Genomic DNA, 45,483 nt, shown 5'->3' on the forward strand with positions numbered 1-45,483 from the left:
AGTCGACGGACGGTGTCGTCGCTGACACCGAGGTACCGGGCGGCATCCCTGATGCGTAGGCGGCTCATGCCGGGATGTTAGCGGGTGCGGACACCTGCCGGATCCTGTGAGCACTCCGAATCAGGGGGTGTCCTTCCCAGCCCACCGCGTCTCCGCTTCGGGTCCCCGTCCAGGAGCCGCCGATACCGTCAAGCCCGTGAGCGCACCCCGGACCGGCACCATCAGCGTCCCTCGGCCGCTGTCCGCACCCACGGTGCGCAGCCGGCTCCGAGGGGCCACCGGTGCCGTCGGTCTGGCCGTCGTGCGGACCCCCGAACTCACCATCGGCGCACTCGCGGTCATCGTCACCGCGGCGTTCTCGTGGGTGCCCTCGCTCTGGTACGACGAAGCCGCCACGGTCACCAGCGCGACCCGCAGCTGGCCGCAGCTCTGGGCCGAACTGCACTCGGTGGACGCCGTGCACGGTCTCTACTACGCGCTCATGCACGCGTGGTTCTGGCTGGTCGGGTACACGCCCTTCACCCTGCGGTTCCCGAGCGCACTGGCGATCGGTGTCGCCGCAGGACTCGTCGTCGCCCTCGGTCGACGACTCGGCGGACGCCGACTCGGCATCGTCGCCGGGCTCGTCTTCCTCGCACTCCCCCGCGTCCAGTGGGCGGGTGGTGAGGGCCGCCCGTACGCCACCATCACGGCGCTCTCGGTGTGCCTGACCCTCGTCGGTCTGACCGCGGTCCGCCGCACGCGGTCCGGCCGTCGTCCGGTGCTGTGGTGGTCCGCCTACGGCGTCGTCGCCCTGGTCGCGGTGACCTTCAACGTCTACCTCGCACTCGCGGTCGTCGCGCACGCGGTCGTCCTGCTCTGGACCGGTCTCGCCGAGCGTCGACGCACGCGCGACTCGCTCATGACCGCGCGGGGGTCGTCCGCGCAGCCCCTGGTGTCCCGTCGGGCCGTGCGGTCGTGGATGATCGCCGCCGGTTCCGCTGCACTCCTGGTCTCGCCCTTCGTGCTCGCGGTCGCGTCGCAGTCCAAGCAGGTCGGCTGGATCGCCGGCATCACCGAGCGCACCAACGACCAGGTGTTCGCGACCGCGTGGTTCGGCGGGCTCAACTGGTACGCCGCCGTCGCCTGGACCCTCATGGCCGTCGGGGTCGTCGTCGCCGTGGTCCGGTCGCACCGGCGCAGCCCCTCGGTCCGCGCGCTGTTCCGGATGCAGGCCGTCCGTGTCGCCCTGCCGCTGGCGATCCTGCCGACCGCGGCCCTCGTCGGCGCGACCGCTCTGGGTGAGCACCTGTACTCCCCGAAGTACGCCAGCCTGAGCCTGCCGTTCGTCGCCCTGCTCATCGCCCTGGCCCTCACGGTGGTGCGGCCCAAGGCCCTGCTGGTCGGTGGGCTCGCGGTGGTGCTCGTGCTGTCCGTCCCGAACGCCTACGACGTCAAGACCCCGCTGTCGAAGCAGGACTCCACCTGGGCACGCGCCGCGTCCATCGTGGCCGCCGCCCGCGACGCCCGGCCCGACGCCGACGAGGGCGTCATCTACGGCAGCGTCTACCGCCACCCGGGCGCCACCGCCGACATCATCCGCGTGTCCTACCCGTGGGCGTTCACCGGCATGACCGACCTGGGCGTCCGCAAGGACGGCCCGGAGTCCGGCGTCCTCTGGAACCAGACCGGCGACCTGGCGACGACCGTCCCCGCACGACTCGGTGACATCGACACCGTCTGGTTCGTCGGCGGCACCTCGCGCAACATCGAGCCCGAGGCCGCCGCCGTGCTCGCCCGACAGGGCTTCGTCGCCGAGCACCACTGGCAGACCGGCACCGTGCTGCTCACGCAGTACGTCCGCGCACGCTGACCCGCGAGCACCTGCACGGTCCCGATGCCGCGCTGTGCCATGCTGCGAGCATGCAGCACGACGTCCGCCTGATCGCGCCGGCCGACGCCGCACCGCTCGCCGACCTGCTCGTCCGGAACCGCGCGTGGCTCGCCCCGTGGGATCCCGCGCGGCCCGACTCCTACTTCACCGAGGGCGGCCAGCGCGCCGAGATCGACGGCTGTCTGCGCCGCCGGGGTCGCGGCGACATGCTGCCCCTCGTCATCACCACCGACGACGTGGTCGTGGGACGGCTCAACGTCAACTCGATCGTCCGCGGCGCGTTCGAGTCCGGTACCCTCGGCTACTGGGTCGCCGAGGAGTCGGCCGGGCACGGAGCGGCGACCACGGCCGTGGGACTGGCCGCGCGCATGGCGTTCGACTGCCTCGGGCTGCACCGGCTCGAGGCGGGGACGCTCCCCCACAACGCGCGGTCCCAGCGGGTGCTCGAGAAGAGCGGCTTCGAGCGGTACGGCTACGCGCCGCGCTACCTGCGCATCGCCGGGGACTGGCAGGACCACGTGCTGTTCCAGCGCCTAGCCGACTGACGGCGCCACGTCGACGCACGGTGGCGCCGCGGACGGCGGTGCTCGGGTCGGCTCAGTGCACCAGGCGGGCGCCGTGCACCGGACCGGTCGCCCGGACGGCGACGAAGCCCGCGGCGCTCAGCGCCACCTGGACCTCGAGCGCGTTGTCGCGGTCGGCGACGAGGAACGCGACCGTCGGCCCGCTGCCGGACACCAGACCCGCCAGCGCACCGGACTTCTCCCCGAGCTCGAGCGTCCGCGCCAGCTCGGGCTGCAGCCGCATCGCCGGGGCCTGCAGGTCGTTGTGCAGGCAGTCGGCCAACAGGTCGGGGTCGCCGGCACGCAGGGCCTGCAGCACGTTGGACTCCACCACCGGGGTGGACGGCGCCGGAGCGATGTCGGCACGGTAGCGGTCGCGGTGGGCGTCGAGCGCACGGTAGACCGCCGGGGTCGACAGCCCGTCGTCGCTGAGCGCCAGCACCCAGTGGAACTCGCCCTTCGCGAGCGCCGGACTGAGCTCGTCGCCACGACCCGTCCCGACCGCGGTCCCGCCGGCGAAGGCGAACGGCACGTCGGCCCCGAGTCGTGCGGCGATCCGGAGCAGTTCGTCCCGCCCGAGCGCCGTGCCCCAGAGGGTGTCCACGGCGAGCAGCGTGGCTGCCGCGTCGGCCGATCCCCCGCCCATGCCGCCCGCGACCGGGACGCGCTTCTCGATGGTCAGCCGCACCCCACCGGTGTACCCGGCCGACTCGGCGACCATCCGGGCCGCACGGATCGCCAGGTTCGTGCCGTCGACGGGCACGGACGACGTGTCGATCGAACCGGTGAACGTGACGGAGAAGTCGTCGGCGGGTTCGGCGACGACGTCCTCGAACAGCGAGACCGCCTGGTACGCCGTCGCGACGTCGTGGTAGCCGTCGTCCTGCAGGGCTCCGACCGACAGGAAGACGTTGATCTTGCCGGGGGCGCGCGTCCGGACGCGTGTCGGAGCGGCCAGCGAGGTCATGACCCCAACCTATCCCGCGCGCGCTGCGGTGAAACCACGCTCCAGGTCGGTCAGGATGTCGTCCGGGTGCTCCAGGCCGATCGACAGGCGGATGAGTCCCTCGCCCACACCAGCGGATGCCCGCTCCGACGGGGTCATCTGCACGTGGGTCGTGGACGCCGGGTGCACGACGAGCGACCGGACGTCGCCGATGTTCGAGACGTGGTCGAACAGCTCGAGGGCATCGACGAACCGACGCCCCGCCTCGACACCGCCGGCGAGGTCGAACGCCAGCACCGCGGACGGACCCGCGGGGACGTACCGCTGCTGCAGGTGGTGCCACGGCGACGAGGGCAGCCCGGCGTAGTGCACGTGCTCGACCTGGTCGTGGGCGTCGAGCCACGACGCGACCGTCGCGGCGTTCGCCACGTGCCGGTCCATGCGCAGCGACAGCGTCTGGATGCCCTGCAGCACCAGGAACGCGTTCAACGGTGCGATGGCCGGGCCGAGGTCGGCCAGCAGCTTCGACCGCGTGCGCTGGATGTAGGCGCGGCGCCCGAACTTGGCGGCGAAGTCGGTGTTCGCGAAGCCGGACTCCTGCGTCGACGTCAGCTGCGGGTACTGCTCCGCGTGGGCGGCCCAGTCGAAGTTCCCGCTGTCGACGATCAGCCCCGCGATGGCGCTGCCGTGCCCGGCGAGGTACTTCGTCGCCGAGTGCACGACGATGTCCGCGCCGTGTTCGATCGGGCGGACCAGGTACGGCGTGGCGATGGTGTTGTCGACGATGAGCGGCACGCCCGCGTCGTGCGCCACACCCGCGACCCCGGCGAAGTCGAGGACGTCGCCACGCGGGTTCGGGATCGACTCCCCGAAGAACGCCCGGGTCTCGGGACGCACGGCGGCGGCCCACTCCGACAGGTCGGTGGGGTCCTGCACGAACGTGACCGCGATGCCGAGGTCCTTGAGCGTCGACGCGAACAGCGTGTAGGTCGCCCCGTACAGCGACGCGCTCGCCACCAGGTGGGCACCGGCGCGGGCCAGTCCGAGCACCGCGAGCGTCGTGGCCGCCTGGCCCGACGCCAGCGCCAGGGCGCCGACCCCGCCCTCGAGGTCGGCGATCCGGCGTTCGAGCGCCGCTGCCGACGGGTTGTTCACGCGCGAGTAGGTGTGCCCGGGGGCGTCGAGCATGAAGCGGTCGGCTGCGTCGTCGCCGGACGGGTAGACGAACGCGGCGGTCTGGGCGATCGGCGGCACGTTCGCCCCGAAGCCCGGGTCGGCCTTGTACCCGGCACGGATCTGCCGCGTCTCGAAGCGCCAGTCGTCCTCGGCGGCCATCAGGACGCCGTCCCGGCCGCGACGGGCGACGCCGACACGGACGCCCGCACGAGCGGGATGACCTGCTCGCCGAACCGCTCCATCTCCTCGAGCTGCGGGGAGAACTGCAGCAGCAGGGTGTCGACACCGGCGTCCTCGTACTCGCGGATCCGCGAAGCGACCTGCTCCGGGGTCCCGACGAAGCCCGGACGCAGGCCCCGGTTGGACACCGAGTAGTCCTCGAGCGAGGGGACGTGCTCGAGCTGCGACTTCGAGATGAAGTCCTGGTAGGACTCGTAGGCGTTGCCGTGCTGCACGTCCGTGATGCGCGCGAGCTCGGCCTGCGCTTCCGCTTCCGTCTCGCGGACGATCGCGTACGCGGCCATGCCGAACGCCTCGAACGGCGGCAGCCCGGCCTCGTCGCGGCGACGGCGCATCTCGGCGATCTTGGCGCGGAGCTCCTCGACGGTCCCGCCGTGGGTCACGTAGGCGTCGGCGTAGTGGGTGATGCTCGCCTTGCCGGCCTCGCTCTCGCCACCGGCGTAGATGCGGGGCGTCACGCGCGGCTTCGGCTCGAGGTGGGCGTTCTGGATGTCGTAGTACTCGCCGGAGAACGAGTACGGGGTCTGGCTCCAGAGCCCCTTCATGACCTCGACGAACTCGGCCGTGCGCTTGTACCGGTCGTCGTGCTCGGAGAAGATCCCGCCGTACTGCCGTGCCTCTTCGGCCCACCACGCGCTCACCACGTTGAAGGTGAACCGGCCACCGGAGATGTCGTCGATCGTCGCCGCCTGCTTGGCCGTGACCGCCGGCAGGTGGTAGCCGGGGCGCATCGCCGCCATGATCTCGAGCCGGTCGGTGGTCGCCGCGATGGCCGCGGCGAGCGCCCACGCCTCGAGTGAGGGCGCCGCGACGCCCTTGATGTCGTTGAGGTTGAGCTCCGGGACGAGCGTCAGGTCGAAGCCGATCCGCTCGGCGCGCTGCGCCAGGCGCTTGACGTAGTCGAAGGTGACGGGCATCTGCTCGTCGTCGACGTTGCGCAGCCAGCCGCCGAAGAGCGGGGTCCAGTATCCGAATCGCACGAGGTTCCTTGCTGGTGGGGACGACGGACTGGAGGCTCGGTGCCGGTGGTGAGCCGGGCCTCCCGTCCGGTGGGTGGTCGGGTCAGTCGCGCGCCGCTGCGCCCGCGGTGGCGGGCTGGTACGCGGCGTCCAGCAGGCCACCCAGGTAGCGCGCGATCGAGCGCGGCCCGGAGGCGGGCGCCGATTCCTCGACGGCGGGGTTGTAGTTCGTGTTCGTGTTGATGTCGTACACGACGTGGCGGCCGTCGGTGGTCTCCATGAACTCGACGCCGGCGATCGTGATGCGCTGGTCGGCGAGGAAGGTGCGGAGCTGCTGGACGAGGGGATGGGCCGCGGTGACGTCGGCACGGACGCTGAACGCGGACGGTGCGCCGGCCGTCTCGGCGCCGGGGACGTCGCACACGGCACCGGCGATGACCTGGGGGACCTCGCAGGCGTCGGCCGGGCAGAGCTCGAAGCTGCCGGCGCTGGTGTCGACGCGGACGGCGTAGACGAACTCGCCGCCGACGAACTCGACCCGGGTGATGAAGGGCTCGCGGGCGGTCAGGTACTCCTGCAGCAGGGTGATGCCGTCGACCGGTTCCTCGAACTCCGGGGAGTCGACGTAAGCGTCGAACTCGGCCAGCGAGTCGAAGCGGCGGACGCCGAGGCCCTTGCCGCCCTGGTTGTGCTTGGTGATGAAGGGGACGTCCTGGCCGTCGGTGAAGGTCCGAGCGGCCTGCTTGAGCGTCGTCGAGCCGAACACGGCCGTGGTGCGCGGGACGTCGAACCCGGCGCCCGCGAGCAGCCCGTGCTGGGCGACCTTGGAGACCTCGAGCTCGAGGACGTGGCTGCCGCCGACGACGGGTCGTCCGGCGCGCTCGAGCCAGCCGAGGACCGCACGGGTGTACTCCTTGCTGTGCTCGTGCCCACGGGTGTGGGAACTCGCCGACATCCGGGACCAGTAGACGCCCGGCTCGGGCTCGGCTCCGAGGTCGATCTGCCCCTCGGTCAGCAGGATCTCCTGAACGGGGACGCCCTCGGCCTCGAAGGCAGCGGCGAGCGGCGGGAACCACTCGGGGTTCTCGTGGATGACGTACACGCGCGGAGTGCTCACGCGTCCACCCTAGGCACGGCGGGTCGGCAGGTGCCAGGTGTGTGACGCGGTGTTGCCCGGGGACCCTTGTGTGGAACATCAGTAGGTTGGGTGTTCGTGCGCCTCATCTTCATCGACGAATCTGCCCGCGACGACGCCTACTACTTCTTCGGGGCGCTCGTGGCAGACGCGTCGGCACGGAGTTCCATGCCGTCGAGATGTTCCACGGCGCCGGAGCGTGGAAGGACGTCCCGGTCGTGTGGCGCGTCAAGGCGTGCACACTCGTCGCGAAGGTGCTGGCGCGTTCCACGGCGTCCTTCGTCTTCCGCGGTGTCGACCTCGAAGCGCACCGTCGCCGCTACGGACGGCGAGCGTACCCAGCGCATCTCTTGACGCTCGCCCACCTGCTCGAGTGCGTCGACGAGCGGCTGGCCTGGCTGGATCCGGAGGACGGACTCGGTCTCGTCCTCGCCGACGAGCACCACTCTGCCGCCGGCGCTCGACGGAGCCCGCGGAGTTTCAAGGTCGAGAGCACTCCCGGATTCACCAAGCGGCCCTTGACCAGGATCGCGGACACCATCTACTTCGGGCCCTCCGATGAGAGTCGCATGCTGCAAGCCGCTGACCTGGCGACGTTCTTCCTGAACAGGTCGAAGACGATCGTCGAGCGCGACGCACGCTCAGCAGCAGCGGTGGCCAAAGTGGTCTCGTTGATCACGCAGATCAGGATCAAGGACTACGTCTGGAGCCCGTCATGAACAGGCCCGGAGTCCGTCAGGAACCAGACGGAACGACACAACGCCCCGCGTGAGCGGGGCGTTGGCAGGTGCGGGAGGCCTTCGGCGTCCTGCGGCTCTCATCCTAGCGAAGGACCGGCTCGCGTACCAAGCGGGTCATGCGCTGAACACCTGATTGCCGACGACACCGAGCAGGTCGAGCTTCTGGGCGTCCTCGCTGCCGACCGGCGCGGTGAAGAGCAACAGGGCCTGGGTCTGGGTCGACGTGTGCAGGACCTGGCAGTCGACCGTGATCCGCCCGAGCTCCGGGTGCACGAAGGTCTTGTGGTCCTCCCAGCGGCTGGCGACCTCGTGGAGGGCCCAGAGCTGCCGGAACGCCTCGCTGTGCGCCTGCAGGTCCGCGACGAGGGCCGCTGCACGGCGATCGCCCGGCCCGGCGGCGCCGACCGCGGCACGGAGCGCGGCGACCTGCGCTCGCGCGAGCCGGTCGTGCTGCTCGGGCGCGTACTTCGCCGGCTCGGTCGTGGTCATGAACCAGCGCCACGGTTGGTAGCGCTCGTTGCCGGTCAGCCCGACGGTGCTGCCGAGCAACGCGGCACCGAGCCGGTTCTCGACGAGGGTCTCCCCCAGGTCGCTCACGACGATCGCCGGTGTGTCCTCGAGCCGGTCGAGCACGCGCAGGATCGCCGCGTCGACGTGGTCGCTGCGGTGGACCCGGACCGGCGCGTTGTGGCCGGCCAGGCGGAACAGGTGGTCGCGCTCGTCGAGGGAGCAGCGCAGCGCCCGGGTGATCGCGGCCACCATCTGCTCGGAGGGCTGCGGGCCGCGCTGTTGTTCCAGACGCGTGTAGTAGTCGACGGACATCCCCGCCAGTGCGGCCACTTCCTCGCGGCGCAGCCCGGGCGTGCGACGCCGCGCGCCGGCACCGCGCCCGACGTCCTCCGGGCGCAGGAGCTCACGGCGACGGCGGAGGAAGTCGGCGAGCGCTGGGCGGTCCATGCCGACCAGTCTGCTGCGCCCCGCGCGCCGGTGCCAGGGACCGGCGGTCCCCCGATGTGCGGGCTCTGGATGCGCCGCGACCGCCGGAGCATCGTGGTCGGCATGGACATCACGAACTCGACCGTCTTCATCTCCGGTGCGACCTCGGGCATCGGCCTGGGTCTCGCCCTCCGCCTGCAGCAGGCCGGCAGCACCGTCGTCATCGGTGGGCGCCGTCAGTCGCTGCTGAACTCCCTGGCTGCCGAGCACGGCTTCGGCACCGTGCAGATCGACGTCGACGACCCGGCGTCGATCACCGCCGCGGCAGCCTCGGTCATCGAGACGCACCCCGCGCTCGACACCCTGGTCACGATGTCGGGGATCATGCGCCAGGAGGACCTGCGGTCGTCGGCGCACCTGGCGGATGCCGAAGCCACCGTCACGACGAACTTCCTGGGGACCGTCCGGCTCGTCGACGCGTTCCTGCCGCACCTGCTGACACAGCAGGCGTCCACCGTGATGACGGTCTCGTCCGGGCTCGCCTTCACACCGCTGACCCCGACGCCGACCTACAGCGCGATGAAGGCCGCCGTGCACTCGTACACGCTGTCCCTGCGGCAGCAGCTCGTCGGCTCGCCGGTCTCGGTGCTCGAGCTCGTGCCCCCGGCGGTCGCGACCGACCTGCAGGGCGCGGGCGTGGACTTCGGCGGGATGCCGCTCGACGACTTCCTGAGCGAGGTCGTGGCCCTGCTGCAGGCCGGGGCGTCGCCCGAGGTCCTGGTACAGAACGTGCTGCCGCTGCGGTGGTCGGAGCGTGACGGGACGCAGCAGCAGCTGATCGAGCGGCTCGCGTCGCACTGAGGGAGGTCGAGCGTCCGGCGTGGCGAAGCTCGCACGGTGTGGCCGGGCGCGGTGGCGCGGCGGCGCGGCGAGGGCGCTCGTGCGGGAGTGATCGCGTGGTGCAAGGTTGTTTCCTCGCACCACTCGATCAGCGTCGCACGGGCCGCGAAGCTCGCACGGTGCGACGTCCGACGTGCAGCGACGCTCGCACGGTGCGACGAGGCACGGTGCGACGACGGACGGGCTAGTCCGCCGCGGCGAGCACCGTGCGCCCGAGGCGCACGAAGTCGTCGACGCCGAGTTCCTCGCCTCGGGCCGTCGGCGCGATGCCGGACGCCTCGAGTACCTGGGACGCGTGCGCACTGCCGCCGAGGACGCCGGACAGCGCCTGGCGGAGCATCTTCCGACGCTGCTGGAACGCCGCGTCGACGAGCGCGAACACCTGGGCGCGAAGGGCCTCGTCGCCCGGCGGGTCGTGCCGCACGAACCCGACCAGCACGCTGTCGACGTTCGGCACCGGCCAGAAGACCTGGCGGCTGACCTGCCCGGCGATGCGCCACGCGCCGTACCACGCCGCCTTGACGCTCGGCGAGCCGTAGACCTTGCTGCCCGGATCGGCGGCGAGCCGATACCCGACCTCGGCCTGCACCATCACGAGCGACCGTTCGATCGACGGGAACGTCGCGAGCAGGTGCAGGAGCACCGGCACGGAGATGTTGTACGGCAGGTTCGCGACGAGGTGCGTCGGCGCCGACGGCAGGTCGTCCGGACCGATCGTCAGCGCATCCTGGTGCACGACCGTCAACTGCGCGGTCGGCTGCATCGCGGCGACGGTGGTCGGGAGCTGTGCCGCGAGTCGGGCGTCGATCTCGACCGCGGTGACGGGCGCGCCGGTCTCCGTCAGCCCGAGCGTCAGCGACCCGAGGCCCGGCCCGACCTCGAGCACCGCGCAGTCGGCCGTGACCCCACCGGCTGCGACGATGCGCCGCACGGTGTTGGCGTCGTGGACGAAGTTCTGGCCGAGCTTCTTGGTGGGCGTGACGTCGAGCTGCGAGGCCAGGTCGCGGATCTCGGCCGGGCCGAGCAGTGCGCTCACTGTTCGACCGTGATCGGTTCGGCGTCCCACGCGCCGTAGACCAGCTCGGTGTTCGAGGCGATCTGCGCCGCGAGCATCGACGCGTCGGTGCCGATGGTCTCGGCCATCGACCGGAGGGTGAGCGGGATCAGGTACGGCGCGTTCGGCCGGCCGCGGAACGGTGTCGGCGTCAGGTAGGGCGCGTCCGTCTCGACCATGATCAGGTGCCGCGGGGCGGTGATCAGGGCGTCCCGCAGCGACTGCGCGTTGCTGAACGTGACGGTGCCGGCGAACGACATGTACCACCCGCGCTCGGCGCACAGCCGGGCGAGGTCACGGCCACCGGAGAAGCAGTGGAACACGGTCTTCTCCGGAGCACCCACGCGGTCGAGCACCTGCACGACCGCGTCGTGCGCGTCGCGGTCGTGGATGGTCAGCGCGAGGTCGTGCTCCTTCGCGATGCGGATGTGCGCTTCGAAGGAACGGATCTGGGCGTCGCGGCCGTCCTCGCCCGTGCGGAAGAAGTCGAGCCCGGTCTCACCGATCGCCCGAACCCGGGGCAGCGCCGCGAGCGACTCGATGCCGGCGAGGTGCTCGTCGAGCAGCCCCTTCGCGTCGAGCTCGGGCGCCTCGTTCGGGTGCAGCGCGACGGCCGCCAACACGCGGGGTTCCCGTGCGGCGATCTCGGCGGACCACTGCGAGGTCGCCAGGTCGGTGCCGACCTGCACGACGCCCCGGACACCGACGCTCGATGCCCGGTCGAGGTGCTCGCGCCAGTCCAGCGCTCCCTCGGGTCCGCCGTCGGCGATCTCCATGTGCGTGTGGTTGTCGTAGACGGGGACGACGAGCGCCTGGGGCAGTGGCGGGTAGCTCATGTCGCGCGTGGAACCGTCGCTCCGGTCGCCCCGGCTCCGCAGGTGCGCGTCGGTCATGCCGCGCCCTGCTCGGCCTGCTCGATGCGCGGGAACAGCCCAGACTCGAGCTGGGTGACCCGGTCGGCCCCCTGCCACTCCCATGCGCGGTCGACCCGCTGCTCGGCGATGGAGCCGCCCGCACCGATCGCCGCCCAGAGCTTCTCGGTGGCCTTCGGCATGACCGGGGACACCAGCACCGCGACGGTGCCGAGGCCGCGCAGCGCGGTCGCCAGGACCGTGCCCAGGCGCTCGCGCTGGGCGTCGTCCTTCGCCAGCGCCCAGGGCTGCTGCTCGGTGATGTACCCGTTCAGGGCGTCCACGAGTTCCCACGTGGTGACGATCGCGTCCTGCGGGGCGAAGGCGGCGATCGCGGCGTCGGCGCGCTCCGTGACGCTCTGCGCCAGGTCGTCGATCGCCCGGTCGGACGCCGACAGCTCGCCACGCGCGGGGACCGCACCGTCGAAGTACTTCTGGATCATCGCGAGCAGCCGGGAGGCCAGGTTGCCGAACCCGTTGGCGAGCTCGGCCTGGTAGCGCGCCGAGATGTCCTCCCACGAGAAGTTGCCGTCCTGCCCGAAGGTGATGGCGCGCAGGAAGTAGTACCGGAAGGCGTCCGACCCGAACGTGTCGGTGATCTCGGACGGCGCGATGCCGGTGAGCTTCGACTTGGACATCTTCTCGCCGCCGACGAGCAGCCAACCGTGGCCGAACACCCGCTCGGGGACAGGCAGCCCGGCGGCCATCAGCATCGCCGGCCAGATCACGGCGTGGAACCGGGCGATGTCCTTGCCGACGATGTGCACACTGGGCCAGAGACGACGGAAGGCCTCGTCGTCGTCGCTGCCGTAGCCGAGCGCCGTGACGTAGTTGAGCAGCGCGTCGAACCACACGTAGAGCACGTGGTCGTGGTCCCACGGGATCGTGATGCCCCAGTCGAAGCTCGACCGCGAGATCGACAGGTCACGCAGGCCCTGTCTGACGAAGGAGATGATCTCGTTGCGGACGCTGTCCGGCTGGATGAAGGACGGGTTCGACTCGTACAGGTCGAGCAACCGCTGCTCGAAGTCGGACATCCGGAAGAAGTAGTTGCGCTCGGACAAGACCTCGACCGGGATCGAGTGGATGGCGCAGACCTGCTGCCCCTCGTAGGCGCCGGTGCCGGGGACCAGGTCGCTCGGCTGCTTGTACTCCTCGCAGCCCACGCAGTAGAAGCCCTCGAACTCGCCGGCGTAGATGTAGCCGTCGTCGTACAGCTTCTGCAGGAAGGCCGTCACCCCGCGCTCGTGCCGTTCGTCGGTGGTGCGGATGAAGTCGTCGTTGGCGACGTCCACCGTGCCGAGCAGGGGCTTCCAGGCGTCGGTGACCAGCCGGTCGGCCCACTCCTGCGGGGAGACGTCGTTCGCCGACGCGGTGCGCAGGATCTTCTGACCGTGCTCGTCCGTGCCCGTGAGGAGCCAGGTGTCGTCACCGCGCTGACGGTGCCAGCGCGCGAGGACGTCCGCGGCGACTTCGGTGTAGGCGTGCCCGATGTGGGGCACGTCGTTCACGTAGAAGATCGGCGTGGTGATGCTGAACGAGGACCCGTCGGACATGCGGACCATCCTACGGGCGCACCGTCCCTCGATGACGCGACCTGCGGTGGCCTGTGGAGAAGTCGGACGGGAGGCCCGTGGCGGGCGTGCACCGGGCCTCCAGTCCGGTGTGTGGTCGGCTCAGCGCGCTGCGAGCGCGCCCTCGTACAGGTCCCGCTTGGACAGCCCCGTCGCGTCCGCGACGGCCGCCGACGCCTCTTTCATGCGGGTGCCGGCGGCGACCCGTTCCAGCACGAGTCGGACGCCGTCCTCGAGCGAGACCTCGTCGACCGACCCCGAGGCCCCAGCGACGACGATGCAGATCTCGCCCTTGACCCCGTCGGCCGCCCACTCGGCGAGCGACGCCAGCGAGTCGCGCTTGACCTCTTCGTAGAGCTTCGTGAGCTCCCGGCACACCGCTGCCCGGCGCGACGCGCCGAACCCGGCGGCCATGTCGGTCAGTGTGTCCGCGAGCCGGTGCGGCGACTCGAAGAACACCATCGTCCGCTGCTCGCCGGCGAGCGCCTCGAAGACCCGGCGGCGCTCCCCCGCCTTGCGCGTCGGGAAGCCCTCGAACGTGAACCGGTCGGTCGGCAGGCCGGACACGGCGAGGGCCATGAGCACGGCGGACGGACCCGGCAGGGCGGTGACGGTCACCCCGGCGGCCGCAGCGGCCTCGACCAACGGGAACCCCGGGTCGCTGATCGCCGGCATGCCCGCGTCGGTCAGGACCACGACGTCCTGGTCCCGCGCGAGCTCGACGACCTCGGCGGCCTTGGCGCGCTCGTTGTGCTCGTGCAGCGCGATGAGCCGCGGGCGGTTCTCGATCCCCAGCGCGCGCATCAGGTGGATGGCGGTCCTGGTGTCCTCCGCTGCCACGACGGTCGCGTTGGACAGGGTCTCGACGAGTCGGCGCGACGCGTCGCCGAGGTTGCCGATGGGGGTTGCTGCGAGGACGATCACGTCCCCATTGTGGTCGCAGCCAGTGCATGCACGACATCCGTAGGATGCTGCGGATGACCACGGACCTCGCCGAGACGCTCGACACCGTGCCCGCTGTGCCCCGCGGGTCGCGTCTCGACGACTGGTGGGGCCGGTTCCTGTCGGTGTCGTGGCGCTTCGCCGCCTGGCGCTGGGGCGGTCCGATCGCGGTCACGGTGCTCGGCGCCCTGCTGCGCCTGGTCGACCTGGGCCGGCCGCACTCGCTCGTGTTCGACGAGACCTACTACGTCAAGGACGGGTGGTCCATCGTCCACCTGGGCTACGAGGGCACCTGGCCGGCGAACCCCTCGGACGACTCGTCCCCGACCACCGACCAGCGGTTCGCCGACGGGCAGACCGCGATCTTCACGAGCGCGGCGGAGTTCATCGCGCACCCGCCGCTCGGCAAGTACCTCATCGGCCTCGGCATGCTGCTGTTCGGCCCGGACAACGCCTTCGGCTGGCGCTTCGCGGTCGCGGTGCTCGGCATCGCGACGGTGTTCCTGGTCGCGGTGATCGCGCGGTCGCTGTTCCGGTCGACGCTGGTCGGCACGCTCGCGGGCGGGTTCATGGCGATCGACGGCCAGGCCATCGTGATGTCCCGCGTGACGCTGCTCGACGGCATCGTCACCTTCTTCGTGCTGCTCGGGTTCGGGGCGCTGCTGCTCGACCGACGCCGGACGACCCGGCAGCTGGACGCCTGGGTCGCCGCCCGAGCCGCCGCTGGTCGGGCGACGCTGTGGGGCCCCGTGCTGTGGTGGCGGCCGTGGCTGCTCGCGATGGGCCTCGCGATGGGCCTCGCCACCAGCACGAAGTGGACCGGGATGTACTTCCTGGCGTTCTTCGCCGTGTACGCGGTGCTGAGCGACATGATGCTGCGGCGGCGCGCGGGCATCGAGTTCTGGTCATCGAGTGCCGTCCTGCAGCAGGCCCCGGTCACCTTCCTGCTCACGGTCCCGGTCGCGGCCGTGACCTACCTGGCGTCGTGGACCGGCTGGTTCGTCTCGAAGGACGGCTGGGACCGCGACTGGATCGCCTCGGGCGGGCAGCGTTGGACTGGCCTGCTGGCCTGGGTCCCGGACAGCCTGCAGAACTGGTGGCACTACCAGTCCGAGATCTACGGCTTCAACATCGGCCTGCACACGCCGCACTCGTACCAGGCGAACCCGCTGCTCTGGCTCCTGATGCAGCGCCCGACGTCGATGTACTACGTCGGCACCGACGCCGGGCAGGACGGCTGCGCGGTCGACCGCTGCGGCGCGGCGATCACCGGCATCGCGAACCCGTTCATCTGGTACCCGGCCGTGGCCGCCGTGGTGGCACTGCTGGTGCTCTTCATCACCCGGCGCAAGTGGGAGTACGGCTTCGTCGTGATGGGCGTCGCGGCGGGCTACCTGCCGTGGCTGCTCTACGTCGACCGCACGGTGTTCCAGTTCTACACGGTGGCCTTCGAGCCGTACATGGTGATGGCGTTGGCGGCTGCCGTGGGGCTGCTGCTCGGCTCACGTGAGGACCCACGACCCCGCCGGACGCTGGCGATCGTGTGGGTCGGTGTGTACCTGCTCGTGGTCGTGCTGGCCTCGGCGTACTGGTACCCGATGTGGACCGCGATGCAGATGCCGTGGGACTTCATCCGCTCGCACTACTGGCTGCCGAGCTGGCTGTAGCGAGCGCCCGTCCGGCGGTTCCGGACTGGAGGCCCGGTGCCGGTCCGCATCGCACCGTCCGGTCCGGCGCGGGTCAGGACTGGCCGCCGCGGGTCAGGACTGGCTGTGCAGCGCCCGTTCGATCGACTCGCGGTCGAGCGGCGACCCCGGCATCGGCTGGGCGGCATCGGCCCCGGCCGGCGGCAGGACGCCGTCGATGAGGACCTGCGCGTAGCGACGCCAAGCGTCGGGGTCGTGGGCCCGGGTGGCGTCGGCGACAGCCCCGATCATCGTCGTGAGCATCGGGAGGTCGCGGTAGTCGAAGCCCTCGCGCACCACGCCCGCGTCGCGCGCCCGGCCGATGATCGTGCTGACCTGGCGCTCGAGGCGGTCACGTTCGTGCACGATCGACGGACGGGCCTTGCCCGCGCGGACGATGGCGTCGGCCAGGGCACGGTCGCGGGCACGGAACTCGAAGACGCCCATCAGGTACAGGCGGAGGGACTCCCGCGGGTCGATCTCTTCGGCAGCACGTTCGGCAGCGCCGTTCATGGCGTCGAACTTCGTCGCCAGCAGCGCTTCGATGAGCGAGTCCTTGTCGGCGAACCGGCGGTACACCGTGCCGACGCCGACCCCGGCTTCGTGCGCGATGTCGTTGAGGGTGACGGACAGGCCGCGTTCGGCGAAGCACTTGCGCGCGGTCTGCAGGATCAGTTCACGGTTCCGCGCCGCATCCGCGCGGAGCGGCCGGTCGAGGTCCGCGTGCTGGTCGGTGGTGCTCACGACGACGAACCTAATTGAACTTTCTGGGAACAAGCGGATGCGCCTGCTCCGTTTGGGTCTACAGTAGCTCCAAGCGGATGCCCTGCATCCGCTTCCTCAACTCCCCGGAACGCCCGACGGCGCGTGTTCCTCCCTCCATTCGAATCCCCAGGAGGCTGCCGTGACGGCAGAACAGACTTCACCCGCCAGGACCGTTCCTGCACCCGGCGCCGCACCGGGCGGGCGGAAGGAACACCGCTGGATCGCGCTGGCGGTCATCGCCCTCGCACAGCTGATGGTCGTGCTCGACGCCACCATCGTCAACATCGCGCTCCCGTCCGCCCAGGCCGACCTCGGCTTCGGCACGGACCAGCGGCAGTGGATCGTCACCGCGTACTCGCTGGCGTTCGGCTCGCTCCTGCTGCTCGGCGGTCGCCTCGGTGACCTCTTCGGCCGCAAGAACACCTTCATCATCGGGCTGGTCGGCTTCGCCGTGGCCTCGGTGCTGGGCGGCCTCGCCGACAGCTTCGGGCTGCTCGTCGCCGCGCGTGCGCTGCAGGGCGTCTTCGGTGCACTCCTCGCACCGTCGGCACTCGGCATGCTCACGACGACCTTCCGCGACCCGAAGGAGCGCGGCCGCGCGTTCGGCATCTTCGGCTCGATCGCCGGTTCCGGTGCCGCCATCGGTCTGCTGCTCGGCGGCGTCCTGACCGAGTACGCCTCGTGGCGCTGGTGCCTCTACGTCAACGTCGTCTTCGCGATCCTCGGTGTCATCGGCGCCCTGGTCTTCATGGCCAAGCCGCCGAAGGTCGACCGCCCCCGCATCGACGTCGCCGGCGTGCTGACGATCACCGCCGGCCTGGTCGGTGTCGTGTACGGATTCTCCAACGCCGAGACCAACGGCTGGGACGACCCCTGGACCATCGGCATGCTCGCCGCCGGTGTCGTGCTGATCGCGGCGTTCGTGGTCATCGAGACCCGCGTCGCCCACCCGCTGCTCCCCTTGCGCGTCGTGCTCGACCGCGACCGCGGCGGCTCGTTCATCGCGATCGGCTTGGTCGCGATCGGCATGTTCGGCATCTTCCTGTTCCTGACCTACTACCTCGAGCAGACGCTGGGCTTCTCGTCGCTGCAGACGGGTCTGGCGTTCCTGCCCATGCCGCTGTCGATCATGGTGTCGGCCACGCAGATCGGTGGCCGCCTGCTGCCCCGCGTCGGTCCGAAGGTCCTGATCTTCGCCGGTGGTCTGGTCGCGGCGACCGGGCTCCTGCTGCTGCTCCGCACCGACCTCGACAGCTCCTACGCCGGCACGGTCCTGCCGGCGCTGATCGTCATCGGTCTCGGCATGGGCACGATCTTCTCGTCGGCGATGAACACCGCCACCACCGGTGTCGCCCGCGCCGATGCCGGTGTGGCGTCCGCGACGGTGAACACCATGCAGCAGATCGGCGGCTCGATCGGGACGGCACTGCTGTCGACGATCTTCGCGGACGTCGTGAAGAACAGCCTGTCGGGCCTGACGGCGGCGCCGACCAAGCTCCAGCAGGCCCAGGCGACACTCGACGGGTACCACGTCGCGTTCGCGATCTCGGCCGGGGTGCTCGTGATCGTCGCGATCGCCAGCGGGCTCCTGATCAACCGTCAGTCTGTCCGACTCCAGAAGCTCGAGCACCTCGCGGCGAACGCGACGGGCAGCATCCCGGCCGCGGCGCACTGACGTGGCACCTGCCTCGCGCTGACGCCGGATGACGTGGCCGCCGCCGCACTCGAACTCCGAACGACGGGGTCGTTGTCGAACGACAGCGACCCCGTCGTTGTGCGTCGTCCAGCACCGTCGTCGTGCGTCGTCCAGCACCGTCGTCGTGCGTCGTCCAGCGCCCCGTGGCCGAACGCCCTTCGGTCCGGTGCCCTCCACCCGACGCTGGATTGCGCACTGTTGCGGTTCCCGTGTCTCCCGTCAGGGGTGCGCATTATGGTCAGGGTCATGTCCTCCGTCCTGACCTCGCCGCTCGTGTCGACGCAGTGGCTCGCCGACCACCTGGGTGCCGACGAGCTCGTCGTGCTCGACGCGTCGGTGCACACGTCGGGCACGGGTCGCGGCACGACCTGGCAGACAGCCCGTGACAGCTACGAACAGCACGGTCACGTCCCCGGTGCCCGCTACGCCGACCTGGCGCGCGACTTCTCGACGCCCGGGGCCGACCTGCCCTTCACCCGGCCCGACGCCGAGCAGTTCGAGCTCGCGGTCCGGGCGCTCGGCATCACCAACGCGTCGACCGTCGTGGTCTACGACGACAGTGTCGGCGAGTGGTCCGCGCGCCTGTGGTGGATCTTCCGGGCGTTCGGCTTCGACGACGTCGCGGTGCTGGACGGCGGATTCGTGAAGTGGCGCGACGAGGGCCGCCCCGTCCGGATCGGCGCCTTGCGGACCGCCGCTGCGCGGCATCCCGAGACCGACGTGTTCCTGGCCGGTGAAGAACGGCCGCTCTGGGCCGATCGCGCCCGGGTCGAACGAGCCGTCGACGGCACGCAACCGGCGGCACTCGTGCTGGCTGCCGACGACACCACCCTGGGCACGGAGCACCCGCCCGTCGTGCCCGGAACCACGCCGATCACCCTGCACCGGGTCATCGACCAGGACTCCAATGCGCTCCGTCGTCCCGCGGCACTCCGCGACGTGTTCGCACCCGTCCTCGGGTCCGACGAGATCGTGACGTACTGCGGCGTGGGCAGCGCCGCGTGCGTCGACGCCCTCGCGCTGACCGTGCTGGGCCACGACCACGTGCAGGTCTACGACGGGTCCCTCGCGGACTGGTGGCGCTGGGACCTCGAGCCCATCGCTTCCTGAAGCCGGCGGTTCCCGACGCCGCGCAGTCGTCGAGACGCCGCGCGGTCACCGAGACGCTGCGCAGTCACCAAGACGCTGCGCGGTCACCGAGACGCTGCGCTGCACGGCGGCGCCACAGCACGACGGCGGCGTCTGGGCGTCTGGGCGTCTCGACGCTCCTCCAGCGCATCCGCCCACGGAGGCCCGCCCATCACGCCGGCACTAGCGTTGCCCCATGAGCACCAAGCGCGCGGTCGTCCTCGGCGGTACCGGCGGCATCGGCTCCGCCGTCGTCCGGGAACTGCTCGACAGCTCGGGCCGCGGCGGTGACGACTGGTCGATCGAGGTCCTCGCCCGACGCGGCGGCGACGTCGCCGACTCCCTCACCGCGGCCGGCGCGACCTTCACCGCGGGCGACCGCCGCGACACCCAGGTCCTCCGTGACCTGCTGCGCCCGGGCGCCGACCTGCTCGTCGACACCGTCGGCGCCACCCGCGACGACGCCGCACAGCTCCTGCCGTACCTGGGGGACATCGGGTCCACCGTGTTCCTGTCGTCCAAGGCCGTGTACGTCGACGAGCAGGGCCGCCACGCGAACTCCGTCGACAAGCCCGTCTTCCCCGGGGCGGTCACCGAGATCCAGCCGACGGTCACGCCGGCCGACGACGACCCGACCAGCCGTGACGGGTACGGGGCCGCCAAGGTCGCCGCCGAACAGCTGCTGCTCGACCACGGTGCGCCGGTGACCGTCCTCCGCCCGTCGAAGGTCCACGGCCCCGGCATCGGCCGCCCGCGCGAGTGGTTCGTCGTCCGCCGCGCGCTCGACGGCCGCGACCGTGTCCTGCTCGCCGACCACGGCCGCGGCGTCGACCACACCACGGCCGCGAGCGGGATCGGCTCGCTCGTCCGCCTGGTCGCCGGCGCCCCGGACCGGCGGATCCTCAACGTGGCGGACGAGACGGCACTGACCGCGCTCGAGATCGTGCGGACGGTCGCAGCGCACCTGGACCACCGGTTCGACGAGGTCCTGCTCGACGCCGACGCCCCGGCCTTCGTCGGCCTGACGCCGTGGTCGTCGCCGACGCCCGTCGTGCTCGACACGACGGCAGCGCGGGCCCTCGGGTGGGAACCGCCCCGCTACGCCGACGCCGTCCGTCCGGAGCTCGACTGGCTGGTGGAAGACCGCGCGCCGCACGCCCGCCGACGGCGACGTGCCGTGGGCGTCCGACCCGTTCTGGGACCGGATGTTCGACTACGGCCCCGAGGACGCCGCCCTCGTCATGCTCTCCCTGGGGACATGACGATGCCGCGGTCCGAGGTGCTGTTCATCGGGGGACGCTCCGGCGTCGGCAAGTCGACCGCCGCGGATGCCCTGCACGAACTGCTCGCGGCGCGGGACGTCCGGCATGCCGTCATCGAGGGCGACACTCTCGACCTGGCACACCCGGCACCCCACGTCGAGCACCCCGAGGCCCGGCTCGCGGAACGCAACCTCGCGGCGATCTGGGCGAACTACCGGGCCCTCGGGTTCCACCGGCTCGTCTACACGAACACGGTGTCGGTGCTCGAGGCCGACCGGTTGGCCGCCGCGATGGGGGACGACCCGGCGGTCGTGGCGGTGTTGCTCCGCGCAGGCGACGAGCGCACGGCGCAGCGCCTGGGCCGGCGAGTCGGCGGAGCACCGCCCGCAACGCAGGTCGCGCACAGCGCACGGACCGCCGGGAGGCTCGACTCGGCTGCACCAAACCGGGTCACGCGGGTGGACACGGACGACCTGGCCCCGGCGGACGTCGCCCGTCGGCTCGCGTCGCTGACCGGGTGGCTTCCCGACTGAGCGCTGTGGAGGAGCGTGCCTTCTCCACCAACTGTGCTGCCGATCCGCCCGTCCAGCCCGGACGGGGCACGCTGGAGCCATGAACGACAACCGGCTCGGCACCGCCGTCAGCCCCTACCTCCGTCTGCACGCCGACAACCCGGTGGACTGGCGCGAATGGGGTCCTGACGCCTTCGCAGAAGCACGTGAGCGGGACGTCCCCGTCCTCGTGTCGATCGGCTACGCCACCTGCCACTGGTGCCACGTCATGGCGCGCGAGAGCTTCGCCGATCCAGAGATCGCCGAACTGCTGCGGCGTGACTTCGTCGCCGTCAAGGTCGACCGTGAAGAACGCCCCGACGTCGACGCCAGCACCATGGCTGCCGCGGCCGCGTTCACCGAACAGCTGGGCTGGCCGTTGACCGCGTTCATGACCCCGGACGCGCACGTCTTCTTCGCGGGCACGTACTTCCCGCCGACGCCGGTCGGGCAGCACCCGTCGTTCCGACAGATCCTGGGCGCCGTGCTCGACGCCTGGCGTGATCGACGCACCGAGGTCGACGCCACCGCCAGCGCCCTCTCCGGGGCGATCCGCCAGGGTGCCGTGGACAGCACCACGGTCGGACTGCACGGCGCTGACGGGGCCGAGCCGGACCTCCCGTCCATCGCGACGATCCACGACGTGGTCGGTGCACTCGAACCGGGCGAGGACCTCGAGTACGGCGGCTTCGGCGGGGCTCCGAAGTTCCCGTCGGCGCCGTTGCTCGAGTTCCTGGCGGACACCGGGGCCGACGGGGTGCCAGCCGGCACGGCGCTGTGCGAGCGGTCGCTCCGCGTCATCGCCGCCTCGGAGCTGACCGATCCGGACGGCGGGGTGTTCCGCTACGCGACCCGCCGGGACTGGTCCGTCCCCCACTACGAGCGCATGCTCTACGACAACGCCGGGCTCCTGGCGATCGCTCCCCAGCCCCAGGCCCGCGGCATCGCCGACTTCCTGCGCGACACCCTGCGCCGTCCCGACGGCGCCTTCGTCGCGGCACAGGACAGCGAGTCCACGATCGACGGCCGACGCGTCGAGGGCGAGTGGTACCGGCGCCCCCGGCCCGAACGAGCGCTCCTCGATCCCCCACCACTCGACGACCAGGTCCTGACCGGCTGGAACGGACTCGCCGTGCGGGGCCTGGCGATCGCGGGGGCCCGGCACGGTGACGCCGAGATGATCGCCCTGGCCCGGGCAGCAGCCGACGCGGTCATCGACGCCCACCTGCGCGACGGGCACGTCGTCGTCCGGTCGAGCACACCGCGCGGATCCTCGTCGGCACCGCCCACGATCGAGGACATCGGCCTGTTCGCCGAGGGGCTGGTCGAGCTCGCACTCGTGACGGGTGAGCTCCGGTACGCCACGACTGCCCGTTCCCTGGTCGACGACGCACTGTCGGGACCGCTGACGGTCGACCCGGTGCTGGCGAGCGCGGGGACCGCGACGGGGGAACAGCCGCAGACCGCGCTGCGGTCGGGGACCGTCGCCCTGGCGAGCGCCGCACTGGTGATCGGCACCCTGACCGGCGATCCCGCCTACCGGTCCGCCGCCGTGACACTCGTCGCAGACCGGGCCCGCAGCGGCGTGGACCGACCGCTCGGGCACGCCGACGCGCTCGGGCTCGCCCTGGCCCTGCAGCGCCCGTCGCGCGAGGTCGTCGTCGTGGCCACCGATCCGACAGCGATGCAGACCGTCGCGATCGGCGCGCGTCACCCGGGCACCGTCGTGCTCACGGTGACGCCGGCACAGGCCTCAGCCTGGGCAGCTGCGGGGTTCACGCTGCTCGAGTCCCGCGACCGCCTCGACCCCGCCGCGTACGTGTGCCACGACCACGTGTGTGCCCTGCCCGCACGCTCTGCGGACGACCTGACGCGCCAACTCGCGAGCGCCTGAGCGCGGGCGGTATCCTGGAATGCTCATGTCTCCCACGCCTGTCGTCATCACGTACCCGCCCGAGCTGCCCGTCTCGCAGCGGCGCGATGACATCGCCGCGGCCATCCGCGACAACCAGGTCGTGATCGTCGCCGGTGCGACCGGTTCGGGCAAGACGACCCAGCTGCCGAAGATCTGCCTGGAACTCGGGCGGGAGCACATCGGCCACACGCAGCCGCGCCGGATCGCCGCTCGCACGATCGCCGAGCGCGTGTCCGAGGAACTCGGCGGCGAGCTCGGCGACCTGGTGGGCTACCAGGTCCGCTTCACCGACAAGGTCAGTGCGAACACACGCGTCAAGCTCATGACCGACGGCATCCTGCTCAACGAGATCCACTTCGACCGTGACCTGAAGCGCTACGACACGATCATCATCGACGAAGCGCACGAGCGGTCCCTGACGATCGACTTCCTGCTCGGCTACCTCAAGCGGTTGTTGCCTCGACGCCCGGACCTCAAGCTCATCATCACGAGTGCGACGATCGACCCGGAGTCCTTCTCCCAGCACTTCGGCGGTGCCCCGATCATCGAGGTCTCGGGCCGCACCTACCCGGTCGAGATCCGCTACCGCGCGCTGGTCGCCGAAGAACCCGGCGCGGACGACGACGGTGACGACGACACCGACTCGCGCACGGCCGACGCCGGCAACGCCCAGGACGACCGCGACCACCTGCAGGGCATCACCGACGCGCTCGACGAGCTGGCGCGCGAGGACCCGGGCGACGTGCTCGTGTTCCTGTCCGGCGAGAACGAGATCCGCGACGCGCAGGACGCCATCGAGGGCAAGCACTACCAGGGCACCGAGGTCCTGCCGCTCTACGGACGGCTCTCTGCCGCCGACCAGCACCGGGTGTTCCAGCGCTCGTCGACCCCGGGCGTCCGCCGCCGGGTCGTGCTCGCGACGAACGTCGCCGAGACCTCGCTGACGGTGCCCGGCATCAAGTACGTCATCGACACCGGGACCGCCCGCATCTCGCGGTACTCCCCCCGAGCGAAGGTCCAGCGACTGCCGATCGAGGCGATCTCGCAGGCCAGCGCGAACCAGCGGTCGGGCCGCGCCGGGCGCACGAGCGCGGGCATCGCGATCCGCCTGTACTCCGAGGACGACTTCGGTCGCCGCCCCGAGTACACCGATCCCGAGATCCTCCGGACCAACCTGGCCGCGGTCATCCTGCAGATGATCTCGCTGGGGTTCGGCGACATCGAGTCGTTCCCGTTCCTGCAGCCGCCGGACTCGCGCGGCGTCAAGGACGGCCTCGACCTGCTGCGCGAGCTCCGCGCCGTCGACAAGGACGGCGCGATCACGAAGTCCGGGCGGCAGCTCACCCGACTGCCGATCGACCCCCGTCTCGGTCGCATGGTGCTCGAGGCCGGCAGGCAGGGCGTCGGGCGCGAAGTCGTGGCGATCGTCTCGGCGCTCAGCATCCAGGACCCGCGTGAGCGTCCCCTCGAGAAGCGCGCGCACGCCGACCAGCTGCACGCACGGTTCGCGGACCCGACCAGCGACTTCCTGACGTTCCTCGGCCTGTGGAACTACATCGAGGACAAGCAGGACGAGCTCTCCTCGAGCGCGTTCCGACGTCTGTGCAAGGCCGAGTTCCTCAACTACCTGCGCATCCGTGAGTGGCAGGACCTGTACCGCCAGCTCTCACGTGCCGCCAAACAGGTCGGCATCCACGTCGGCAAGGAGCGCAAGGACGACCCCGACGCCGTGCACCGGTCGCTCCTCGCCGGGCTCCTGAGCCAGATCGGGCTGCGGGACCGCGAGAAACGCGACTACCTCGGGTCGCGGAACACCCGCTTCGTGCTGTTCCCGGGCAGCGTCCTGGCGAAGAAGCAGCCCGACGCCGTGATGGCCGCCGAACTCGTCGAGACGAGCCGCCTGTTCGCGCGGACCGCTGCGCGCATCGACCCGGTCTGGACCGAGCAGTTGGCCGGCGACCTCCTGCGGCGCACCTACGGCGAGCCGCACTGGGAGAAGAAGCAGGGTGCCGTCGTCGCGTACGAACGGGTCACGCTGTTCGGCGTCCCGATCGTGCAGCGTCGGCGGGTGCAGTACGCCCGGATCGACCCCGTGCACTCGCGCGAGCTCTTCATCCGGCATGCCCTGATCGAGGGCGAGTGGGACTCCCAACAGGCGTTCGACCGGGCCAACCGCAAGCTCCGACGCGAACTCGAGCAGCTCGAGGAACGCACTCGCCGACGCGACATCCTGCTCGACGACGAGAACGTGTTCGCGTTCTACGACGCACGCATCCCGACCGAGGTCGCCACCACGCGCGACTTCGAGGGCTGGTGGCGGCGCACACGTCGCGACCAACCGGACCTGCTCACGATGCGGCGCGAGGACCTGCTCGACGAGTCGGCGGCCTCGGCGGCCGAAGACGACACCGAGTACCCCACCCAGTGGCGCTCGGGCGACCAGCGGCTCGCCGTGCGGTACCGGTTCGAGCCGGGGGCCGAGGACGACGGCGTCAGCGTGCAGGTCCCCATCGCCCTGCTCCCCCGCATGCGCGAAGAAGGGTTCGACTGGCAGGTCCGTGGCCTCCGACGCGACCTCGTGACCGCGCTCATCAAGGCGCTGCCGAAGCAGATCCGCAAGAACGTCGTCCCGGCGGCCGACTGGGCCGAGAAGATCGTGGACGAACTGCCCGACGACGCCCCGACCGAGCCCAGCGAGAGCTTCCGGGCGACCCTGGCGAAGACGATCCAGCGCATGACCTACGTGCCCGTGACCGAGGCGGACTTCGACATGTCCCGGGTACCCGCGCACCTGCTCCCCACCTACGCCGTGGTCGACGAACGTGGTCGCCGCGTCGAAGCGGGCAAGGACCTGTCCGCTCTGCAGACCAAGCTCAAGGACCGGACCCAGCAGAGCGTCGCGGCGGCCACCCAGCGAGAGACGCGCGGGCGCGGGGCTGGTCGGGTCGCCGATGATGCACCGGACCGTCGCATCGAACGCACCGGACTGGTCGCCTGGCCCGACACCGACCTGCCGGAGGTCCTCGACACCCGTCAGGCCGGTGCGGTCATCCGTGCCTACCCGGCACTCGTGGAAGAAGGCACCGGCCCCAAGGCGACCGTGGCGGTCCAGTTGCTGGCGACCCCGGGTGACCGCGACGTCCTGATGCCCGCCGGCGTGCGGCGCCTGGTGATGCTCGCCGTGCCCTCCCCCGTGTCCTACATCCAGTCGCACCTGACCGCACAGGAGAAGCTGGCGTTGGCGGCGAGCCCGTACCCCTCGACGAACGCCCTGTTCGACGACGTGCTCGCCGCGGTCGTGGACGCCGGCATCCGCGCCACGCACCCGACCGGGCTGCTCTTCACGCGGGCCGAGTTCCCGGCCGTTCGCGATGCGGTCTCGGCCTCCGTCGTCGACACCATGTTCGGCGCGGTGTCCGAGGTGGCCGCCGTGCTCACCGCACTGCGCGGCGCAGAACGCGCGCTCAAGCAGGCGAACAGCATGTCGTTGCTGCCCGCGCTCAACGACATGCGCCAACAGCTGGACCGCCTGGTGTTCCCCGGGTTCGTCTCGGTGGCGGGACTCGGACGGCTCCGTCGCATCCGTGTGTACCTGCAGGGCGTCGAGGCCCGCGTGACGAAGCTCCTGCAGAACCCCGGTCGCGACGCCACCTGGATGCGCGAGGTGTCTGCCGCGACGGGCCGCTACGAGGACGCCGGGGGGACCTTCCCGCCCACGCCCGGATCGCACCCGGAGCTCGTGCACGCACGGTGGATGCTCGAGGAGTTCCGGCTCAGCCTGTTCGCGCAGGAGCTCGGGACCGCCGAGACGGTCTCGCTGCAGCGCATCACCAAGGCCCTGACCACCGCGGCGCGCTGAGCCGTCGATCCGGAGTCTCGCCGACGCGCGCCAGCCGCCGCAGCGCACCAGCCCCTCAGGCCCGCGTGTCGATCGAGCCCGCTCCGGGGACGGGCGGCGCCGGGTCGTCCGATGCCTCGGGATCAGCCGCCCGCGCCCACTTCACCGTCCACCGGACGAGCGGCTGGACACCGTCCCATGCGGCGACGACATCGTCCAGCGAGCTCGTCAACGGCAGGTGCACCAGCGCGGCGTAGTGCTGCATCCGGAGCAGCTCGATTCGCGGATGGTCCGCCGACCAGCCACGGGGTGCGGTCTTCAGCGGCGGACCCGCCAGCTCGTACCCGGCGTCGGTCAGGTCGTCGAGGATCCGCTGCAACGCTGCCGCTGCCTGCGGTCGTTCATCGATCACGGTCCGTGCTGCCAGCAGCTGGTCGCGGGACGGCTCGTACAGCCCGCCCCCGACCTGCAGCCCGTCGACGCCGGCGCTCAAGTAGACACCGCCTGCGGTCAACCCGGTGTCCTCGCGGTAGGGCCGCTTGTCCGGGGTGAACCGCAGGTCCCGGTGCTGCCGTAGCACCCGGCCGGGGCCGTACCGCCGGTCGGCTTCCTGCAGCAGTGCGTCCATCGGGTCGCGGACGTCGCGCTCCCAGTCCTCGCGGTGCTCCTCGAACCAGGCGGTGTCGTTGTGCGCAGCGAGCCCACGGAAGAACGTCGCCAACGAGGGCGAGAAGAACGCATCGGTCATGCAAGCAGTGAACCGCCGCCCGCTGAGGACTACCCTCGCCCGCATGATCGGCACACTCGACGTCATCGTCCTCGACTGCCCGGACACACGGACGCTCGCACGGTTCTACGCGGAGCTGCTCGGTGGTGAGATCGTCGGCTTCGACGAGGACTGGGCCGAGGTCGTCCTGCCGATCGAGGGGCACCGCCCGCTCGTGGCGTTCCAGCGCGTCGACGACTACCGCGCGCCGGTCTGGCCCGGACAGGACACGCCCCAACAGGTGCACCTCGACGTGAAGGTCGAGGACCTCGACGCCGGCGAGCAGGCGGTCCTGGCCATCGGCGCCACGGCCACGGGTTCGGGGACCGAGACCTTCCGCGTGTTCCTCGACCCCGCCGGGCACCCGTTCTGCCTGATCCGCCCGAACGACTGACCCGCTGGCTCCGCCCGGTCGCGCGACCCGCCGTCTGCGTGCCGTCGAGGTCGCACGAAGTACTGCCCGAAGCGCCGTCGACCGACAGGTTGCGCGACCTCGGCGGAGGTGAGCGGCGTGTTGCGCGACACGGGGCCTCCACGCCCGCGGCACGGCCCGGCACGGCACGGCACGGCACGGCCAGGCACCGCCCGGCCACGCCCGGCCCGGCCCGGCCCCGCACAGGGGACACCGCCCACACACCTCCCGGTCGTATGGTGGTCGAGCATCACTCGTCACCGGAGACGGAGAACGGCATGACCGCCACCCAGCCCACCGCCAGCCCCCGTCGGACGCAGGCGACCGCCTCCGTCGCAGCGATCCTCGCCGAGTCGGCCGCACGCTACCCGGACGACGTCGCCCTCATCGTGGGCGACCGCCGGACCACCTACGCCGAACTCTGGGCGGAGACGCTCGCGTACGCCGGAGCCCTGCGTGAGCGCGGCGTCACCGCGGGGTCCCGCGTCGCGATGCTCCTGCCGAACGTCGCCGACTTCCCACGCGTCTACTACGCCACGCTCGCCCTCGGCGCGGTCGCCGTGCCCGTGCACGCGCTGCTGAAGCGGAAGGAGATCGAGTACGTCCTCCGCGACAGCGGAGCCGCCCTCCTGGTCTGCGCAGCGCCGCTCCTGGCGGAGGGGGCCGCGGGAGCAGCCCTGGCCGGGGTCGACGTCGTGACCGTGCTCGCGCCTCCCGGCGGATCAGCGACCGCCGAGTCGACGACGGGCAACGGCACGGGCGCTCCCGCGCCGGACCGACTGGAGGCCCTGGCCGAGTCCGCCACGCCGCTCGACCGCTACGTGCCCCGCGACCCGTTCGACACCGCCACGATCCTGTACACCAGCGGTACGACGGGGCAGCCGAAGGGCGCCGAGGGCTCGCACTTCGCGTTGCTCGAGCAGGTCAACACGAACCTGATGAGCACCTTCGACATGCACCGCGGCGACGTGCTGCTCGGGGCCCTGCCGCTGTTCCACACGTTCGGGCAGACCTGCACGATGAACACCGGGTTCCGGGCGGGCGCGACGATCGTGATGCTGCCGAAGTTCGACGGCGACTCCGCCCTGGCCGCGATGGTCGAGCACGACTGCGAGATCTTCATGGGCGTCCCGACGATGTACATGGCGCTCCTCGACGCAGCGACGCGCACCGATGCCCGGCCGAACCTGCGCTACGCGATCTCGGGAGGGGCCTCCCTGCCGTTGGCGGTCCTCGAGAAGTTCCAGACCGTGTTCGACGCGCCCATCCACGAGGGCTACGGACTGACCGAGACCTCGCCTGTCGCGTCGTTCAACCACGTCGGCACGCCCCCACACCCGGGCACGATCGGCACGCCGGTGTGGGGCGTCGACATCGAGATCGCCGACCCGGAGACGCCCGGCTCGATCGTGCTGCTCCCCCGCGGCGAGATCGGTGAGCTCGTGATCCGCGGGCACAACCTGATGAACGGGTACCTGGACCGCCCGGAGGACACCGCATTGGCGATCGTCGACGGCTGGTTCCGGACGGGCGACCTCGGCACGAAGGACGACGAGGGCTACCTGACGATCGTCGACCGGACGAAGGACATGATCATCCGCAACGGCTACAACGTGTACCCGCGGCAGGTCGAAGAGGTGCTCGCCACGCACCCCGACGTCACGATGGCGGCGGTGTTCGGCGTGCCGCACGAGGTGCACGGCCAGGAGATCGAGGCGGCCGTGGTCCTGCGCGCCGGGGCCACCGCGACGCCCGAGGACCTCGTCAAGCACGTCGCGGACGAGATCGCCGCCTACAAGTTCCCCCGGGTCGTCCACGTGGTCGACGCACTGCCGCTCGGGCCGAGCGGGAAGGTGCTCAAGCGCACACTGGTGGAGCAGTTCGCACCGTCCAGCGCTGCGACCACCACGGAACAGGAGCCCGCCACCGCATGAGCACCTCCGAGCTCGACACGCGTCTGACCGAACGCGTCGTCGCCCGAGCCCTGCAGAACGTCCGCGAGGGTGGCAAGCCCTTCGCCTGCCTGATCGTCCGCGACGGCAAGGTGCTGGTCGAGGCGGCGAACCAGGTCGCCCAGTCCGGGGACCCGACGTCGCACGCCGAGATCACCGCGATCCGGCTGGCCGCCGAGATGGGCGTGACCGACCTGACCGGCCTCGACGTGTACGTCACCGCGTACCCGTGCCCGATGTGCCTCGGCGCGCTGTACTACGCGCAGCCGGACCGGGTCGTCTTCGCGGCCTCTCGCGACCAGGAGTCCGAGCACTACGAGGACGGCAACCGCCTGATGACGCTCGACACGTTCTACGGCGAGTACACCAAGCCCGCGCACGAGCGGGCGCTGCCCTCGGAGCAGGTCGCCACCGAGGACCCCACGGCGCCGTTCCGGCAGTGGTCGACGTTGCACGCGGACTGACGTGCCGTACCCCCGCGTCGAGCCCTACCGCACGACGACGATCACCATGGACGACGGTGCGGCCCTGTACGTCGAGGAGTCCGGCACCCCCGACGGCACCCCGGCGCTCTGGCTGCACGGCGGCCCGGGCGGTTCGCTCGGCTCCGGCTGGTACCGCACCCACTTCGACCCGACGCGGTACCGGCTGATCGGCATCGACCAGCGCGGGAGCGGACGCAGCAACCCGAGCGTGGCGGACGCCCCAGTCCGACTGGCCGACCACACGACGGACCGGCTGGTCGCCGACCTGCAGCAGGTCCGCGATGCGCTCGGCATCGACACCTGGGTCGTCGCCGGCATCTCGTGGGGCACGACCCTGGCGCTCGCGTACGCCCTCGAACACCGCGACCGCGTCCGCGCGCTCGCCCTGATGGCCGTGACGACGACGAGTCGTGCCGAGGTCGACTGGATCACCGAGGGCATCGGGCGGCTGTTCCCCGAGGACTGGGACCGCTTCGCGCAGGCATCGGGACGCAGACCGGGTGAACGGATCGTCGAGGCCTACGCCCGTCGCCTGACCGGTGCCGACGCGGCCGACCGCACGGCGGCTGCCGCGGAGTGGGACCGGTGGGAGAGCGTCCACGTGTCGCTCGACGACCCCGGATCGCGTGGTCGCGGACACATCGGCCAGGAGGCCCGGCTGGCGTTCGCCACGCTCGTCACCCACTACTGGGCGAACGACGCGTTCCTGCCCGGCGAGCGCGCGGTGCTGGCGCGGGTGGCGGAGCTCGCTGCCGTCCCGGCCGCGCTCGTCCACGGTCGACGCGACGTCAGCGGCCCGGCCGCCACCCCGTGGTTGCTGCACCGGCAGTGGCCGGCGAGCACGCTGACGATCGTCGAGGACGAGGGCCACGGCGGACCGCGCGAGAGCGATGCCCTGACGGCCGCGCTCGACGGCTTCGCCTGACCCGGACCTCAGCGACGCCCGAGCAGCACCGCACGACGCTCACGCGCCCACGCCGACATCGGCCGTGCTGGCGTGCCCGTGATCCGCCCGACCTCGTCGGTCAGGACGTCCACCCCGTCCAGGCCCCGGCGAGCGACCCGACCGAACTGCTGACGGAGCCCCTCGGCCTGCCACGCGGGGACCCCGCTCAGTCGGAGGACGCCGGCGAACACCCGGCTCGGCAGGTGGACGTAGCGGACCCGACGCCCGAGCCCGGCGGAGAGTTCTCGCGCGACGCCCCTGCCGTCGAGCAGCGTCGGGCCGGTCAGCACGGGTTCGGCGCCGCGGTGCTCACCCTGCTGCAGGACGGTCGCTGCCACGCGGGCGATGTCGGCGGTGTCGATCCACCCGATGACCCCGCGGCCCATGGTCTGCGGGAAGAACCCCCGACGCAGGACCGGGCCCGAGGACTCCAGGTTCGTCATGAACCCCGACGGGTGCAGGATCGTCCACGCCAGCCCACTCGCCCGGACGACGACGTCGATGCCCGCGATCGCGCTCGCCCAGGGCATCGGCGAGTGCTCGGCGGCATCGCCCCCGGACAACTGCACGATCGCGCGGACCCCGGCCTCCTGCGCGGCATGGACGGCGTTCGTCCCGTGCTCCTCCTGCTGCTGCGTCGCCGCGGTGACGAGGAACACCTGGTCGACGCCGTCGAACGCCCGAGCCAGTGCAGCAGGGTCCCCCAGGTCGGCGATCCGCGCGTCGATGCCCCGCGAAACCAGGTCCTCGGCCTGCGCCGCGCGTCGGACGACCGCGCGCACGGGCACCCCCGCATCGTGCAGGAGCGCCAGGGTCTTCCCGCCCACGTCTCCGGTCACGCCCGTGATGGCGACCGCTCCGGTCATGGTTCCTCCTCATATCAGTTAACTGATACCAGACCGTACTCCGCTACCATCGGGACATGCCCGATCGGTCCTCCCCGACGCGCGACGACGTCGACGCGATCGCCGCCTGGAGCGTGATCCGCGCCGCCCGGGTCCTTGCACGGCGGCTCGCCGACGTGCTCGCGCCGCTCGGTCTGACACCCGTGGAGTTCGGGGTGCTGGTGCAGCTCGGCGCGACGGACGAGCCGGACCACCGCGGCACCGCGGACGGCCTCGCCGAGCCCGCCACCGGTCTGGCGCAGGCCGACCTGGCCCGCGCCGTCGGGGTCCGACCGCAGAGCATGACCACGCTGGTGGTGACGCTGGCGGAGCGCGGGCTCATCGACCGCGGGTCCGAGCGCGGCCGGGGACGCCGCTCGCGGATCGTGCTCACCGACGCGGGGCGTGCCGTGCTCGCGCAGGCGTACCCGGTCGTCCTGGCCAGCAACGCGTGGTTCGGCCCGGACGCCGCGACCTCGGCAGCCCTGGTCGCGACGCTGCGCCCGATGCTCGGCGGACCGGGCGGACCGGTGGACGACGTCCCCTAGTCGGCGGCTCCCGGACGCTGCACCCACGCCACGACGGCGTCGAGTTCCGGTGCGTACCCGTCGGTCGTGTCGACCTCGAGCACCGGGCACCCGAGCTCCAGCGGCGAGGACACCCGCGGCAGGTTGGCACGCACTCGGTCGTCCATCGCGGCGCCGTGCCCGCGCGCGACGAACCGGTCCATCGCCGACGTGCTCCGGCAGTGCACGTTCAGCACACGGCCGACCGGCAGCAGCGCTGAGCGGACGTCGACCTCGGACTGGTCCCGGTAGAGCGTGGCATCGGCGACGACGCTGCACCCCGCGGCGGCGTACGTGGCGGTGACGTCCCAGAACAGCCGGACGCCGTGCGGCACGACCTCGTCACGCGACAGCGTCCCGGACGCCATCAGGCCGGCGTAGAGCTCGTCGCGGTGCACCCGCGGCCACCCGAGTCGCTCGGCGAGGGCCGCAGCGAGCGTCGTCTTGCCACTGCCGGGAGCGCCACTGACCAGCACCACCGTCGGCAGCGTCACCTGGACACGATCAGGGCTCGGCACGCGTCCACCCTACGAGCGCCGAGGTTCCACGACATGCCGCACGCCGGACGTCGAGGTTCCGGGACCGCACCGTCGGCGGGGTCGAGGTGGCACAATTCCGGAACCTCGGGACCTCGGAACCTCGGGACCTCGGAACCTCGGGACCTCGGGACCTCGGGACCTCGGGACCTCGCTGGCAGGATGGGCGCATGACGACCGACCCGGCACCGACGCCGATCGACCTCGACACCTGGACCCGCCGCGAGCACTTCGAGCACTACCGCGACCGTGTCCCCTGCCGCTACGAGCTGACCGTGCAGGTGGACGTGACCGACTTCGTCGCCGAACTGCGTCGGACCGGCCGCCGCACGTACGCGTCGCAGATCTGGGCGCTGTCCACCGCCGTGAACGCCCACCGCGAGTTCCGGATGACCCTGCTGCCCGACCGCTCCCCCGCCGCGTGGGACGTCGTCCACCCGGCCTTCACGGTGTTCAACCCCGACCGCGAGACCTTCTGTGCGGTCTTCGTGCCGTACGACCCGGACTTCGGCGCCTTCCACGACGCTGCCGTCGCGGCCATGACGACCCACCGCTCGGCGACGGCGATGTTCCCGCAGCAGCCGCGCCCGGCGAACCTGTTCGACGTGTCGACGCTGCCGTGGGCGTCGTTCTCGGGCTTCTCGCTGCAGGTCCACGAGGGCTGGGACCACCTCCTGCCGATCATCACGATCGGCGGCCACCACGACGAGGGCGGGCGCACCCTGCTCCCGCTGTCCGTCCAGGTCAACCACGCGGCGGCCGACGGCTTCCACACGACCCGCCTGCTCAACGAGATCGAACGCCTGCTCGCTGAGCCGACCTGGCTCGCCTGATCACACGCGGCTGATCCGGGCAGCGGATCCCGGGGAACGGAACCGGATCGGCGGGTGACGAATCCGGTTCACGATCCCCGGGCCGAGCGAACCTGATTCGTCAGTTCCCGAAACGGGAACCACCGCCGAGCGGCGACCGACGGCTTCCACTCGATCTGACGGCTCGCTGACCGGCGGCACGATCACGTGTGGTGGACGCGACCCACCGCCGGGCGGGAGGCGCAGGGCGGCCTGGCAGTGAGCCTCCCGTCCGGTGGTGGTGCGGCTCAGGACCCGGCGCGCGCCGCCAGCGCCTGCTCGAACTCCCGCCGCATCGCGTCGCCGCCGCGGCGGCGCCACTCCCGGACCGTGTCCTTCCATGACGACACCGGCGCGCGGCCGAGCAGCACGTCGTTGATCGCGTTCGTGGCGAAGGTGCCGACGGCCGGCCCCTTCGTCGAGTTCGTCGGCGAGTACAGGCCGTACGTGGGGTTCGTGATCCCTTCGTCGAGCCAGGACGCCAGCGAGTCGTAGACGACCTCGGTCATCTCCGGGAACCCGGCGTAGAACAGCGGGAGCGGGCACTCGGTGAAGTACTGCAGCGGGAACTCGCCGAGCGCGGTCTCGCTGTTGCCGGTCTTGGTCAGGACCGGGGCGCCGTCGCGGTACTCGAAGTCGCGGCCCTCGATGCCGAACTTGCGGTAGGTCCAGGCCTCGGTGCCGAAGGGCGACGCGCACCAGTTGAGCACGTCGAGCACCATGCGGATACGGTCCTCGCTGCCCGCGGCGAGCGCCGTGATCGCGTTGTTCGGGTCACCGAGCCACGGCCTGGGCTTCGCGCCCGACTGACCCACGAACGGAGCCTGCGTCATCGCGAAGCCGCTGCCGGGCTCGGCCTGTTGCAGCAGTCCGGGGATCGCGCTGTAGCTGTCCTGCAGCATGACGGCCGAGCCCTGCACGAACCACACCTTGCCGTTGTAGGCCGTGACGCTGTCCGGGTGCACGAGCCCGTCGGCCAGCAGCTTCCGCGAGACCTCGAGCATGTCCTGGTAGGCGTCGACCTCGTACATGTGGGTCAGGCGGCCGCCCTGCTCGTCCCACTGGTTCGGGACGCCGAGCATCGACGCCAGGATGTTCGTCGGCACGGACCCGAGGGCCCAGCGGTTCCGGTTCTGGTCGGTGAGCTCGCGACACAGCGCGGTGAACTCGTCGAGCGAGCCGAACGACGGGTCGATGCCGAGCTGCTCGAAGAGGTCCTGGCGCCGGTGCAGCACGCCGGTCGTCAGCGGGCCGCGCGGCACCGGGACGCCGTAGATCCCGCCCGAGAACACCGTGCCCCGCCAGGACGCCGTCGGCAGGTTCGCCAGGTACGGCCAGTCCCGGATGCCGCTGCCCGACAGGTACTCCGTCAGGTTCTGCGCCTTGGCCTCGAGGAACTGCGGCAGGTACGAGAACGTCCCCGACACGGTGAACACGTCGCCGAGGGTGTCGCCGGCGACCTGCGTGGCGAACTTGCTGGCCCAGTCGGCGTTCGACGTGATGGTCAGGTCGAGGTCGACGCCCATCCGCTCGTCGAGCCCCTGCCAGTAGCGGTTGCTCCCCTTGGCGGGTGGGATCGGCGAGTTCGTCGGGACGCTGCCGAGCAGGGTCGAACCGTCGCCGGGGACCTTCGCCGTGGGGACGAGGCTGCTCGGGAGCTTCCGGAACGCGCTCGGCATGAGGGCGCTGGTCTTCGGCAGGACCGGCTCGGGGCCTCCCGTCCAGGGCACGTAGTCGGGCAGGGTGACGGGCTTGTTGATGGCCCGCACGTCGGTGGACCGGGTCACGGTGTCGCAGCCGGCCAGGAGGCTCGTGGCTGCGACGCCGAGACCGGTCGCGATGAGAGCGCGACGGGTCAGGCCGCTGTGGGTGTCGGTCACGGCGTCAGCCCTTCACCGCGCCGGTCAGGACACCCTTGGCGAAGTGCCGCTGCAGGAACGGGTAGACGATGAGGATGGGGACGATGGAGACCACGAGGATCGCCATCTGGATCGAGGCCTGCGGCGGCAGCGCGTCCGAACTCGTGCCGAGGTCCGCGCCGCCGAGCTGGGCGTTGTTGATGACGTAGGTGCGGAGCACGAGCTGCAGGGGCCACTTGGCGGTGTCGTTGATGTAGAGCAAGGCGTTGAAGAAGGCGTTCCAGTAGCCGACCGCGTAGAACAGGCCGATCACCGCCAGCACGGCCTTCGACAGCGGCAGCACGATCCGCAGGAAGACACCGAAGTCACCGGCGCCGTCGATGCGTGCCGACTCGATGAGCTCCTTCGGGATCGCCATGAAGAACGACCGCATCACGATGACGTTGAACGCGCTGAGGGCCGTCGGCAGGATCAGCGCCCAGTACGAGTCGAGCAGGCCGAACTGCTTGACGACCAGGTAGTTCGGGATCAGGCCCGGGGCGAACAGCAGGCTGACGAGCACCAGGCTCAGCACGAAGCCCGACCCGTACGAGCCCGGTCGGCTCAGGGCGTAGGCGAGCATCGCGGTCACGAACAGGCTGATCAGCGTGCCGACGACCGTGATCCCGATGCTGACCACGAGCGCCCGGGTGACGACGCCGCCCGCGAAGATGCTCTCGTACGCGCCGAGGTCCAGCCCGGTCGGCCACAGCACGAACCCACCCGCACCGTTCACCTGACTGGAGGGGGCGACGCTCGTCGACACGATGCCGAGGAACGGCAGCAGCACGACCAGGCAGATGACGAGCAGCACGAAGCCAGTGAGCAGGCGCCCGGGCAGCGGTGCCGTGTCCGGACCGCCGCGCTTGTGCCGGTTCGGCCTGCCCTTGCCGGTCTTGCCGGTCTTGCCGGACTGGGGGACGGTGACGCTGTGCGTGGCGGTCATCGGGTCTCCTTCTGGTAGACGCCCGCTTCGCCGAAGACGTGGGCGACCTTGTTCGCGCCGAGGACGAGCAGCACGCCCACCACGCCCTTGACGAGTCCGACGGCGGCAGCGACACCCCACTGGCCGCCGAGCACGCCGTTGTTGTAGACGTAGGTGTCGAGGACCTCGCTGGCGCCCCGGCCGACGGCGGCCTGCTGCAGGAGGATCTGCTCGAACCCGACGGTGAGCGAGTCGCCCAGGCGCAGGATGAGCAGCAGGATGATGATCCCGCGCATGCCGGGCAGCGTCACGTGCCAGAGCTGCCGCCACCGGCTCGCGCCGTCCATCTTGGCTGCCTCGTACAGGCTCGCGTCGATCGAGCTGAGCACGGCGAGGAACAGGATCGTCGCCCAGCCGGTGTCCTTCCAGATGACCTGGCTCGTGAGCAGGGCGATGAAGCCGTGCGGGTTGCCGAGGAAGTCGATCGCGGTGCCGCCCGAGGCCCGGATCGCGTTGTTGATCAGTCCCGAGCCGCCGAGGATCTGCTGGAACACCGCGACGACGATCACCCACGACAGGAAGTGCGGCAGGTACAGGATCGACTGCACGACGCCCTTGATCCGCTCGGACAGCAGCGAGTTCAGCATCAGCGCCAGGATGATCGGCGCCGGGAAGACGAACACGACCTGCACCAGGGTGATCACGAGGGTGTTGCGCAGGGCGCCGAGGAACTCCGGGTCGCCGTTGAACACCACGGCGAAGTTCTCGAACCCGACCCACGGGCTCCGGCCCAGCGGCACGAACGGCAGGTACTCCTGGAACGCGATGAGGTTCCCGAGCAGCGGCAGGTACTGGAACGCCAGCAACAGCGCCAGGCCGGGCAGTCCCATCCAGAGCAGCACGCGATCGCGGCGGATGCGCTCCCAGGTCGTCTTCCGACGGGCGACGGTGGTCCGCGGTGACGCCCCGTCGGTCCCCCTCGCTGCTGATCGCACGCGGTCGTCGAGCTTCGTCACTCCAGGCCCCCTCCGTTGGATTCCTGGTGCGACCCTGGCGCGGACGGCAACGAACTGGCAACTGTTGCCACTCGTTTCCATCGTTGTAAGTCGTTGGAGGGTTCCAGTGACCGCTCACTCGAGGATCGCGGGCGGCAATCGGTCGAGACGGACGGCGATGCCGGCGAACGCGGCGCGCTGCTCGGACGACGACCAGTCACGCGTGAGCGGGACGTCGTCCTCCCACTCGGTCTCCATGGCCATCGCTCCTACGTGGCCGACGCGGGGGCTCCAGCGGCCCCGGCTGCCGCCGCGACGCGCGCGACCACCGCGGCGAGCGCTCCGTCGTCGCCGACGTTCCCGGGGAACACCACGAAGGGCACACCGGCGCTCGGTCCGTCCGCGGCGACCCACAGGGAGACGATCCCGGGCAGCATCGTCCCGAGCGTCCACGCCCGGTCGATCTCCAGGGCCTCGGTGGCGAGGTCGTTCGACGTGATCCCGCCCTTCGCCACGAGGAACGCGGGATGCTGCCGGGCCGCGACGGCGCGGACGACCGACACGAGCGACTCGGACGCGACCCGGGAGACCCTGAGGCTGTCCTCGGCGTCGGTCCCGCGGACGAGCGTCCGGCTCGTCATCACGACGACGTCCGAGTCACGGAGATGGTCGACGACCTGCCGCGCGCTGTCCTCGACGACCTCGTGGAACCCCGCTCGGGACTCGAGGCACCTGGCCAGGTCGATCTCGACCGGCACGACGGGGCGCTCGGCGAGCAGCCGCTCGAGCTGTCGCCCGGTGAGCCCGACGTGCGACCCGACGGCGACGAGCCCGTGTCCCGTGGGGGCGTCGACGAACGCCCGGGCGAGGGCGGTGTCCGACAGCGCGCCCCGGGCTTCCTGGCCGCAGCGTGCCCGCACGAAGGACGGTCCACTGCGGTAGACCACGCGCAGGCCCTCGGCCTCGGCGGCGAGCGCCCCGAGGGCGACCACGCGCAGGTCGTCCTCGTCGACGGCGTCTGCCACCGCGACGCGACCGTCCCGGCAGCCCAGCAACGCCTCGGCGACGGCCGTCGGGCCACCGGTCCGGATCAGGTCGAGCGTCAGGCGCACCACGTCGGACGCGGCGACGCGACCCGCGGTCTTCTCGGCGACCCACTCGGGAAGCGCGGATGCCCGGTACCCGAAGCTGGCGTCGCGGGCGAACTCCGACTCGCCGACGGGGGTCCAGTCGTCAGCGCTCGCGATGTAGTGCACCGAGTCCACGGTGATGCGTCCCGCGTCCGGGTAGGCCGGGACGAGCAGCACGACGTCGACCCCGCGCCCACGGTCCGCTCCGCGGCGAGCCAGGACGTCGGTCTCGAGGGGGAAGTGCCCACGGAGCGTGGAGTCCCCGCGGCTGATCAGCACGACGTCCTCGCCGCGCTCCTCGGCGACGGCGGCGACGCGGTCGTGCACCTCGGCGACGACGGCAGCCGCGGCCCCGGGGTCGAGGCTCCGGGTGTTGGCGAGGACGAAGAACCCGACGGCGTCCTGGTCGAATGCCCAGCGGACGTCGTCGTCCGTCCAGGTCGTGATGATCGGCAGGTCGGCGACACTCTGGCTGCCGGTCGGGTCGTCGTCGATCACGACGACACGGCGGTTCGCGGCGGCGACCGCTGCGCTGAGCGCGGCGAGGTCGACGGGGGCGGTCGTGGTGGGCAGCGTGCTGGGCTTCATCGGTCAGTTCCTCCCTCGACCACCGTAGGCGTCGTGCCACTCTTGGGGCATGACCTTCGAGCAGCACGCGCACTCGTTCGGAGCGGCGGCCGACGCCTACGAGCGAGGTCGCCCGAGCTACCCCGCCGACGTCGCCGCCTGGCTCGCGCCGGACCCCGTCGAGCGCGCGGTCGACGTCGGCGCCGGCACGGGGAAGTTCACGCGCACGCTGCTCGCCCGGGCGGACGAGGTCATCGCGGTCGAGCCCGACGCCGCGATGCGCGCCCAGCTGGCCACGGCGATTCCCGAGGTCCGAGCGCTCGACGGGTCCGGCGAGGCGATGCCGCTGCCCGACGCCAGCGCCGACCTGGTGACGTTCGCGCAGTCGTGGCACTGGGTCGACCCCGATGCCGGTGCCCGCGAAGTGGCCAGGGTGCTGCGCCCGGGCGGCGTCCTGGGGCTGGTGTGGAACATCCGCGACGAGTCGGTGGCGTGGACGGCGCAGCTCGGGGAGCTCATCAAGCGCCCGGAGTCGCGGGTCATGGCGTACGAACGGCCGCTCGCGGGTGAGCCGTTCGCCGACGACGAGTACCGGACGTTCGACTGGGTCCACGAGCAGTCGCGATCGGCGTTCCTCGACATGATCGCCTCGCGCAGCTACGTGATCGTCATGGAGCCGTCCGACCGCCTGGTCCTGCTCCGCGACGTCGAGGACCTGTTGGACTCGACGTCCGAGACCGCCGGCAGCGGCACCGTGCGGGTGCCGTACGTCACCCACGTGCACCGGTTCGTCCGGCCCCCGGCCCCTGCCTGACCGCTCGGCCGAGCGCTACGGTGACACCATGCGTGCGACCGTGCGGGACGTCGCGGCCCTGGCCGGGGTCTCGCCGAAGACCGTCTCCAACGTGGTCAACGGCGGCGTCGTCGTGCGACCGGACACTCGCGAGCGCGTCGAACAGGCGCTCGCGCAGCTCGACTACGTGCCGAACCTGTCCGCCCGGGGCCTGCGCAACGGCCGGTCCGGCGCCATCGCCCTGACCCTTCCGGAGATGAGCAGCGCCTACTCCGCCGAACTCGCCCGGTGGTTCGTCGAGCTCGCCCGCGACCGCGACTGGGTCGTGCAGCTCGACCAGACCGCGAACGACCCGGAGCGCGAGCGCCAGCTGGTGTCGCGGGCCCGGGCGCACCTGGTCGACGGGCTCGTCCTGAACCCGGTGTCGTTGAGCGCGAGCGTCCTGGCCTCCACGGCGGGGCTGCCCCCGACGGTCGTCATCGGCGAGGTCGAACCCGAGCACGTCGACCAGGTGCACGTCGACAGCGTCACCGCCGCGCACGAGGTCACGACGTACCTGCTCGACCGCGGACACCGGCGGATCGTCGTGGTCGGCGCGCCGGACCCGACGGTCGACCCGCGCCGCCGGACGGCCACGAGCGAGCTGCGCGTCCGCGGCCACGACGCGGCACTGCACGGGGCCGGCGTCGCTCCGGACGCCGAGCTGCGGGTGCCGCTGGCGGGCTGGACGACCGCCGACGCGGCGAGCGCCTTCGCGACGTGGCTCGACACGCATCCCCTGCCCGACGCGGTCTTCGCGTTCTCGGACTCGATCGCGTTCGGCGTGCTGCACGTGCTGGCGGCGCGGGGCATCAGCGTGCCGGACACGGTCAGCGTCATCGGGTTCGACGACGTCGACGGTGCGGCGTTCGCGATCCCGGCGCTCACCACCGTGGCGTTCGACCGACGGGCCTTCGCCGACGCCGCCCTCGACCTGCTCACCGCGCGCATCGCGGACCGCGACGCGCCCCCCTCCACGGTCGTGATCCCGCACCGGATCGTCGAGCGGGCGAGCGTCGCCCGGCGCTGAGCCCTGCGTTGTCGTCGCACGGTGCGAGGTTCGAGCCCTGGTGCGCGGCGCGGCACCGTGCGAGGTTCGTGCTCCGTGCGGCGCTGACGGACCCGTGCAGGGGTCTTTCCCGGCACGTTGCGGTCAAGCCCGCACCACGGCGCAACCTCGCACCGTGCGCACCTCGCACCGGCATCATGCACTCGCACCGTGCGCACCTCGCACCGGCATCGTGCACTCGCACCAAACGCGCCCAACGCACCGAACGCACCACGGCCTCAGCGGGGCTGCGCCGCCGCCAGCACCGCGTCCCGCGTCCGCCCGTCGCCGAGGATGCGGAAGTGCCCGCCGACCGGCACGCGCACGTTCGTCGCCCCGACGAGCTCGCTGCCGCCCGGGATCAGCGTGTCGAACACCCCGTACACCGACGTGATGCGCGCGTTCACGTCCCGCTCGAGCGCCAGCGCCGCGAGCACCGGGTCCGCGGCACGGAACACCCGGAGGTGCGCCACCGGGGCGAGGTTGGCGTACGCCGACCCCCCGAACGGCGTCGACACCGCGACCATCCGGTCGATCCGTCCCTCGGGGTCGAGCTCGGCCATGGCGTACTTGCCGATGAGCCCGCCCTTGCTGTGCGTCACGAGCAGCACGCCGCGCAGGTCCAGTTCCTCGATCGACGCCATCACCTCGGCCGCCGAGACCGGCACCGGTCGCAGGTTGTGCCGCAGCGACGCCAGCACGTGCACGGGGTGGCCGGCGTCGTGCAGCGCGTCCATGAGCGGCCGCATGAAGTGCCACGTCTCGTAGACGCCCGGAACCACGACGACCGGCGGGCCGTCACCGGTCAGGTAGTCGTCCGCCGTCGTCGTCCCGAGGCTCCGGACCTGCCAGACGGTCGCGTAGGTCCAGTCGAGGACGGCCCACCACGCGCGGCGTGCGACGCCGACCCGGACGGGAGGCACGACCCGCCCTGCAGACGTCGGCTCGCCACCCGGGGCCACGGGGTCGGTCACCGGGTCGCCTCGAGCGACCGGGCGCGGCGGAAGTCGTCGACGAGCTCGGCGAACGGCGCCGGCTGGTGCTCCTGCACGTGATGCGCCCCGTACAGCTCGACGAGGGCCCCGTCACGCGCTGCCCGGGTCAGGCGTCCCGCCCACTCGCTGCGGGCGATCGGGTCGCGGGTGCCGCGCACGACGAGCACCGGCACGCGCAACGCGGCGACGGCGTCGAGCATCGGCCAGCGGACCATCGGCCGGAGTTCGCGCACGTACTGGCGGATGCTCCGGAAGTAGTCGGAGAGGAGCACGACGTTCATCCGCGCGTCCTCGACCAGCCCGTCACGACCCAACGCGACCGCGAGCCAGGCCAGCGACCGGTGCCGGTCGTCCACCACGGGGCTGACGAGGACCACCGCCAGGACCTCGTCCGGGTGCTGCAGCGCCGCGGCGACGACCACCTGCGACCCCATCGACTGCCCGACGAGGACGCTCTCGTGCACGCCCCGCGAGCGCACCGCCCGCATGACGACGTCGGCGAGCTCGGAGATCTCGAGTCGGCGTCCGACCGGGGGCAGGCCGCCGAAGCCGGGCAGGTCGACCGCGATCGTGCGGTGCGTCCGCGAGAGCACCCGCTGCGAGCGCGCGAACGACCGGTGCGACATGCCGATGCCGTGCACGAGCACGATCGTCGGCGCCAGCGAGTCCCGGCGTCGACCCGCAGGCGCCATCGTGTGGAGCCGGACGGGCATCCCGTCCACCGAGACCGTCTCGACCAGCGCGCGCACACCTCGACAGTACGCACGACGGTTCCGCTCCGGACAGCTGAGCGCTACTCTCCGAGCATGCGCAAGGTGACCGCTGGACTGTTCTCCTCCGTCGACGGCGTCGTGCAGGACCCGTACACCTTCCAGTACGACAGCTTCGACGACGAGCTCGGTGCCGCCATGGGCACGTTCATGGCCAGCACCGACACCGTGCTGCTCGGTCGGAACAGCTACGTCGAGTGGGCCGAGTGGTGGCCGGCGCACCCCGACGACCCGTTCGGCCAGTGGATCAACCCGATCGAGAAGCACGTGGCCTCGACCACGCTCGACCCCGACCTGGCGTGGCAGAACACCTCGCTCATCCAGGGCGACGTGCACGACTTCGTGCGCGACCTGAAGCAACAGGACGGCGGCGAGATCGCGGTGTGCGGCAGCGTGACGCTCGTGCGCAGCCTGCTGTTCGCGGGCCTCCTCGACGAGCTCCAGCTGATGGTGCACCCGGCGGTCGCCGGTGCCGGGCGGAAGCTCTTCGAACCGACCGACCCACCCCTGCGCCTGCGCCTGGTGGGCAGCACCGTGACGAGCAAGGGGAACGTCCTGAGCACCTACGGGCAGTTCGCGGCCTGACGGCGGCGAGCCGGGCCTCCCGACCGGCGGTACCGTTGACGGTGACCAACTCGCCATCCCGACCGGAGCCCACCATGCCGCAGGACACCCGCCCGCACGTCGTCATCGTCGGCGGTGGGTTCGCCGGCATCGCCGCGATGCGCGAGCTCGCGGACGCACCGGTCCGCATCACCCTGGTCGACCGGCACGTCTACAACATGTTCCAGCCGCTCATGTACCAGGTGGCGACGGGTGGTCTCAACGCCGGCGACGTGACGTACTTCCTCCGCAGCCTGCGCGCCCGCCAGAGCAACGCCGAGTTCCGCCACGGCCTGCTGACGAACATCCGCCCGGACGAGAAGATCGCCGAGATGTCGGACGGCGAGCACCTGCGCTACGACCACCTCGTGCTGGCGAACGGCGTCAACACCAGCTACTTCGGCACCCCGGGCGCCTACGAGTACGCGTACTCGATGTACTCCCGCTCGCAGGCCCTGCGCATCCGCGACGAGCTGTTCACCCGGCTCGAAGAGGCCGCCGCGAACCAGGGCCCCGACGAGATCCGCATCGTGATCGTCGGCGGCGGTGCGACCGGTGTCGAGATGGCGGGCGCCCTCGCCGAGCTGCGCGACCAGGCCCTGCAGGCGGCGTACCCGGAGATCGTCCGCGGCAACATCACCATCACGCTCGTGCACCGCAGCGGCGAGCTGCTGAAGCCGTTCGCCCCACGCCTGCGCCGGTACGCGGCCAAGGTCCTGCGCAAGCGCGGCGTCGTGCTCCGGCTCAACACCGGCGTGTCCGAGGTGCGCCCCGACGGCGTGATGACGGCCGAGGGCGAGTTCATCCCCGCCTCGCAGGTGATCTGGGCCACCGGCGTCGCCGCGCACAAAGAGGTCGCGAACTGGGGCCTGCCGCAGACGCACGGCGGCCGCATCCAGGTGAACGACGACCTCAGCGTCAAGGGGGTCGAGGGCATCTGGGCCGCCGGCGACATCGCCGCGCAGGACGACGCCCTCGCGCAGCTGGCCCAGCCGGCGCTGCAGGGCGGCAAGCACATCGCGAAGCAGATCGTCCGCACGCTGCACGGCAAGCCGACCGAGCACCTGAAGTACTTCGACAAGGGCACCATGGCGACGATCGGCACGAACGCCGCCGTCGCCCAGCTGCGCGGGGGGATCACGATGGTCGGCCCGGTCGCCTGGGCTGCCTGGGTCGCGGTGCACATCGCGTCGCTGCTCGGCAACGGCAACCGGCTGTCGACCCTGTCGCACTTCTTCGTCCGCTACCTCTGGTTCATGCGGAAGCGCTCGATCCCGATCGTCGGGGACGTCCGGCCCGTGCGCCCGAACGGCGACCGCGAGCCGGAGCCCTGGCAGATGCAGAAGGCCGAGTAGCGCCGGCCGCGGCGCGGCTGCGCACCGTGCGCGGTTGCGCGCCGGTGCGCGTGCTGCGCACGGTGCGCATGCTGCGCTCCGTGCGCGGTTGGCCGCGCCGTGCGAGGCAACAAGCCCGCACCACGCAACCAGCCCCGCACCAGCGCACGCCGCGTCGGACGGGAGGCACGGTGCCAGC

At 71.5% G+C, this 45,483-nt stretch carries 41 protein-coding genes (1 of these 41 cut by a window edge); 20 read left to right on the forward strand and 21 right to left on the reverse strand.

What is annotated here, in order from left to right; all coding sequences use genetic code 11:
- A protein-coding gene (locus tag ASG04_RS02430; RefSeq protein ID WP_056119660.1) for a TOBE domain-containing protein crosses the window boundary here: on the reverse strand, positions 1–68 show its 5' portion. 337 nt of this gene lie to the left of the window's left edge; the window shows 68 of its 405 coding nt (coding positions 1–68); the start codon lies at positions 66–68; its stop codon lies beyond the left edge, outside the window.
- A 128-nt stretch (positions 69–196) separates the two neighbouring features.
- On the opposite strand from ASG04_RS02430, the gene ASG04_RS02435 reads away from it, so the two are divergent.
- Together ASG04_RS02435 and ASG04_RS02440 are read left to right on the forward strand one after the other, a co-directional pair.
- Positions 197–1,852, forward strand: a complete 1,656-nt coding sequence (locus tag ASG04_RS02435; RefSeq protein WP_056119664.1) for a glycosyltransferase family 39 protein — start codon at positions 197–199, stop codon at positions 1,850–1,852.
- Between the two features lie 50 nt (positions 1,853–1,902).
- Positions 1,903–2,418: a GNAT family N-acetyltransferase gene (locus tag ASG04_RS02440; RefSeq protein WP_056119669.1), complete on the forward strand. Its 516-nt coding sequence runs from the start codon at positions 1,903–1,905 to the stop codon at positions 2,416–2,418.
- A gap of 52 nt (positions 2,419–2,470) precedes the next feature.
- On the opposite strand, the gene ASG04_RS02445 is transcribed toward ASG04_RS02440, so the two are convergent.
- The 4 genes from ASG04_RS02445 to ASG04_RS02460 all read right to left on the reverse strand — a co-directional run bounded on the left by ASG04_RS02445 (position 2,471) and on the right by ASG04_RS02460 (position 6,874).
- Positions 2,471–3,403 carry a 4-(cytidine 5'-diphospho)-2-C-methyl-D-erythritol kinase gene (locus ASG04_RS02445; protein WP_056119675.1) on the reverse strand — a complete coding sequence of 311 codons (933 nt, stop codon included), beginning with the start codon at positions 3,401–3,403 and terminating at the stop codon, positions 2,471–2,473.
- Between the two features lie 9 nt (positions 3,404–3,412).
- Positions 3,413–4,717, reverse strand: a complete 1,305-nt coding sequence (locus tag ASG04_RS02450) for an O-acetylhomoserine aminocarboxypropyltransferase/cysteine synthase family protein (RefSeq protein ID WP_056119677.1) — start codon at positions 4,715–4,717, stop codon at positions 3,413–3,415.
- Positions 4,717–5,778 (reverse strand): LLM class flavin-dependent oxidoreductase, encoded by a 1,062-nt coding sequence (locus ASG04_RS02455; protein ID WP_056119680.1) that lies wholly within the window; start codon positions 5,776–5,778, stop codon positions 4,717–4,719. The genes ASG04_RS02450 and ASG04_RS02455 overlap by 1 nt, the downstream gene beginning before the upstream one ends.
- Before the next feature lie 82 nt (positions 5,779–5,860).
- Complete coding sequence (locus ASG04_RS02460) at positions 5,861–6,874, reverse strand: ATP-grasp domain-containing protein (RefSeq protein WP_056119685.1); 1,014 nt, start codon at positions 6,872–6,874, stop codon at positions 5,861–5,863.
- A gap of 197 nt (positions 6,875–7,071) precedes the next feature.
- Between ASG04_RS02460 and ASG04_RS02465 the strand changes: the two genes are divergently transcribed.
- On the forward strand, positions 7,072–7,611 hold the full coding sequence (locus ASG04_RS02465; protein ID WP_056119687.1) for a DUF3800 domain-containing protein: 540 nt from the start codon (positions 7,072–7,074) through the stop codon (positions 7,609–7,611).
- Between the two features lie 135 nt (positions 7,612–7,746).
- Here ASG04_RS02465 and ASG04_RS02470 read toward each other — a convergent pair whose 3' ends face one another.
- Positions 7,747–8,589: a helix-turn-helix transcriptional regulator gene (locus tag ASG04_RS02470; RefSeq protein WP_056119690.1), complete on the reverse strand. Its 843-nt coding sequence runs from the start codon at positions 8,587–8,589 to the stop codon at positions 7,747–7,749.
- 102 nt (positions 8,590–8,691) lie between these two features.
- Here ASG04_RS02470 and ASG04_RS02475 point away from each other — a divergent pair, with 102 nt between their 5' ends.
- Positions 8,692–9,429 (forward strand): SDR family oxidoreductase, encoded by a 738-nt coding sequence (locus ASG04_RS02475; RefSeq protein WP_056120231.1) that lies wholly within the window; start codon positions 8,692–8,694, stop codon positions 9,427–9,429.
- Between the two features lie 223 nt (positions 9,430–9,652).
- On the opposite strand, the gene rsmA is transcribed toward ASG04_RS02475, so the two are convergent.
- The 4 genes from rsmA to rsmI all read right to left on the reverse strand — a co-directional run bounded on the left by rsmA (position 9,653) and on the right by rsmI (position 13,931).
- Complete coding sequence (gene rsmA, locus ASG04_RS02480; protein WP_056119693.1) at positions 9,653–10,504, reverse strand: 16S rRNA (adenine(1518)-N(6)/adenine(1519)-N(6))-dimethyltransferase RsmA; 852 nt, start codon at positions 10,502–10,504, stop codon at positions 9,653–9,655.
- A complete protein-coding gene (locus ASG04_RS02485) occupies positions 10,501–11,415 on the reverse strand; it encodes a TatD family hydrolase (protein WP_056119696.1) in 915 nt (304 codons plus the stop codon). Before ASG04_RS02485 ends, rsmA begins: the two co-directional genes overlap by 4 nt.
- Positions 11,412–12,989, reverse strand: coding sequence for a methionine--tRNA ligase (gene metG, locus ASG04_RS02490; RefSeq protein WP_056120235.1), 1,578 nt, complete (start codon positions 12,987–12,989; stop codon positions 11,412–11,414). Before metG ends, ASG04_RS02485 begins: the two co-directional genes overlap by 4 nt.
- A 120-nt stretch (positions 12,990–13,109) precedes the next feature.
- Complete coding sequence (gene rsmI / locus ASG04_RS02495) at positions 13,110–13,931, reverse strand: 16S rRNA (cytidine(1402)-2'-O)-methyltransferase (RefSeq protein WP_056119699.1); 822 nt, start codon at positions 13,929–13,931, stop codon at positions 13,110–13,112.
- 53 nt (positions 13,932–13,984) lie between these two features.
- On the opposite strand from rsmI, the gene ASG04_RS02500 reads away from it, so the two are divergent.
- Complete coding sequence (locus tag ASG04_RS02500) at positions 13,985–15,616, forward strand: dolichyl-phosphate-mannose--protein mannosyltransferase (RefSeq protein ID WP_056120237.1); 1,632 nt, start codon at positions 13,985–13,987, stop codon at positions 15,614–15,616.
- Positions 15,617–15,709: 93 nt separating this feature from the next.
- Here the strand turns inward: ASG04_RS02500 and ASG04_RS02505 are convergent, their stop codons facing one another.
- On the reverse strand, positions 15,710–16,378 hold the full coding sequence (locus ASG04_RS02505; RefSeq protein ID WP_056119702.1) for a TetR/AcrR family transcriptional regulator: 669 nt from the start codon (positions 16,376–16,378) through the stop codon (positions 15,710–15,712).
- Positions 16,379–16,538: 160 nt separating this feature from the next.
- Between ASG04_RS02505 and ASG04_RS02510 the strand changes: the two genes are divergently transcribed.
- From ASG04_RS02510 to hrpA, 5 genes are all read left to right on the forward strand, one after another.
- Positions 16,539–18,074: an MFS transporter gene (locus ASG04_RS02510; protein WP_056119704.1), complete on the forward strand. Its 1,536-nt coding sequence runs from the start codon at positions 16,539–16,541 to the stop codon at positions 18,072–18,074.
- 267 nt (positions 18,075–18,341) lie between these two features.
- The gene (locus ASG04_RS02515; protein WP_056119708.1) at positions 18,342–19,205 is read left to right on the forward strand and encodes a sulfurtransferase; all 864 of its coding nucleotides are present in this window, start codon (positions 18,342–18,344) and stop codon (positions 19,203–19,205) included.
- A 214-nt stretch (positions 19,206–19,419) separates the two neighbouring features.
- Positions 19,420–21,018, forward strand: coding sequence for an NAD-dependent epimerase/dehydratase family protein (locus ASG04_RS16960; protein ID WP_082517739.1), 1,599 nt, complete (start codon positions 19,420–19,422; stop codon positions 21,016–21,018).
- A gap of 79 nt (positions 21,019–21,097) precedes the next feature.
- The gene (locus ASG04_RS02525) at positions 21,098–22,930 is read left to right on the forward strand and encodes a thioredoxin domain-containing protein (RefSeq protein ID WP_056119711.1); all 1,833 of its coding nucleotides are present in this window, start codon (positions 21,098–21,100) and stop codon (positions 22,928–22,930) included.
- Positions 22,931–22,955: 25 nt separating this feature from the next.
- Positions 22,956–26,810, forward strand: coding sequence for an ATP-dependent RNA helicase HrpA (gene hrpA / locus ASG04_RS02530; protein ID WP_056119713.1), 3,855 nt, complete (start codon positions 22,956–22,958; stop codon positions 26,808–26,810).
- A 55-nt stretch (positions 26,811–26,865) separates the two neighbouring features.
- On the opposite strand, the gene ASG04_RS02535 is transcribed toward hrpA, so the two are convergent.
- Positions 26,866–27,537, reverse strand: a complete 672-nt coding sequence (locus tag ASG04_RS02535; RefSeq protein ID WP_056119716.1) for a DUF2461 family protein — start codon at positions 27,535–27,537, stop codon at positions 26,866–26,868.
- A 43-nt stretch (positions 27,538–27,580) separates the two neighbouring features.
- Between ASG04_RS02535 and ASG04_RS02540 the strand changes: the two genes are divergently transcribed.
- From ASG04_RS02540 to ASG04_RS02555, 4 genes are all read left to right on the forward strand, one after another.
- The gene (locus tag ASG04_RS02540; RefSeq protein ID WP_056119718.1) at positions 27,581–27,949 is read left to right on the forward strand and encodes a VOC family protein; all 369 of its coding nucleotides are present in this window, start codon (positions 27,581–27,583) and stop codon (positions 27,947–27,949) included.
- A gap of 296 nt (positions 27,950–28,245) precedes the next feature.
- On the forward strand, positions 28,246–29,901 hold the full coding sequence (locus ASG04_RS02545) for a long-chain-fatty-acid--CoA ligase (protein WP_056120243.1): 1,656 nt from the start codon (positions 28,246–28,248) through the stop codon (positions 29,899–29,901).
- On the forward strand, positions 29,898–30,383 hold the full coding sequence (locus ASG04_RS02550) for a nucleoside deaminase (RefSeq protein WP_082517740.1): 486 nt from the start codon (positions 29,898–29,900) through the stop codon (positions 30,381–30,383). Before ASG04_RS02545 ends, ASG04_RS02550 begins: the two co-directional genes overlap by 4 nt.
- 1 nt (position 30,384) lies before the next feature.
- The gene (locus ASG04_RS02555) at positions 30,385–31,329 is read left to right on the forward strand and encodes an alpha/beta fold hydrolase (protein ID WP_235515405.1); all 945 of its coding nucleotides are present in this window, start codon (positions 30,385–30,387) and stop codon (positions 31,327–31,329) included.
- An 8-nt stretch (positions 31,330–31,337) separates the two neighbouring features.
- Here ASG04_RS02555 and ASG04_RS02560 read toward each other — a convergent pair whose 3' ends face one another.
- On the reverse strand, positions 31,338–32,216 hold the full coding sequence (locus ASG04_RS02560) for an NAD(P)H-binding protein (RefSeq protein WP_056119721.1): 879 nt from the start codon (positions 32,214–32,216) through the stop codon (positions 31,338–31,340).
- A gap of 56 nt (positions 32,217–32,272) precedes the next feature.
- On the opposite strand from ASG04_RS02560, the gene ASG04_RS02565 reads away from it, so the two are divergent.
- Entirely contained in the window at positions 32,273–32,782 is a 510-nt protein-coding gene (locus ASG04_RS02565) for a MarR family winged helix-turn-helix transcriptional regulator (RefSeq protein ID WP_056119724.1), read from the forward strand.
- On the opposite strand, the gene ASG04_RS02570 is transcribed toward ASG04_RS02565, so the two are convergent.
- The gene (locus tag ASG04_RS02570) at positions 32,779–33,318 is read right to left on the reverse strand and encodes an AAA family ATPase (RefSeq protein ID WP_082517741.1); all 540 of its coding nucleotides are present in this window, start codon (positions 33,316–33,318) and stop codon (positions 32,779–32,781) included. The two genes, ASG04_RS02565 and ASG04_RS02570, sit on opposite strands and share 4 nt — an antisense overlap.
- 188 nt (positions 33,319–33,506) lie before the next feature.
- On the opposite strand from ASG04_RS02570, the gene ASG04_RS02575 reads away from it, so the two are divergent.
- Positions 33,507–34,169 (forward strand): CatA-like O-acetyltransferase, encoded by a 663-nt coding sequence (locus tag ASG04_RS02575; protein ID WP_056119730.1) that lies wholly within the window; start codon positions 33,507–33,509, stop codon positions 34,167–34,169.
- Between the two features lie 266 nt (positions 34,170–34,435).
- Here the strand turns inward: ASG04_RS02575 and ASG04_RS02580 are convergent, their stop codons facing one another.
- The 5 genes from ASG04_RS02580 to ASG04_RS02595 form a co-directional block, all read right to left on the reverse strand.
- The gene (locus ASG04_RS02580; RefSeq protein ID WP_056119735.1) at positions 34,436–36,067 is read right to left on the reverse strand and encodes an extracellular solute-binding protein; all 1,632 of its coding nucleotides are present in this window, start codon (positions 36,065–36,067) and stop codon (positions 34,436–34,438) included.
- Between the two features lie 4 nt (positions 36,068–36,071).
- Positions 36,072–37,031, reverse strand: coding sequence for a carbohydrate ABC transporter permease (locus tag ASG04_RS02585; RefSeq protein WP_082517742.1), 960 nt, complete (start codon positions 37,029–37,031; stop codon positions 36,072–36,074).
- The gene (locus tag ASG04_RS02590) at positions 37,028–38,026 is read right to left on the reverse strand and encodes an ABC transporter permease (RefSeq protein ID WP_235515406.1); all 999 of its coding nucleotides are present in this window, start codon (positions 38,024–38,026) and stop codon (positions 37,028–37,030) included. Before ASG04_RS02590 ends, ASG04_RS02585 begins: the two co-directional genes overlap by 4 nt.
- A gap of 114 nt (positions 38,027–38,140) precedes the next feature.
- Positions 38,141–38,263, reverse strand: coding sequence for a hypothetical protein (locus ASG04_RS17960; protein WP_268750882.1), 123 nt, complete (start codon positions 38,261–38,263; stop codon positions 38,141–38,143).
- Positions 38,264–38,274: 11 nt separating this feature from the next.
- Positions 38,275–39,723 carry a four-carbon acid sugar kinase family protein gene (locus ASG04_RS02595; protein ID WP_056119738.1) on the reverse strand — a complete coding sequence of 483 codons (1,449 nt, stop codon included), beginning with the start codon at positions 39,721–39,723 and terminating at the stop codon, positions 38,275–38,277.
- Positions 39,724–39,772: 49 nt separating this feature from the next.
- On the opposite strand from ASG04_RS02595, the gene ASG04_RS02600 reads away from it, so the two are divergent.
- Positions 39,773–40,516 carry a class I SAM-dependent methyltransferase gene (locus ASG04_RS02600; protein WP_056119742.1) on the forward strand — a complete coding sequence of 248 codons (744 nt, stop codon included), beginning with the start codon at positions 39,773–39,775 and terminating at the stop codon, positions 40,514–40,516.
- Positions 40,517–40,544: 28 nt separating this feature from the next.
- Positions 40,545–41,564, forward strand: coding sequence for a LacI family DNA-binding transcriptional regulator (locus ASG04_RS02605; protein WP_056119745.1), 1,020 nt, complete (start codon positions 40,545–40,547; stop codon positions 41,562–41,564).
- A gap of 257 nt (positions 41,565–41,821) precedes the next feature.
- Here the strand turns inward: ASG04_RS02605 and ASG04_RS02610 are convergent, their stop codons facing one another.
- Entirely contained in the window at positions 41,822–42,556 is a 735-nt protein-coding gene (locus ASG04_RS02610) for an alpha/beta hydrolase (RefSeq protein WP_321164473.1), read from the reverse strand.
- Positions 42,553–43,326, reverse strand: a complete 774-nt coding sequence (locus tag ASG04_RS02615) for an alpha/beta fold hydrolase (protein ID WP_056119748.1) — start codon at positions 43,324–43,326, stop codon at positions 42,553–42,555. The genes ASG04_RS02610 and ASG04_RS02615 overlap by 4 nt, the downstream gene beginning before the upstream one ends.
- 57 nt (positions 43,327–43,383) lie before the next feature.
- On the opposite strand from ASG04_RS02615, the gene ASG04_RS02620 reads away from it, so the two are divergent.
- Complete coding sequence (locus ASG04_RS02620) at positions 43,384–43,932, forward strand: dihydrofolate reductase family protein (protein ID WP_056119751.1); 549 nt, start codon at positions 43,384–43,386, stop codon at positions 43,930–43,932.
- A 41-nt stretch (positions 43,933–43,973) separates the two neighbouring features.
- Positions 43,974–45,305 (forward strand): NAD(P)/FAD-dependent oxidoreductase, encoded by a 1,332-nt coding sequence (locus tag ASG04_RS02625; RefSeq protein WP_235515407.1) that lies wholly within the window; start codon positions 43,974–43,976, stop codon positions 45,303–45,305.
- Positions 45,306–45,483: the final 178 nt, after the last annotated feature.

The organism is Curtobacterium sp. Leaf183 (assembly GCF_001424385.1).
Taxonomy (GTDB): Bacteria; Actinomycetota; Actinomycetes; order Actinomycetales; family Microbacteriaceae; genus Curtobacterium.

Bases quoted from the DNA above. Each gene is read 5' to 3' on its own strand.
- ASG04_RS02445 (WP_056119675.1), bottom strand. From the start codon at position 3,403: ATGACCTCGCTGGCCGCTCCGACACGCGTCCGGACGCGCGCCCCCGGC.
- ASG04_RS02535 (WP_056119716.1), bottom strand. From the start codon at position 27,537: ATGACCGATGCGTTCTTCTCGCCCTCGTTGGCGACGTTCTTCCGTGGG.
- ASG04_RS02515 (WP_056119708.1), top strand. From the start codon at position 18,342: ATGTCCTCCGTCCTGACCTCGCCGCTCGTGTCGACGCAGTGGCTCGCC.
- ASG04_RS02585 (WP_082517742.1), bottom strand. From the start codon at position 37,031: ATGACCGCCACGCACAGCGTCACCGTCCCCCAGTCCGGCAAGACCGGC.
- ASG04_RS02575 (WP_056119730.1), top strand. From the start codon at position 33,507: ATGACGACCGACCCGGCACCGACGCCGATCGACCTCGACACCTGGACC.
- ASG04_RS02560 (WP_056119721.1), bottom strand. From the start codon at position 32,216: ATGACCGGAGCGGTCGCCATCACGGGCGTGACCGGAGACGTGGGCGGG.
- ASG04_RS02500 (WP_056120237.1), top strand. From the start codon at position 13,985: ATGACCACGGACCTCGCCGAGACGCTCGACACCGTGCCCGCTGTGCCC.
- ASG04_RS02475 (WP_056120231.1), top strand. From the start codon at position 8,692: ATGGACATCACGAACTCGACCGTCTTCATCTCCGGTGCGACCTCGGGC.
- ASG04_RS02485 (WP_056119696.1), bottom strand. From the start codon at position 11,415: ATGACCGACGCGCACCTGCGGAGCCGGGGCGACCGGAGCGACGGTTCC.
- ASG04_RS16960 (WP_082517739.1), top strand. From the start codon at position 19,420: ATGAGCACCAAGCGCGCGGTCGTCCTCGGCGGTACCGGCGGCATCGGC.
- ASG04_RS02595 (WP_056119738.1), bottom strand. From the start codon at position 39,723: ATGAAGCCCAGCACGCTGCCCACCACGACCGCCCCCGTCGACCTCGCC.
- ASG04_RS02600 (WP_056119742.1), top strand. From the start codon at position 39,773: ATGACCTTCGAGCAGCACGCGCACTCGTTCGGAGCGGCGGCCGACGCC.
- hrpA (WP_056119713.1), top strand. From the start codon at position 22,956: ATGTCTCCCACGCCTGTCGTCATCACGTACCCGCCCGAGCTGCCCGTC.
- ASG04_RS02545 (WP_056120243.1), top strand. From the start codon at position 28,246: ATGACCGCCACCCAGCCCACCGCCAGCCCCCGTCGGACGCAGGCGACC.
- ASG04_RS02550 (WP_082517740.1), top strand. From the start codon at position 29,898: ATGAGCACCTCCGAGCTCGACACGCGTCTGACCGAACGCGTCGTCGCC.
- ASG04_RS02465 (WP_056119687.1), top strand. From the start codon at position 7,072: ATGTTCCACGGCGCCGGAGCGTGGAAGGACGTCCCGGTCGTGTGGCGC.
- ASG04_RS02565 (WP_056119724.1), top strand. From the start codon at position 32,273: ATGCCCGATCGGTCCTCCCCGACGCGCGACGACGTCGACGCGATCGCC.
- ASG04_RS17960 (WP_268750882.1), bottom strand. From the start codon at position 38,263: ATGGAGACCGAGTGGGAGGACGACGTCCCGCTCACGCGTGACTGGTCG.
- metG (WP_056120235.1), bottom strand. From the start codon at position 12,989: ATGTCCGACGGGTCCTCGTTCAGCATCACCACGCCGATCTTCTACGTG.
- ASG04_RS02540 (WP_056119718.1), top strand. From the start codon at position 27,581: ATGATCGGCACACTCGACGTCATCGTCCTCGACTGCCCGGACACACGG.
- ASG04_RS02470 (WP_056119690.1), bottom strand. From the start codon at position 8,589: ATGGACCGCCCAGCGCTCGCCGACTTCCTCCGCCGTCGCCGTGAGCTC.
- ASG04_RS02440 (WP_056119669.1), top strand. From the start codon at position 1,903: ATGCAGCACGACGTCCGCCTGATCGCGCCGGCCGACGCCGCACCGCTC.
- ASG04_RS02525 (WP_056119711.1), top strand. From the start codon at position 21,098: ATGAACGACAACCGGCTCGGCACCGCCGTCAGCCCCTACCTCCGTCTG.
- ASG04_RS02620 (WP_056119751.1), top strand. From the start codon at position 43,384: ATGCGCAAGGTGACCGCTGGACTGTTCTCCTCCGTCGACGGCGTCGTG.
- ASG04_RS02605 (WP_056119745.1), top strand. From the start codon at position 40,545: ATGCGTGCGACCGTGCGGGACGTCGCGGCCCTGGCCGGGGTCTCGCCG.
- ASG04_RS02450 (WP_056119677.1), bottom strand. From the start codon at position 4,717: ATGGCCGCCGAGGACGACTGGCGCTTCGAGACGCGGCAGATCCGTGCC.